Here is a 57,671-nt window from a genome sequence, read left to right on the forward strand (position 1 = left end):
ACCTATATTGGTGGTGGGCGTGTTTGCCTTAAATTTTTCTTGGTACTTCCTAGTTTCTATTTTGCTATCAAGTCCAAAGGCTCAAGCAAGTTATTTACGCTTTAAGTCCTATATTAACAAAGGTTCAGGTGTATTAATGGGGTCAATGGGCAGTAAGTTTGTTGCTGAGAGTTTCAAGCCCTAACAAAGCGCAGAGGGGGGCACGCATGGCATTTTCTAAGGTGCATTGCAGTATTTTTCTATCCGGTCAGAGCACTATCACTTAGAAAAATTGACAAATTATCAAGCAAGTAAGGATATGTGTCACACAGTCGACACCTATCCGAAGTGTTGGGCAAGATCAAGCGACCTTATATAAGTAAATATCGATAATATTTTGAAGTGTTAATACCATTATATTTATTATTTAACGCTTTTCTTCTGGACGAGAGGTCTTTATTAATTAAATCTCTTTCTGCATTATCAATATAAAAAATTACTATTAAAAACCAATTAATCTTAACGTTATTTCATTAATGATTTTCAACGGTTATGCTGAATTCTATTTGAGGTATTTAATGGTTAATATGACCAGCAATGTATCTCATGATTGGGTAATGCGAAGTAATACACAACTATAAGTGTCTATAGTAGTTGGACGTTTACCTTGCAAGAAGTGATGGTAAGATGTTGTTCAAAAAGATAACCAGAACGATGTTACTGTTCTTTATTTATGATAAATACTCCTTTTTAAAATATGTATTTACTGTAGTTGAGGTTGTGGCTTTTCACTTTGCGGCATAGCGGCTTCTTTCAATAAATTGTTCAAGAAGTGATTAGGTGTTAATGGAGTTTTAATGAAAACTTGGATGTTTGTAATAGTTATTTTTTCTCTAGCTACGGTTCAAGTAAAGGCTAAAGTTTTTGAGTACAAAGCAGGTGATATAAGTTTTGATGTAGGTTCACTTAAATATAATGATAAAAGATCAAGTAAAGAACCATTGTCATTAGTATTTCAAGCTGGTGAACCACCATTCTCTATTAGTGTTCAATTTAGGATTGAGTCGAAAAATAAGGCATTAGATGACTTTATAGAGAATGAAAAGCAAAATCAGAGTAATGGCGGTTACTCTGATGAAATTACTATTTCTGAGCGACATACCGATAAATATAATTCTGTTGAGTATATTAGGAATTCACCGTTAGGTATTATTCATTGGTTTGTTTTTCAAAAAGTATCAACTAGACAAATATATTCATTTTGGTTTATGGAAAATAAGGGACTTCAAGCTGAAACTAAACAAGCCTTGTCGGCATATGAGAGTATGAAGTCTACGCTCAAATAATGCTTAAAAGACAAGGGCATGTGCAGCGTAGCCGATACTTATCCGAAGTGTTGGGCAAGCTCCAGCGACTTTATAGAAGTAAATATTGGAAATACTTAACGCGGCTATATGATCTAATAGGGAAGTCAGTATGAATTACGAAGAATTTAACTATTTTTGCGGTTCTTTTGCTGGAACAAGTCACGTCGTTCAATGGGGGAATTCCGATGTATGGAAAGTCGGTGGTAAAGTCTTTGCCATAGGAGGTTGGAGCGATGGTTCCCAAGCAGCATTCACGTTTAAAACGTCTAATTTAAATTTTGAGTTTCTTAGTAATAGTGATGGTTATAAACCTGCGCCATATTTTGCCAATCGTGGAATGAAGTGGATACAGCAAATTGAGACCTCGGGTAAATTAGACGACGATTTAAAGTATTATTTGTCTGAGTCTTACCGCATCGTAGCCAGTGGTTTAAGTAAGCGTAAACAACGAGAGTTGGGCATCGAGAGCCTAGCTGAACCACGCTAATAATAAGCGTTCAAGACGAAATTTGAGTAAAGATCATGGATGAAAGAAGTAAATTATACCTCGAACAATATCTTAGTTCTTTGCCTTGTGACAGGGTATCAAAGTACGCCTCATTTAGTTCCGACTATTTTTGTGCCGACGAATATAATGCAAACCTATGCGCTGATCTCATATTACGTGGTGAAAAACGGGCCTCATGCAGTTTAGAGATTTGGTATAGCGAGCAAGGTGAACTTATGCCTGAAGTGGGACATCTTCAGGTTGTAACTAATTGGTCTGGTGAACCCGTTTGTATTATAGAAATAACTTCCGTATTAAAGTGCAAATACAATGAAATTACGGCTGAGTTTGCTGCGTTAGAAGGTGAAGGTGACAAAACACTAGGCTGGTGGAAAAAAGCTCATTGGAATTTCTTCTCAAAAGAGTGCGAAGAACTCAATATCAGTCCATCAGAAGATATGGTGCTTGTCTTAGAGCATTTTAAAACTGTGTACCCAACGAAAAAATAACAAGTTGTTTAGATTGATTTACCATACGGGCATTTTACTGTGTGCTGGTTTTAGTGTTTAAGTTAGTTTACTGAGACTTCGGTATTGCTTGCTTCACATCTTAACAAGGTTTTATATCTAAATGCTTCTGATGTTGATAAAACTATATTGCCCACAGTATTAGTCTTGGCAAATCGTTCAATTTTAACCAAACTTAATTAAAACTTGTGATTGGTGACACCATGGAACGACGACACTTTTTAGCGCTTTGGAGTTTGATTTTTACGACACGTTTAAAAGCCAAAACGCCGATACAGTTAACACCTGAACAAGCAGAAGGACCATTTTATCCGGTCGATCGTATTCCTCTTCGATCAAATTTATTACTTCAGACTGAAGGATTAATTGGAGAGCCCATTATATTGCAAGGGAAAGTAGTGGATACAACGGGAAACCCTGTTTCAGGTATCAAAGTAGAAATCTGGCAGTGTGATGGGCAAGGTATCTATTCTCACCCAAACCAGCCAAATACCGATATGTTTGATGCTCACTTTGCAGGGTTTGGCGCGGTTGAAACTCAATTGGATGGACGCTACTTATTCCAGACATTGTATCCTGTACCTTACGCTTCTCGTCCGCCACATATCCATGTTAAGTTGTGGCGTGGTAATCAAGAGCTACTTACAACCCAGTTGTACTTAAAAGGTAATACTGGTAATGAATGGTGGGGTGGAATAGCCCGTGATCATCTACAGTTTGAAACTATGCGAATCGACGGGCGTTTAACTGGTGAATTTACCTTTGTCATTGGCTAACGAATCCGTTTAAGGTATTAGCTCAACCAATTGTTCTATGCGTTCTTTTTCTAATATTGGATGAGGTTTGGCTTCCGTGACTAGAACGATATACACATAAGGCTGCTATGGCATATTGTCTAAGTTATTAAGATCGTCTGTAACGCTAATAATGCCCATTGCACCTATTGCTATTCCCGAACTAACAATCGCTCTCTGTGCAGATGCCATATTACAGCCTCGACGCAGGTTATTTCCCTTAGCCACTTACTATTTGATCGGTAGGTAGATCTCCGTTAACAACTCACACTCATTTCCTTCATGAACAAAATTTAAGTAACGGAAGTAACAAGGGTAGTCTCTTAATTCTTCTTTACTATCTGGTAGCCATTTTTGATATAAGTGATACAAGGTGTCGCCAATGCTGTCATGGCTTCCTTTATGGATCGCCATAGCGCATCTGCCACTTGGTATTATTCCAGATTTTATTCCATAGGCGTTCTCTGGAACCTCTCCTTTGTGCGAGCCACAGATATCAAACTGAAACTCATCATCTGGCGTATCGCTTGGGTCAGAGTGAGGAATACCAAATGTTTCGCTGGTTTTTATTGGAGATAAACCTGTCGATTTTCGCCAATTTATAAACTTAGCTGCTGTTTCGTATACCAGTAGTGGGCTACCTTTATGTTCAATTAATGCAACTTCTCTTTTTTCGAAATCTACGATTTGAACATCCATTACACTTTCTCCTGTTATTGGTGGATGATATTCATACTTTGAGTGCCAAGAACGCCACTCAGGCTGATTTCTAAATTGGGAAGGTGTTTGCCCGAATATCCTTGAAAAAGCACGCGTAAAGGCTTCTTGGCTTTCGAATTGAGCTTCAAAAGCAATATCAGTAACGCTGAACTCTGACTCAAATGCTAACCTGAAAGAAGCGCGTTTCATTCGTGCCAGCAACACATATTGCATAGCACTGATCCCCATGAATGCCTTAAAGTTACGGTGAAAGTGGTACTTTGAACTGGCAGCTACAGTACTTAGTTGCTCAAGTGAGAATTCGCCGTCTAGGTTGTTATCTATAAAATCGCACACTTTCTTGATCTGTCGTTCATGACGTTTCATCAAGTTCATTGTTTTTGATACTCCAACTCAGAAATCGTAGAAATAATACCTAGGAAGATTTAATTACGCCTGATTGGAATTGCTGGATGACGGATAGAATATAGTTTGTGAAAGACGAATAGGTTTACTTAGTTGCCACATCTACAATTAATAACGCAGATCTTAACTACATGGTACTCAGTGCTTACTTCTATCCATTTCTTGTTAAAAATAGAAGTGAAACTGTAACCAATTGAAAAGTAAATGATTTAATATTTCAATTTGTATTTAATAAGACTGATTAAATACATTTCTTACTTTTCACATCCTCTTTCAAATCTATAGGTGTAAGAAAGTGCTATTAAGTTCATAATATGTAACGATTATATCGAGTATGATATCGGTATTTTATAAGTATATTTTTGCGCAAAAGTAAGAATGCTTATTAATATACTGTTATATCCTAAGAGGGACCGATGAAGATTGCCGTATTGTCTGACATTCATAGTAATGTTTTTGCACTAGATGCAGTTATCAAAGATTTAGAAAAGCATTCCGTAGATTTAAAAGCAAATCTTGGTGATATTCTATATGGGCCAATTGCGCCAAAGGCTACTTATGAGCTTTTAATGGAGCATGATTTTATTACCATTTCTGGTAATCAAGATCGACAAATATACGAATCTACAGATGAAGAAATAGAATTAAACCCAACTATGCAATTCATTTTGGACGATTTAGGTCCGAAACCATTAGATTGGATGAAGTCACTACCTTTTGATAAACAAGTAAATGAAGATATTTATTTTTGCCATGGTACTCCAAAAGATGATCTGATTTATTTGTTGGAAGATGTGAGTAAAGGTTATGCTTTGCTTCGTTCTGATAATGAGATAATAGATTTGCTTGCGGGGCAAAAATCACAGCTAATATGCTGTGGTCATACTCATACACCTAGGGCGGTATATCTGAGTAGTGGTCAACTCATCGTTAATCCAGGAAGTGTTGGCTTGCAAGCATACACAGACGATGAACCAGTAGTTCATTCTATGGAGAATTTTAATCATCACGCATCATATTCAATAGTTGAAAAAACAAACTCTGAATGGGTAGTTCAAAATATCAAAGTTCCTTATGATTATCAGTTAGCGGTAAATGAAAGTAAAAAAAGAAATCGAAGTGATTGGGTTCACTTTTTGTCTACTGGACGACGGATATAACAAAAAATAAAGACGGACGTATCAAGGTTGGCTGCGTTCCTTCGTCATTGATTATAGCCAACCCCTCTACGCCGCTTATTGCAGCGTTACCCTTACTTCTCTTAATACTACCTGCCTAAATAAGCAAATTGCCTAACATCACGTTTTTGTCTACAAATGAGTTAGCTTCTAGAGCTTTCAAAATTTAGTTCATTTTTAAGCTCGAAGAACTTTCATGAACACGGCACTTTTAATGTTTGTATTATTATTGTGGACACTAGAAGGCTACGATTTTTGGCCGTGATTGACGGTTAAAGCTAATAGCCTCACCGCTTTGCGTTGTGTTTTTGACTGGTTATACTCGGCATACCTGTATGAAATTAAGTGTGTTTATTTATGCATGATACGAAAAACAGCCTTAGTATTCGTGCTTATACTAAGCAACTAGAGACGCATTCGCATGAGAGTTACCATCAATTGGTATTGCCTATTCACGGTAATATCGCGATTGAGATGCCAAACTTTGCCGGTAAGGTGACAGTGGGTGAATGCGTTGTGATTCCTGCTGGTATTCAGCATAGCTTTAAAGCTGATGAAATGGCGCGTTTTATTGTGGCAGATTTGGATATTTTACCAGAGCATTTTATTAGCGGGGGCTTGGTTGTATTTTCAGTCACGCCACCACTGTTAAGCTATCTCCATTTCGTTGAAAAACAGTTACAACACCAAGTTGATAATGGATTAGAAAACTCGATGATGAATGTCTTCTCAATACTTTTAGAACAGCAGACCCATGCTAAACCTGTTGATCCCAGAGTTCGAGACGTACAAAGCCATATTATCGAAAACATAGGTGAAAATTTGTCGATTAATGAATTAGCGAAGATTGCCTGTTTAAGTCCGACTCAGTTTAAAAAAATATTTAAACAGAATGTTGGTGTCAGCACATTACAGTACATTAACGTTCAACGAATGGAGAAAGCGAAGGCGTTACTTACGCACACTGATTTACCCGTTCAATTGATAGCAGAGCGAGTCGGTTATACTGATTCATCTGCGTTCAGTCGCCGTTTTTCAATTCACTTTGGTTTGTCTCCGCGTGAGTTAGCTCGACAATAGCGTCTATTTAGACGTTTTTTACGTCTTTTCTGCAAGGTATCTCTTCGTATATCTCCGTATTCTTTTCTCTATTCAATATCATTGTAGAGAAAATCATGTCTTCTTTAACGACTCAAATAACAAGCCAATACAAATTTGGCGTGTTAGCCATATTATTTGCCTCTTTTTTGTGGGGCACAACAGGTACTGCTGCCAGCTTTGCAGATCAACTTAGTCCATTAGCGATTGGAGCCTTTGCAACAGGCGCAAGTGGTGTTATTCAAGCTGCTTTGTCTTGGCGAAGTATCATGCATCATTTCAAACAGATCATGGCGCTCAAGTTATTGTTAGCGGTAAGTTGTCTTGCTTTATCGGTATATCCGTTAGCTTTTTATACCTCAATGAAGTTGTCGGGAGTTACTGTTGGGACAGTGATATCGATTGCGAGTGCGCCTTTTTTCACCGTTTTTCTTGAGTGTCTTTTTAGCAAGGTTAAAAGGTTTTCAATTCTATGGTATGTCAGTTTCGTTTTTGGTTTGGCGGGGATCATAATGTTGGTAGCGGCTAAGTCGGGCGAGACAGTAGAATTTAATAATATATCCTATTTATTTGGTATCGTATTAGGTTTAGTTGCTGGTTTAAGTTATGCCATTTATTCATGGATAGCTAAGCGAATGATTGATAGTGGTATTAAATCTCAAGCGGCGTTAGGTAGCATTTTTGGGGGCGGCGCTCTACTGTTGTTGCCGAGTTTATTGTTCACAGGTGAAAACCTTTTCAACAACTTCAATAATACTTCTGTGTTGATCTATATGGCGATCATCCCAATGTGTTTAGGCTATCTTATCTACGGTTATGGGTTAAGGTATGTTGATGTTAGTAATGCTTGTCTACTTACTCTATTCGAGCCAGTGATTGCAGCAGTATTGGCTGTTGTCATTGTTGGTGAGAAGGTGTCTATCTCAGGTTGGATTGGAGTTGTTTCAATTGGTATATGTTTGATCCTTCAAGCCTTAGATAGTAAGGCTTCTGGTCAAAAAAGTTAAATGAGCCAAATTTGCAGGGATAAACCCAGCCACGTTTCTGTTTTTGTGAAATTGGCATTACCTATAGGCAATAGGCAATGCCGTTACAAAATAAAATTAACGACTTTAGTCTTTTTGATATTGAGCTAAATCGAACAACTTGTCTCGAATAGCCCAAAATCGACCATTTTTACGGGCGATTACAATTTCAGGCGGACGTAAACGGTGCTCGTTATTGGCCACTTTTGTTGGGGCGGTATCGGTGAATGGACGGTGACGATCCACTAAATGAGGGTTAATAAAATGCTTAAGAAATTCTTGCTTCTGGGTTTTATTAGAAAGCGTCCACACTTCGTTAATTTCATTACCTTCATCACCGACATAAATCACTTTTAACTGAGGCTTCTCGAATTTATTCTTGCCTGGCTCTAAGCGCATGTCTGTACATTTCATGATCATGGCGTCTTTAAGTTTTAACGCCTCACGCAGTTTTTTATCAGGATCAACCATGACCGCATCACAAAGGTGGCAGCGTCTTGCGGCGATATCGTTATCTGCGCCACATTCTTCGCAGTATTTAGCGCGGAAACGATAACCACATTCTTCACGCTCGCCAGTTTCATCATCTTCAAAATAGCCTTGGCAACGACGCCCATAGTGCTCAACTAAAAAGCCTGCGGGATCGAGTTTGCCCCAGAAACTGTTTTTAAAACCACAAGCAGGGCAAGGTACCATTACGACTTCACTCTCTGAATTAGGTTTGGGATCACCTACTTCAGGTTGGTATAAATCGTAACAGTTACCCGCATACTCCAATACTAAACAGTCTTTTTTACCATCAGCTAAACGTAAGCCTCGACCAACAATTTGCTGATATAAGCTGATAGATTCTGTTGGGCGAAGGATAGCAATTAAATCGACATGTGGCGCATCAAAGCCAGTCGTTAACACTGAAACGTTAACTAAGTATTTAATCTTTTGCGCTTTGAAATCATTGATGATGCGATCGCGTTCATCAAGAGGGGTATCACCAATCACCAACGCGGCATTTTCACCGGATAAGTAGCCCATGATTTCTTGGGCGTGATTAACGGTTGAGGCGAATATCATCACACCTTTACGATCTTTGGCGTACTCAATCACTTGTTCAATGATCATTGGTGTTGCACGCTCTGATTTTCCAATCACGCTATCTAAATCGGCTTCTTTGTAGTGGCCTGTCGATGAAGGGGTAATTGATGAGAAATCATAACCAATCACTGCCATATCCATGATTTTGGGCTCGGTTAAAAAGCCTTCGTCTAATAGATAGCGGATAGGTAATTCAAAAATACAGTCGCGGAAGAAGCGATCTTGTTCAGTACGAACCTGACCTCGGGTATGGTATTTGTAAATCCAGCCCATGCCTAAGCGATATGGTGTCGCGGTTAAGCCAAGGATTTTAATGTTTGGGTTTACGTCTTGAACGTGTTTGATGACTTTACGATAAGCACTGTTTTCATCGTCAGGTACACGGTGACATTCATCAATGACCAATAATGAAAATTGTTCTTTGAATTTATCTAAGCTGTTTGCCATGGATTGTACAGAAGCAAACACCACTTGCTGGTCGGTTTCTTTTCGCCCTAATCCAGCAGAAAAAATAGAGGCTTTTAAGCCGTAACTTTCATATTTGGCATGGTTTTGCTCTACCAACTCTTTTACGTGGGTTAACACGAGAACGCGCCCACGAGCAATACGTGCAAGCTCTGCGACGACAAGGCTTTTACCTGCGCCTGTTGGTAGAGCTAATACTGCTGGGGTGTTGTGTTTACGAAAATAGTGGATAGTCGCGTTAACACTGTCTTGCTGATAAGGACGAAGGGTATACATAGAAACTATTCTGGCGTAACTGAAAACTTAACTAGTGTACATTTAACCAGTGATTTGGCAAAGCCTTCATTCATTGTTAGTAGGTTACGTTAGATGCGGTGTTTTGCCTCTGTCTAGTAGTGTTTGGTAACTGTTGGTAAACTTTACATACATTATGTATCAATAAGGTTTTTGTATGTTTACGAAAACGTCGAATGTTTTCCTGAAGCGAAGCTGCGCTGCGTTATTTACACTGTCTGCAACTATGATGTTATCGGGTTGCAGTGAGCCTCCAAAGTTAGAAAAAATCGCAGGCTATGCAGAAGGTACTAGCTACCATGTGAGTTATTGGTCTAAAGATGATGTTTCATCGACGAAGGTAAAAGCCCAGTTTGATAAAGCATTAGACGCGATTGATAAAGAATATTCTACGTATCGCGGTGATTCGTATATTTCTAAGTTTAATAAGAGCACTTCAACGGAGTGGCAACCTGCCTCGAAAGATTTTATTTACATGTTGTCTTTAGCAAAGTCGATCAATAAAGAAAGTCATGGTTGTTATGATCCCACTATTCAGCCGCTATATAAACTTTGGGGCTTCCAAAGCGATAAATTAAATGTGCCAACAGCCGCCGAGATTGCAAAGGTACGTGCTGACATTGGTATTGATAAAATTGAAATAGATCCTGAACACCTTCGTATTAGAAAAACCATTCCCCAGTTGCAGGTTGATTTATCTTCAATGGGTGAAGGTTATGCGATTAGCCGTTTAAGCCAAATTTTAGAGTCGGATGGTGTTGAGAACTACTTGGTTGAGTTCGGTGGCGATATGAAGATTAAAGGTCATAAGCCAATGGGTGAGAAGTGGCGTGTGGCGATTGAGCAGCCTGTAGCGCTAAAAGACGGTATTCATCCTTATCAAATCGTGACGATTAATGATGAGAATGGCGTATCACTTAATACTTCAGGTACGTATCACCATAACTTTAAGGATGGCAAAAAAGATTACTCACATATTCTTGATGCAAGAACAGGTGCGCCGATCACCCATGATCTTGTTTCAGCATCCGTGTTTGGTAATGATCCTATTCAAGGTGATGCGTGGGCAACAACCATGCTGTGTTTAGGCCCTGATGAAGGGAAAGCGGTAGCAAATGAAGAATCATTACCGGTTTACTATATTCAAGATGTTGATGATGCATTTAAGAACTCAAAAAGTAATGCGTTGATCCAAGATACAAACATCACATTAAGCCAGCAGAAATAAAGTGTTAGCTTAAAAATTACGACACTATTTTAAAATTTATGATTTAAGAAGAAGCCTTATTTAGAGTAATTCTCTAGATAAGGCTTCGTATTTTAATAAGCCAGCTAAAATTTATATCTAGTATTGAAGTCTTTCTCAGTAATTATAAAGGTACTAGATATGAAGCTTATACCATTGTTCTTCTCTTCTTTTATTGCGCTAACTCTCGCCGGTTGTGGTAGTGATAGCGATAATAGTTTTGATCCAACGTCAAAAACCGCTCGTTACGAACTTAAGTTCGATACTGATTGGAGTGCTGTAAACTTTCCAACAAACTTCCCTGAAAATCGTCATTTCTCAGGTCTTATAGGACTTACTCATGATAAGGAAGCGAGATTGATTGAACCTAATGTACTTGCGGATGAAGGTCTTGTCAGTGTTGCAGAGACAGGAAGCAAAGATCTTCTTATATCAGAAGTGAATCTACTACAAAATTTGGGCTACGTGGGAAATCTTATCAGTGGTGATGGTATTCCTGTTAGTGATTATGATGTTGATGTGCAGTTTGATATCTCACAAGATTTCCCATTGGTTACAGTGGTCACTATGTTGGCACCAAGCCCTGATTGGTTTACAGGCATTGACAGTGTTGAGTTATTTGCAAATGGTGCATGGGTAAATGAAGTGACGGTACAAGCATTTGTTTATGATGCGGGTAGTGATAGCGGCGTGACATTTACTTCAGAAAACGATCCAACCATTCCACGGGCTCCAATCTCTTTGCTAACAACTCCACGTGTAGATACAGATTTTGAGAAGGGTGTACATTATCAAAATCAATTACATATAGGCACATTTAAATTAAAAAGAGTGGATTAGTATTATTAGTTACGAAAAGGCATAGCTATTGTTATGCCTCTCATACTTAAACATCCTGATTTAAGAATAAGCCTTATTAGAATAACTATCTATATAAGGCTTCATACTTTTATAAGCCTACTAGGTTTTGAAATATCTCTGTAACTATAAAGGTGCTAGATATGAAGTATTTCCTTTTAATACTCTATTTTGTTATTGCTTTACCCATGATGGGGTGTGGTGATGACGACAATAAAGATTCATCTTCAGCTACTGCGCGATATGCATTGAATTTTTATACTGATTGGAGCGCGGTAAACTTTCCAACAAACTTTCCTACAGATCGCCATTTCTCAGGGTTGATTGGCTTAACGCATAATGCACAAGTGAAGTTATTTGAAACAGGTGAAACAGCCAGTGCTGGCGTGATAAGCGTGGCAGAAACAGGTTCGAAAATTGCGTTAGAGTCAGAAATAGGTGTTATTCAAAATAACGGTAATTCAGGTAATACGATAAGTGGTAATGGAATACCTGCTACAGGCGATGAAGTAGAAGTTCAGTTTGATATTTCACAAGAGCACCCGTTAGTATCGGTGATCACCATGTTAGCACCAAGTCCTGATTGGTTTACAGGTGTTGATAGTGTGCCGTTATTTAAAGATGGAAAATGGCAAAATAAAGTAGAAGTCCAATTGTGGGTTTATGATGCTGGCAGTGATAGCGGGATTGATTTTATTGCGCCAGATTTTCCTATTTCACCACCGAACCCTGTGCTGTTATTAACAACACTTCGAGTTGATACTGATTTTAAAGAAGGTGTGCATTACCAAACTAAACGTCATATAGGGACGTTTACGTTTAAAAGGGTAGATTAATGCTAAGGATTAATAGAAGCTATGGCTTAGTCGATTGTAGCTTCTTTTTTATATGGATTTAACGTTAATGGACATAAAACCAATTACTTGGCAGCAGGCAATAACGGTTCGGCATCGTGTTCTATGGCCGTCTAAACCTGAGTCGTTTTGTAAAGTGGAAGGGGATGAGACAGCAACGCACTTTGGGGCGTTTATTAATAATGAGCTCGTCTGTGTGTCTTCTGTTTATATCGAAGGAAACGTAGCCCGATTACGTAAGTTTGCCACTCTCACTGAATATCAAGGAAAAGGAATTGGTACTGCGGTGATCCAAGAGCAATTTAGTTATCTAAAAACGACTGACGTGGAACTTTTTTGGTGTGATGCAAGAACGAGTGCCATTGGTTTTTACCAGCGTTTAGGGCTGACCACATCTGGCGATACGTTTTATAAGTCAGATGTGGAGTATGTCAAAATGGCGTGTAAGTTAAACGCGTTGTGAGGCTTTTATTAACTTAACGATTAGCGTTAGTTGCTCTTGTGCCTGATCTATTGGATAGCCAATATTAATCCTGATGTCGTTGTCATAAATAGACAAAGAACTAAAAAGACAGCCCTCTCTTATATCTAGTTGGTTGTCATTGACGAGTTTAGAAAACATTTCAGCATTATGATTCTTTATTTTTATCCATAAGCTATACCGCCATTAGGAGTGCTCATTTTGATGATTTGAGGGAGATGATAATTAAGATAATAGCATTTTGGATCAGCAGGGAAACACCACGAACTTATTGAATAATAATGACTAAATCCAGATAAATAGCGACCAAACAAGCACCAGAAGAAGCATGAGGAGACTGTCTTCATGCTTTAAGTATAGAGGATTAAGTCTGTCAGTTTAGGTTGGCATGTGTCTTTTGAAGTTTGAGCCAAAAAGACTCTTGGCATCGGCTAGTAAAGATTTTCTTCTTTGGTGTAATTGAAACACTACTCGGTTGAGTAATCACTTCGTAATTGATCCAGCATTCAGGGCATACACTATCGTCCAGTACATCTTGCGTTTCATCAAACTCAGTGGTTTTTAGTATCACAGCGCCATTGCTGAATGTCACACGTTCTTCGGTGTAATGAATGCTCGTTTCATTTTCTTCAATCTTTTGCTGCTGTGTTTGTCGATCGATAATCGTAGGATCATCATCGTTAAAAGCAAGAATATAAGTAATAAGGTTATTCATAAACAGTGTGCCATTACGGTTTAAATATAAGGATTAGCGCTTCGTCCAGATGCGAGTGTTGAGATCTAAATCGCTTACAATATCGATGACAAACTGTAAGTCTTGGGCAATCGCTTGAATAGATTCCAGTGAATCCGAAGAAGTAAACAATGCGGGCTCAAAGTGGTTTTTATGACTACTCATCGCGATATAAACATTATTATCAATGAATGATAACAAGATACGGTTTTTGGCTTTAGTCACAAAATCTACTAGTCGTTCCATCATCGCAGGCGTTAATAAGTAGCGTGCTTCAATTTGATCGCTGCTATAGACTGAAAAGTGTTGCTCAAAGTGTGGATTTTCTAGATCTACACGTTTATTTTCGCGGTTAAACAGATGAGATACGGCATCACCAATTGCACTAATAACAGCGTTTTTCGCCGGTAAAATGAGCGTCTGACTATTGAAGTGCTTATTGGCGTCGGCAATAAATAATATTCCACGAAAAATGGTTTCCCATTCCTCGCGGTTTTCTTTTTGGTTCACACGCTGCTTTTTAACTTGTGTCTCTAACTCTGAAAAACGCAGTGTCGTTTTACCGATTGTGCCTTGGACAAAGTCTTCACCACGAAAGCTATCATAACGCTGTGGAAAGAGTTGGCAGGCTTTATAATCTTGTTCGGAAACAGAGCCGAGAGGTTGATAATCAAAACTTTCGTTGATGTTAGCCAGTAGAGCGGTGATCACCTTTTGTTTATAACTGACGCAGTATTGTTGCTTCTGTTTTGAAAATCGAACCAACATGAAAGTAGCAACAATAAAGGTCGCAATAATACCAAAAGGTAACGCATTGAAATGGAGTGCTGTTGGGATTGCGATAGCAGCTGTAATACCTCCAACCGCAAGCGCAATCCATAACTGTTTGACGACATCTAAGCGAGTAGACTCTAAAGAGGACAACTGTGTTCTTAGCTTTTGTTCGTATAAGGTTGAAATACGATCTTCCATGGTGAAAACTAATTGTTGGGTTATTTGTTATTAAACAGTTCAGCAGCATTCACGTTTTGACGCTCTACTTCTGGAATGTCAAACAAAGGTAATGTTGTTAGGTTCATATGATTAGCAATTATGCTTGATGGAAACATTTCTACAGCATTATTGAAATTAGTGACAGATGCGTTAAAAGTACGTCGCGCTGCTGATAATTGAGCTTCAACTTCATTCATGGAACGCATTACAGTATCAATATTATCGTTAGCTTTTAATTCTGGATACGCTTCAACAGCCACGCGGAAATGAGAGAGTGCAGTGCTAACTTGCTTGTCTAAGGCTGCTCTTGTATCGGTGCTGGTGGCATTGCCCGCTTGGTTACGAAGTTCTGTTAATTCCGTTAATACCGACTTTTCATGTTGCATATATGCTTTGGCGGTTTCAATTAAATTTGGTAGTAAGTCAAAACGTTTTTTCAGCATCACATCAATACTCGATTCTGCATTGGCAACTTGGTTTTTCTTACCAATTAAACCGTTACGTAGGCTGATGTAGGCAAGGGCAATAATAACAATTATGCCGATAGTGATGAAAAGACCCATAATATTCCTTGGTATATATAATGAAAAGACGGGATGTGACGATTATAAATAAGCACGTAATTAATTGATATGCTTGTCTAATGTTATATGTGAGGCTTGTTATGAAAAAGCCTTGCGAGTGGCAAGGCTTTAGAAGTGGTCCAATACATATTTTTACATATACGCAAGGATATCGTTACGATGCGACGTGTAGTGGCACTGTTTTTTCAGCAAGGTTTTTAGTCATAACACAGAACTGGCGACGTGGTACAAAGCCATGGCGTTCGTAGAAAGTACGAGCGCCTGCGTTACCGATATTCACTTCTAGCGATAGGGCTTTAATACCATCATTCATAACACGATCTTCAACTTGTGGTATTAATGATGCGCCAATCCCTTTTTGTCGCCACTCTGGCTTTAAATAGAATTGGTCAATAAAGCCTACTTTACCACCATGTTCAAGGCTAAAGGCATAACTTACAACAAGGTGCCCTGCGACACAGGTTTCGCCATTTTCTTCAACTTCAATAAACCAAGCTTGTCCAAGCTCTGGTGTTGCTAATAGCTGTTTAACCGCTGTTGCAGTTTGCTCTACCTTTTGCGGCAGGGCTTCGTAGGCAAATAATTCGTCAATGAGTTTTAGAAAAGTATCAAGAGATGAAAGCACAGGTTTCGTTAACGAGATTTTCATACGGTGTCCCTAAGTAAGATCTATACATAACCAACTAGGCTATCAATGAACTATAGATCTGAAAGTCTGAATGTAAACGTAATCAAAAAATAAATGATGTATTGTTCGATATGCTAATAATAGATTGTTTGCATAATAAATAGATTTGTAACTCTTCGATAATGAGACAAGTGACACGAAAAAATGTTCATATTTTTGATTGTAACCTCATAATTTTTTTTATGAAGCCTCTCGGCTGACCGAAACCTAGAACCAAAACAGAGATCAAAGCCGAGAGTCATTTTTCTACTTTTAGTGCTTTATTTTTTTAGAAATTAGATAACGCCAAGCTCACGTAAACGTTCCATTAAATACTCATGTGCGGTGTATTTTTCTGAAAGGATAACGTCTGGTTTCGGGTGTAAAAACAGAGGCAATGAGATACGTGATTTTGTTTTATCTGCGCCTTCTGGGTTTATCACTCGGTGAGTTGTTGATGGGAAATAACCACCAGAAGCTTCTTGTAGCATGTCACCGATATTAATAATTAAATGACCGAAATCACAAGGCACATCAATCCAACTACCATCTTTAGCTTTAACTTGCAGACCCGGTTCGTTAGCTGCAGGCAAAATAGTTAATAAGTTAATATCTTCATGGGCTCCAGCACGAATTGCACCTAGCTCTTCGTCGCCTTGTAGCGGAGGGTAATGCAGGATGCGAAGTAATGTTTTCTCACTACCATCAATCATACTTGATAGTGACTGAGTGTATTTAGAGGAAACCTCATTAGGCGAATATTGTTCTACCCAACTTAATAATTCTGTCGCAAGCTCATTGGCTTCTTGATAGTACTGTTGAATATCTTGTTTAAGTTCAACAGGACACTGACCCCAAGGGTAGTAGTGGAAATATTCTTTAATATCTTTTTGGGTATGCCCCTTGGCGGTTTCTGATACTTCAGTTGGAAATAGTCCGTCTTGGGTTTCTACATTAAAATGAAAAGCAGTTTTTTCTTCACTATTAAAAAAGTCATACCATTTATCATAGATTTTTTGGACTAATTTTTGTTGGATAGGGTGGTTTTTTAGTACCCCAAAGCCAGTCTCTCGTAGGGATTCGACAAAAAGCTGTTTTGCATTTTCTGCTGTGTAATCTACTGCTTCCAGTTTCATTGATATGATTCTCCAACGGTATCTTTTTATTTATAGCAATCGTTTAGCTGAGCGCCATATATTCTATTTTGGAAACAAAGGTGTAACAAGGATGTGGCACACAAAGTTTAGAAACATAGTATCCATGAGAGGAAATAATCACTATTAGTCGCGCTTATCTGGCATACAGTTAAGTAAAGGTTAAGGAAGTTGTTAACAAAATAGGAAAGAAATAATGGAGAAGGCAGAAGATGAAAAAGAAGTTAGCACTATTATGTTCCTGCTTATTCATTAGCATGAGCATATTCGCAGGTACGATTAATCCATTTACGATTTCTTCAAAGTATGAACAACTTTATAAGGATTATAAAACCTATAGCGGTAACGTGGTGATGCATATTCGTCGTGGTACAGAGGTTAAAATCGCCAGTGCTCATATTCAAAGTGAGAAACACGAAACAATTTATCAAGGCGATGTAGCGGTGATCTTTCCTTTCACCCATGAAAAAAATCAATTCGTGGTGATAACCTCAGATAAGGTAACGGTTAGAAAAGAGCAAGATAATAGCATTACATTGTTGGCTAATAGCATCAAGGTACATTACGAATCAAAGTAAAATGAGGGTAACGAGGTGTTTATCTCTTTGATGGGAACGACAAGTTTTTAATGCATCTTTGTTATTTGGTCTTATAATACCGCTCTTTTGTAGCAATTAGCGGAGCCAGTTAATGAGGCTTGATAAATTCTTAGGTACCACATTGGGTATCACCCGTAGAGAAGCCGGAAAACTTCTTCGAGATAAAATGATTGAAGTTGATGGCGAAATCGTCCGTAGTGCTTCGTTTTCAGTCAGTGACGATAACGATGTGGAATTTAACGGTCGCCCGCTAAAACTGCAAGGTCCTCGTTACTTTATGCTTAATAAGCCAGAAGGCTTTGTGTGCTCTCATGTTGATGACTTCAATCCAACGGTTTTTGTTTTGTTCGATGAAGTAAGTCCAGAGAAAATGCACGTAGCTGGTCGTTTAGATGGCGATACAACGGGTTTAGTGTTGGTGACAGATGATGGTCAATGGTCTCACCGTATCACTTCGCCACGTCATTTATGTTCAAAGACCTATTTCGTTGAAGCCGCTGATCCAATCACTGAAGATTACATCACGCAATTTGAAGCGGGTGTACAACTTCGCAGTGAGAAAGAATTAACACGTCCTGCTAAATTAGAAATTCTTAGCGAGCGTGAAGCGTTGTTGACAATATCTGAAGGTAAGTACCACCAAGTAAAACGTATGTTCGCAGCGATGGGTAATAAAGTTGTTGGCTTACACCGTGAGCGTATCGGTACGGTTGAGCTTGATGAAGATCTTGCGCCTGGTGAGTACCGACCACTAACAGCAGAAGAAATTGCATCATTTCTAAAATAATTAGCTGGTGATTTTAATTTTATAAATTCTGTGTTGTAATGAAAGGCGTAAACATAAAGGCTTGTTCTAGTCTTCTATGTTTATGCCTTTTATTTTATCTGATAAATACAATAGACGTGTAGCAAAGGGTATGGGAAAAAGGAAATAGCTCTTTTCCATATAAGAAAGGTTCTGTTTACGTGTTTTATCATAAAATATAAGCTTCATATGGAATATTAGCTCATAAGAGGTGCTATGAACCAGCAAGACAGCCCAAGGTTGAGCCTGCAATTGATATTGATCCTTGGCGCAATAGCTGCGCTAACGCCTTTAGCGATTGATATGTACCTGCCCGCAATGCCGAACATTGCCAAAGACTTTTTAGTTTCTCCTAGTTTAGTTCAGGTTACATTAACCGTATTCACCGCAGGTTTTGCTTTTGGTCAATTAATTCATGGGCCTCTGGCAGACAGCTATGGTCGACGCCCAATGTTGTTACTCGGAACTATCAGCTTTACTGTTTTAACAGTATTAGGTGCGTTGAGTACGAATATCACAGAACTGACTGTTATTCGTGTTTTACAAGGTTTTGCTGGTGCTGCCGCAGCCGTCATCATTAGTGCATTAGTTCGTGACATGTTCGAGCGCGAAGAATTCTCTCGTACCATGTCGTTTGTTACTTTGGTGATGACAGTAGCACCGTTACTTGCGCCTATGATTGGTGGTCATTTATCCGTATGGTTTAGTTGGCGAGCAGTATTTTGGTTTTTGGCTATTTTTGCCGTTATTGTATTACTTTCTATTGTTTTTAAAATTAAAGAAACATTACCAAAAGAAAAACGTATACCTTTCCACTTTTTATCCATTATTCGCAATTACATAAAACTACTGTCTAATCCAGTGGTTCTCGGCTTGATACTGTGTAGCGGCTTTTCATTTTCAGGCATGTTCACTTTCTTAACGGCGGGTTCATTTGTTTACATTGATCTTTATGGCGTAAGTGTAGAAAACTTTGGCTTTTACTTTGGTTTAAATATCATTTGTTTAATCCTAATGACCAGTATAAATGGCCGTTTTGTAAGGAAAAAAGGCACACATTGGATGTTACGACTTGGATTAGTCATTCAGCTGTTTGCTGGTGCGTTAATTGTAATTGGTCAGTGGCTAGATTTTGGACTCTGGGGCGTTGTTATCCCTGTTATGCTATTTGTTGGTGTTCTATCGATTATTGGTAGTAACTCAATGGCTTGTTTACTTGCACGTTATCCTCAAATGGCTGGTACTGCTTCTTCATTAGGCGGCACATTCCGTTTTGGTGTTGCATCTATTGTCGGTAGTATTGTTGCGTTAATGCCAGACAGTACGGCATGGCCAATGGCAGGAACGATGGCCGTTTGTGCAGTATTGTCTGCGGGTTTTTATTGGTTCCTCGCAAGAAACGCATAAAGCATTTTTCTATTTTTATAAATGTCGCTGAAAAGTACGCCAGAGAAGATTCTCTGGCGTACTTTTTCGTAACTATAGAAGGTAAATAGCTACTTTAAACACTGTTTTAATTTACCAATCGTAATGCTTCATAGGATCATCTTCACGGTAAACAATCCAACCAGTTTCGTTTTTATGTGTATCGCAAATATTGCGATAAGAAGTGTCCTGTTTAATGGTGGCACTGATGGTTTCTATAATAGAAAGATCTTTATCTTTGGGATCAATATCATCGCAAGGTAATTCCCATAACATGACCCCACCTAAATGATAGTCATCTTTAGCTAAATGGACTTTTGAGCGGATCGTGGGTAACCCGTTATAATAATGTGTCGTGTTATTCTTTGTTACAGTATCACGGCAAGCGTAATGTTTATCATCCTTAACTAATACGCCGTAAGTGGGGGCATGACGAGGGTAGGCGGGTAACCCTAATGTAATACGTTGCGGATCTAAGTGGCGCTCTATTAACCAGTAATTTAAGGCATTGACTGAATCTTTATAGCTTGAGTGATCTTCATTTTGCATGTCATAAGTCATTAAATGGACTGTATCAAAGGCATTTAATGCAACATCGAGATAGCCAGCACCTTTTCCATCGTCATTAGGTTTGTCTTTACTACCAATGATCGCTGCGGTGAAATACTTACCTTCAGCATGAAGCCTATCCGCTAAACGGTTTACAAAATCAGCATATTGATTTGCACCATTACCCACTTGAGGGTACTCCCAATCAAGATCAACACCGTCAAAACCGTAGGTATTTACAACATCCATCATGTCGTTGATTAGGTTTTCTCGATATTCTGGCGATGCGGCTATTTTTTCGTAAACGATGTCACGACCAATGATGTTATCGTCACTTTCATTTTTCTCACTATCTCGCCAGCCACCAAATGAAATAAATACTCTTCCATCAGGGTTTTGATCTCTAAATTTTTGAATGGTGGAAGTAAGCTTATTTATCTTATCAGTTGATAGGTCTGCAACGTGTCCATCAGGATGATATATCCCTTCTTTATCCATATTGGCGCTAGGGTTCATGAAGGCAATATTCAGATCACTGATTTCATTTGAATGCGAACTATCAAACCACTGATCATTGGCATCTTTCATGTAGCTCGCATATACCACATTACGAAACTCTGTAATTTTTGCAGGTTTTGGTTCCTGAGCAACATATCCATCATAGTCATCCGAAGAGTTACTGTTACATGCAGTTAGTGATGTGGCAGCAATTAAAGCGGCTAAAAGAGTGTATTTCATCTATAAACCTTATTCCTTGTTAATTGATAATGTTCACAGTGATTATTCACAAATATATATTCACCACCTGAATGAGTGTCACAAAGCATTTTTCTTTAAAAGTAATGTTATATTGCAATTTTAAATTTGTATTTATTATAAATAACCGAGTTAATTGTATAGGTAAGCTTTATTTTTCAGATTAATATTCTGTATTGGTTGGTTAATTACATCTTAATTGATAGATAAAACCAGCTAAAATTTTCAATACATTGCTACTTTTTTATTAGGGTATAAGTCGTTATTATTGGCACCTATCTCACCTGACAGTAGCGTACGATAAGTGGAAATTTCTAACAGCAACCTTGGTTCTTGGTTAGAAATTCGTAAGCTTGCTTTTAGCCGTATTTATTTTTGATTTCTAAAATTATGACTTCTTTTTATAACGAAATTCTACATGTGGTAACGGAAGGGTTATCAACACTGGTTACTGCGCAAGAGTCTGGTAAAACCCAGAAAAACCCGGTCAGTGAGACGGTTTTTTTAAGCGCGTGGGTGACGAAGATGATCAAACAACAATGTTTTGATCATTGTGTGTCTAAGACGTTACTGCAATGGCAGAAACAATCTCGCACAATGGGCAAAAATGCGCAGCTTAAAGTACAATTTGAGCGTATTAAAAATACCCTTAGTGCGTTAAATGATGCTGATGGTCATTCAACGGTTATTACCGCTGAACTAATAGATGATTTCTATCGTGTTTTAGAAGCCGCTGATTGGTTAGTCACTAACGAGTATGAAGTGAACCGTAAAGTGTCTCATCATACAGATGGTCAAGCATCATTAGTGGTTTGTGCAGCGCAATACAAGACTGCTATGAACGAGCAGGGTACATTAATAAAACCACTTTCTTTTTATATTCGTGGTAATGCACAGCAATTTATCGATTTGGCTTACCAGCAAGGCATCTTGCTGTTTAAGATCACCGACTACAAATCTAAAGTGAAATTTCACGGTGAGTATGTGATTTACCCTGATAATGCAGGTACACATTTACCTGAATTACCAACTGTGACGAATTAATCGCTTACAGCAACAAAAGAAAAGCCGCATAAGACTCTTTTAAAAAGATTACCTTATGCGGCTTTTTTGTTAAGAGAAGTTAACTATACGGTGAGTTTTAACTCACTTGTCGATTAACTTACTGTTGCGTTTTCACTGGTTTGTTTATTGGTTTTCGCAGCTATCAATTTTAATAGTACAAGTACAAATGAACCACCACCACAAACGAGTAATGTTAATGCTAGATTACCGACATGCGCGACATGATCTAGCCCAAAACCAATAATTAAGTAATAGAATAAGCCAAGTAATGCACCAGCTGTTCCTAAGTGGTTTCGATAATTTACTAAAGCAGTACTTAACAAGTTAGGTAATGTTAAACCAAATGACAGTGACACCAATGCCATTGGAATAAAGAACCAAACAGTTTCTTGCAGTAAGTAAACACCTAAACCCGCTGTCAGTATCATTAATGTTGATATCATTACGATGATATCTGCGCGTATATGTTTACGTATCAAACGAATATTGAGAAGCGAACCTAAAATTGAACCAACTGCTAAAACAAAACTCGTATTACCAAAAAACTTAACGCTAGCCCCTAACTGTTCAAACATGAATGGTGCAATGCTGTAATAAGAGAACAGGGCAATATTTGCCAGTCCTATCATTAAAGCGATATACCAAATATGACTGTCACGGAGCATTTTATTTGCCACTAAAAACAAACTATCACGTTTGGTGTGTTTTGGTTTTGTCTCTGGTAATGCAAAGCCCCCCCAAAGTAATAGTAGTGATAGCATTATCACCATAGCTATGAAAACCCAAGTATAGCCACCATGAGCTGTCAACCAGCTACCAACTAACATACCAATCACAGGGCTCAGGCCAATACTTGTTGACGCAATAGAGAAGATTCTTGCTAGACTCGCGCCTTCAAAGCTATCTCGTAAAATGGTTTGGGTACATACAGAGCCTACAGCGGCACCAAAAGCACAGGCACCAAAACCGTAAAGTAAACCCTGAAATGTTGGTGCAAAGTAACAAAATAGTGCGGCAGCAATACAAATTGCTATACCTAATAGGGTTGATAAACGACGTCCAATGACGTCACACATGGTTCCCCAGAATACGACACCAACGGCAAAGACCATAAAGAAGATCGATAGCGCTTGAGCTGCTTCTGATGTGGTTACTGAAAAGTGATTCTTAATTGATGTTAGCGCTGGGCTATACATCGTTTCTATGAGCTGTGGAAACATTAACAGCGAAATTGCTAATAATGTTGATATTGTTTTTTTATTCATGACTTCCTTTTTGACGCTTGATCATCCACCGATGAAAGACTGGCAAACGATATAAATCAGTAAAAGGTATGTATTACAGCTATTGATTTAGATGAAATACGAGAAGGTTATTTCAGTAATGCTGAGTATACATTTATCAAAGATTGGTATGGTATTCACATAAGAACAACAAATGTCACTATAAGGACACAATCGAAAAAAGCCGCATGAGCTTCTCTATAAATAGAGTATCTCATGCGGCTTTTTTATTAGTAGAAGTTAACTATACGGTGAGTTTCAGCTCACTTGTTGATTAACTTGTTGTTGCATTTTCACTGGTTTGTTTACTGGTTTTTGCAGTGAACAATTTCAATAGTACAAGTACGAATGAACTACCACCACAAACGAGTAACGTCATTGCTAGATTGCCGACATGAGCGGCATGATCAAGACCAAAGCCAATAATTAAGTAATAAAACAAGCCAAGTAATGCACCTGCTGTACCCAAGTGGTTTCGGTAATTTATTAAAGCAGTACTAAACAAGTTAGGTAATGCTAAACCAAAAGACAGTGACACCAATGCCATTGGAATAAAGAACCAAACAGTTTCTTGCAGTAAGTAAACACCTAAACCAGCTGCCAGCATCATTAATGTCGATAACATTACGATGATATCACCGCGTATATGTTTACGGATCAAACGAATATTGAGAAGCGAACCTAAAATTGAACCAGCTGCTAAAACAAAACTCGTATTACCAAAAAACTTAACGCTAGCACCAAGGTGCTCAAACATAAATGGTGCAATGCTGTAATAAGAGAACAGGGCAATGTTTGCTAGTCCTACCATTAATGCGATATACCAAATATGTCCATCACGGATCATTTTATTTGCCACTAAAAACAAGCTATCACGTTTAATGTGGTTGGGTTTAGTTTCTGGTAATGCAAAGCCACCCCAAAGTAGTAGTAGCGATAGCATGATCACCATAGCTGCGAAAACCCAAGTATAGCCACCATGAGCCGTCAACCAGCTACCAAGTAACATACCAATAACTGGGCTAAGACCAATACTTGTCGAAGCAATAGAGAAAATTCTTGTTAAACTCGCACCTTCAAAGCTGTCACGTAAAATAGTTTGAGTACATACAGAGCCAACAGCAGCACCGAAGGCACACGCACCAAAACCATAAAGTAAACCTTGGAATGTTGGCGAGTAATAACAAAATGTCGCCGCAGCAATACAAATAGCTATGCCTAAAAGTGTTGATAAACGACGTCCAATGACGTCACACATGGTGCCCCAGAACACAACGCCTACCGCAAAAATCATAAAGAAGAGTGATAAAGCTTGTGCTGCTTCTGATGTTGTTACTGAAAAATGATTTTTAATTGATGTTAGCGCCGGGCTATACATCGTTTCTATGAGCTGTGGAAACATTAACAGCGAAACTGCTAATAATGTCGATATTGTTTTTTTATTCATGACTTCCTCTTGAAGCTTTATCATCCATCCTCTCAAGACTAGTAAACAGGATAAATTAGGGAATGATAAGTATTACTGCCATCGCTTTTTTGTGAAGTGCTAGGCTGTTATTTCAATGATGATAAGTATATATTTATCAATGAAAGGTATGATATTAACATAAGAACAAGAAATATCACTTTAAGGACAGATTGTAAAAAGGAGCTCTTAATATGGCTTATATTCAAATGGAAGATCAGTTTTGTGCTGATGACTATCATGGCCTTGTTGTTGGGCTTGCTGCTGATTTAGCAGAGCATGATTCGGGTTATCACACTCATAGTAAAGATCAGTTGTTATTCTCTCACCATGGCTGCATGGTGATCAGTTTAGATGGTGTGAAATGTGTATTGCCGCCAATGCGTGCTGCTTGGATACCTGCAGGAGTGGAGCACAAAGCAGAAACATCCAATGTTACGCAGTACCGTTCTTTGTATTTTGACCAAGATTTACAATCACAATTGCCGAGAGAATTAAAAATATTTGATATTAACCCTTTAATGTCGGCATTAATGGAGCGTATGGCGTTTTGGGAGTTTGATAAACCCAATAATGAGCAAGTTAATTCGGTGAACCTCTTAATTGAAGAGCTAAATTTTGCGCAAGATAGTCACTTGAATTTACCTATTCCAGCCGATCCTCGTTTATCCTCATGGTTAGCAGATATTGATGATGAGGCGTTTGTTGCTCCATCATTAGCTGAACTCAGCCTTATAGTAGGGGCGAGTGCAAAAACCATTACTCGTATTTTTAATAAAGAGGTGGGAATGCCATATCAAAGTTGGCGTCAACAATGGCGCTTATTAGCCGCTATTGAATTACTGTCGTTAAACTGGCGAGTGACTGATATTGCTCATCGGCTAGATTTTTCAAGTGATAGTGCTTTTATTCGTTTCTTTCATGATAAGGCTGGCGTTACACCCTCAAATTTTATTACTGAGTATAAGTAATGATTTTCGATTTTCTCTAACTGTACTGGGTTTCCCCCTGCAAACTTTATACGTGTACAGAAAGACTAACTTCCAAATAATGTAGGTTTATTTAATAAATTTTAATGTAAATTTAACAATTGTTTTTATCTAAGAATAAGTGTCAACAAGCAGTTAACCGTTCTATATATTGATGAATGTATTTTTCGTACTAGGTTCTCATCCTTGTCGTTTTTCAGTTGAATCTTCACTTCGCTAAGGCATGATATATCTATCAGTTGTTATTGTTTTTCATGCCAAAATTAACTGAGCAGATAACGATAATAATCATTCAAGGCTAACAGATATATATGGATATTTATGCTTGCTTGTTGTGCTGAGCGCGAAGAGTTTCATCACTCAACGCCGTTAGTTTTATCATTTGATGAAGCCTTAACCTTTTTTCCTTTTCAGCTTGAATTTTATGACTGGCATGATTGCCTTGCTATGTATCGTGCTTACCCTGATGGGCATCGAGAACCATTAGAGGGGAGTTGTTCATTCTATATTGAGCACATCGAATCATTAGAAGGTGGAAAAGCGTGGGTAGATAGCATTCCAACTGGTTTAGTTGAAAAAGCCCGAGGATATGCTGAACTTGGGGTATATATGCTTAAGGTTGCTGCTTTGAGCCAGAAAGCCCGAGATCTATTACTTCAACGTCCTACCTTATTGTATTTAGTATGCGAACAATATCCGTTAGATCAGGATGAAGTGTTAGCACTGTGCGAATTAGGTCAACGTGAGATCCTTGCTCAACTTGGCTTGGCTTCGAGTCGTTCAGCATTGCGCTTTCTTGATCGGATTGAGGGGGATTTTTCAACCCGTTCGATTGTGATTATTATTCACCGCTTGCTCGATCCTGAAATGATGTCGTTTCAACTGTTCAAACATTATAAAACGATCACTAATTTAACCCTGCAGATCTATCTGCAATGGCCAACATTAACTGGTACACCGCTTGGACGACATTTAGCGCAAACTACTCAGCGTGAGCGTTTTCAAATCAATCAGATTTTATCTGATGTTTTCCAACTTGGTTATCGCGTATTAGATGTTGATTCAATCAAGCGTATTCATGCTGTTACTTCTTATGAAGAGTTAAGATCGTTACACGACAGGTGGGTAGTAGCGCAACACAGCATCAATTTTGTTCCCGATGCTAATTCAAATAAGCCTTACGTGATCCCTTTTGAAGGTAATAATAACATTGTACCTATTCGTAACTATCAAGAACTAGAGCTAGAGGGGGTTGAACAAAACCACTGTGTGGCGATTTACCACAATCGGATCATTAAAGGCGAATATTTGGTTTATAAAATGTTCATGCCAGAGCGTGTTACTATTGGTTTGAAAAGACATTACGTCGTTAATGGACGAGTTAGTGAGACGTATACTGTGGATCAAATTCAAGCCCGTAATAATAGAATGCCATCTTCTGAAACATTAGAGGCTGTTTATGGTTGGTTAGACAGTATGAAGTCAGCTAAGCCATAATACTGTTTGAATTTATTAGTTTATTCTAAAAGGAAAGCAATGCGGTTACTTCATTCGATAAAACGTTACGCACCAACAGAAGAAAAAGCGCCGCATTCTCATGACGATTTTGTACAACTTTTTTATATCCACCAAGGCTGCGGTATTGCTAGAACAGAGGATAAAAGCATACTGGCTGTTGGTGGTCAGCTTATTTGGGTCCCCCTGAATCATCGGCATCATTTGAAAGTGCTAAAAGATTCCTGTTTAAGCATTATTCATGCATCTCCAGACGCTGTTCCATATTTCCATGACGAGATGGGGATTATTTCGACCAATCGCTTAATGGTACAGGTGATGGCCGAAATTGAGTCGCAAGGTAATGATTGTGAGTACGACACTGACAGTAATAGCGATGTTCAACACCATTACTTAGGGGTATTTCTCGATCAACTTAAGAAGCAAAGCTACCAAAACGATGCTTATCAAAGTAACGATGAGATTGATAAACGGCTATTGCCGATCATAGAGACTTTAACATTACAACCAGATATCAAACTCTCTTTAGAGCGCTTTGCCGAGCATTGCGGTGCATCTTCTCGTACCCTCAACCGTTTATTTATCAGCACGTTTGATAAGCCGTTCCGTGAAATTAGACAACAACTGGTGATGGAAAAAGCATGGCAATTGAGTAGGGCGGGTGTCGCACATACAGATATTGCATTAGATCTAGGCTATAACAGCTTGTCTGCCTTTTCCCATGCCTTTAATCGCTTCAAACAAGACAAAGCTAGCCAGAAGTTGGCGAAAAATCACAACTCGTTGACGTCAGTTCAACAACAAGAGTAAACGTATTTCTTTAAGCTAAAGACATCAACTAAGGAGATTGTTGTCATGTCTTTACTACGTTTACTTTCTATCAGTTTATTAATGGCGTGTAGCTATTTCTTTGCCTCTGATATGTATGCACCTAGCTTACCTGTAATGTCTGAGGCATTGAATGTGTCATCGACAGCAGTACAGCAAACGGTGAGTGCGTTTTTTATTGCGTTAGGTTTGAGCCAATTAGTGTGCGGAGCTGTCGCAGAACGCTTTGGTCGTCGTCCTATCGCGATCTTAGGTGCGGTGATATTTATCATCGGCTCAGCGCTTTGTTTACACGCAGATCAACTATCAGGTTTAATTATTGGACGTGCCGTACAAGGTATGGGTGTTGGGGCGTTGTTTTTATTATGCCGAACCATAATGCAAGACTCATTAACTAAAGAGCAGTTAGTGGATGTGATGTCATGGTTTAGTATTTTATTTATGTGTTTACCCGCGTCGACACCTGCAATTGGTGGCTATTTAGAAAGCCATTTTGGCTGGCATAGTAGCTTCTGGTTTATGTTGGGGTTAGCAGTACTGCTATTTGTGGTTATTGCCTTAGGTTTAAAAGAAACCCACTTAGAAAAGAATATTCATGCGACAAAACCAAGGGTTATAGCTCGTGATTACACCATGATTGCAACTAATCCGCAGTTCTTACGCTATTTAATCATGATGGTGATGGCGAATGGTGGTGCGCTGGTGTTTTATTTGATGGGGGCGTTTATTGCGAATGAACAATACCATTTACCTGTGCAATATTTTGGTATGTCTTCATTGTTGCTTATTGGTTGTAGTTTGTGTGCGCGTATTTTTTATATTCGTTTTCTAAAATATACCGCGACAGAAGGGCGAATCATTAAAGCAGCAAGTTGTATTATGTTGCTTGGTGGGTTGACGATACTATCAAATGTGGTATTTCACAGCATGGCGACGATCATTATCGGCATGGGTATTTATTGTTTTGGCGCGGGTTTAACAACCTCTGTCGTGGCTGTCAGTGCGCTGTATTTATTCCCTAAGCATAAAGGACAAACGGGAGCGTTGTTTGGCTCATTACAAATGGTTGGGATCTTTACGTTAACCTTTATTGTGAGTCATTTAGCCAGTGTTGAATGGGTGATGGCATGTGTACTTACAACGATGGCATTACTTAATATGTCTGTACAACGCTGGTGGAATGATAATTCTGTCGTGTTGGCAAAAGCGTAAATAAAAAGCGCCTATTGGCTTGAAGGCTAATAGGCGCTTTTATGTATGCAGATTAATCTAAATCGCTACGTTTTAGGATCAAGTTAGGGTTCGGGCAATTATTTTGGTAAAAATCAAACTGCTCAGGATCAATCACACCAGGATAATCATTACTGTAATCACCCATATTTTTGATTATTTGAAAATGCAGATGGGGCGCCCAACCCCCATTTTCTTCCGTGTTACCCACAGCAGTAAATTGTTGGCCTCGACTAATATGCTGACCAACAGTTAATTGTGATAAATACTCTGTCGCTGTATGTCCGTAAAGAGTATAAAAAACATGCCCATCGAGCGCGTGTTTTAAAATAACAGTAGGGCCATAGTCACCGTTTGCTGCATGATTTGCGATACCATAAACTTCACCATCAAGTGGGGCATAAACAGGAACGCCAGCAGGTACGCCTAAATCAATCGCCATGTGAACAGTGCGATTAGGAGAGTCGGAAAAGTTCTCTTTATCTTGATAAATCAAGCGGTGTTCAGCATATCGACCAATGACTATTTGTGCATTGGTGGCAATGGCTTGTTTTACGATTTCATCAGCGAAAGTATGCACGTCAGTTACTTGCTGCCATAAATGACTACTTGGTGTTAAATCGACAACGTATCCTGTACCGAATTGTAATTCTTTGGGTATCACAGGATGAAACTCATGTGCACTGAGTACATTTTCGAAAGGGGTTTTCGTTTGTGTCATGCTGCTTCCAAATCTGATTGTGTGTTTTTATTCGTGCTCTTCGTTGGTACCACCACCATTGCGGCAAGATAGCCGATGACAGCAATCCCCGTTGGTAATAATAAGTGCACATTGACCATCATAGCAGTCAAATAACCAGTTAATGTCCACGCCAAACCAACCATTGCACTAGAAAGCGCCATAGCCCAACCTTGATCAATATCACTCGCGCGATCTGAGAGGGCAGTGATGTAAAGAGGAAAACATAACGCAACCATGGATGCTGCAAAGATCATCGCAACCACATGAGAGGTCGGGGTTGGAGTGATCGCAAGTAATAACATGCCAATGGCAGATAATGCTGTTGTTGTACGTAGTGCTGAATTAACTGAAAAACGCGATAAGATCAGACGTGGCAATAGTAATAGTGAAAGGATCATTACGACACCAATTCCCATCATAAAGTATTGGTAGAACTCACTTTCTACCGAAATATTCCATTTCTGCGGGAAGATAAACGCAATGTTTTGGAAATAGAGGCTCCAGCTAAATTGGCAAATAAAAACGATAAACAAACAGTTCATTAAGCCTTTTTGACTACGTTTTAACGGCTTTACAAACGAGAAAGGGTTTTCTGTTTTTACAATGTGTTGAATAGGTAAACGCACCACAAACATCAAGATTAAACTAATAAGTGCAATGACGAGGCAGGCATAAAATGGTGCTTGAGCGCCATAACTAGATGACAATTTACTGCCAAGTGCTGGGCCAAATGACATGGCTGCTGTCATAACAACGGCAACTAAACTCATCAATGTTGCTTTGTTTTTCCCTTCGCTGTTATCAGCCAAAATCGCTTGTGCAATAGGTTGGCTTGCCGAGCCTAAGCTGTTGATCATATTACCGACAAACAAAATGATCACCGAGCTCACCACAATCGCATAAATCGGTAAGGCGAAACCAATAGCTGCAATCATCAAACAAATGGCAATCACGGTCTTACGACTGAACTTATCGGCAAAACGCGCAATAAAAGGGGTAAAGAACATCGAAATAAATGGGGCGGCAGACATTACTGTACCAAACAACATACGACGCTGTTCAATTGGCATACTCTTGGCAAATTCCAACGAATGATCAGTTAAAAATAAGCTGACGTATGCAGGGATCGTAATAAAAAATCCGGCAGATCCAAGAAAGATAATGATGTATAGCGTTATAAGCGTAAATAAGGGCAGCTGTTGAGCGGTGCGGTGTTGGTTGTGCATCTTATTCTCCCAGTGAATATGCGCGCTATTCTAATTCTCTTGGGGTAATTGGCAAACACTATCGTTAAGTTTTGAAATTAATTTTTAACAATTATTGGTAAAAAGCAAACTCATGCAACTGAAAGTGATTCGCATTCAGATACTTGTAATTAAGTATATTTTGTTTTGAGTTATCTACTGTCTACATTAGTAAGAAGCTAAGTGAGTTAGCTTCTTTTGGCGGAAAGTTTCCCTTAGCTATAGTTACCTGAGGGAGTTTCGAAGTAAGTTTTAAAAATATGTGTCCTTATACAATCTAATATTCATCACCTTTCATTAACTTATTGATGGAAAATTGACTGTAATCGAAAAGGCTGCACGATAGGTGTTTTAAAGGCGGCTAAAAGTCGTATAAAGCGTTAGCCGATAACCCGAAATCTGAGTTATGGAGAACAGAGTGAACGTAAGGAAAGCGAACAAACAAGACTCCGGTAAGTTGCTAGAACTTATTGGGTATAAAGCCGAGTTTGACCGAAGTATGAAAGGGTTCAACGGCGAAATCTCCACAAATAAAGGCAAGATTGAACGAACCTTATTTGGCGACGTACCGTTTGCTCACGCTTTGCTATTGGAAGTCGACGGCAATGTTCTGGGTTTCGCCTTATTTCATTATCGCTATTCTTCCTTCCGAGGTGAACCGTCTATTTGGCTTGATGACTTGCTAGTTGTTGGTCGGCATAGGTCAAAGGGGTATGGTGCCGAACTTATGCATGCTTTGAAAATTGAAGCAGGAAAGTCGTTAGCTTCTCACATTTCATGGACAGCTAGCCCCTACAACACCAAAGCCCATAATTTCTATAAGAAGCTAGGCGCAGAAGTTGAACGGATGGATGGTCAGCGTCCGTATTTCCGTTGGGCAATGTACGACTAACAAACGGTCAAGAAATCAAAATACCTTTCATAATCTGACAGAATCGCTTGGTGATCACATATGAGTTAGCTACTAGGCTAACTCATATTTGCCCCATTGTGTGTTGCAGCCAATATTTATGGTTCTTATCCCACGTTAATTTATCCCTAATAAAACTTATCTTAATAACTACCCACAATTCACTTCGCGTCATTTATCAGACTATCCAATAAACTGGTTTCTTTTGCAGTGATATTGGGAAGTGGTTCTAAAATCACCTTTTTTTGTTTTTAATTGTGCGTGCTTTACCGCTAAGTTTATCGTGAATTTTCGAATAAAGTGATTTAAATACAATTGTTTAACTGTGGCTTTTTGTCACGATATAAAGAGTGTCATTACGCATTCGCAGTAATGTTATGTTATAACCTTTAAGGAAGAAAATGGAACTTACTCCCTTTAAAAGTACAGATTATCAACTTCTAGTTGATTGGATCGAGTCGCCTCAATTTAACTATCAATGGGGAGGTCCAGCATACACTTTCCCTTTGACGATTGAACAGATTACAGCGCACTGTGCAAATCGCGAAATTTTCCCTTTTTTATTTCACTCTCAGGGGCAAATAGCTGGTTATGCAGAGTTTCGGAAAATACCTGATGGATCGTGCAGGATTTGTCGTGTACTAATTTTAAAAAGTCATCGGGGTAACGGTCTGGCTAGCGAAATGCTTAGGCTCGTTATAAAAGAAGCTCAAATGGAAACACATTGTACGAAGTTCAGTCTGTCTGTTTTTGAACACAACACAACGGCTATTTCCCTTTATAAGTCATTAGGCTTCAAAGTGTTGTCAACAGAAATACGCTCAGAGACAGTGTGAGGTAAAACTTGGGTTGCGGTGGAAATGGAAGCACGATTATAACAAATAAGGATATGTTTGCGCAGCCGACGTCTATCCGAAGTGTTGAACAAGCCCTGGCCACCTTATATAAGTAAATATTGCGAAATATGATAAAGGGGGATGCTGACCCTTTTAAGTAAACTATATTTTTTCTCATCTAAAGAAAAAGCAATCTAACTCATCATCTAACTCAAAAATGCCCCATTGTTTGTTAGGTTGCTTTCCTGCAAAGCATTCAGTTTGGTCTTTGACTTACTTTTTCTTATGACAAATGCTCTAGCTAAGTGGCCAAATTTTCTCATCCGCCACACGAATTCATCATTGTGATATGCCTTTCCTAACTGTCTCACTTATGCAAGCTTGAGGTAATGTGGTATAAAACATTCATATACTTTTCAGCCTACCAAGGAAATATATATGACATCACTGTATGTTGTTGTTTTTGCTCTTCTATTAACAGTTGCGCAACTTCTTTTCTTGTTGAGAAAATACAAGAAAAAAATCCAAGAATTACAATCCACCTATGTTGAATCTAGTACGACCGCTGAAGAGGCTGATCTACAGGTTAATCTTGTCAGAACCTCAACTGATGATATGGCGTACTTCAAGTCGGAAAACGATCGCATTTTGTTTTTGTTGTTAGAGGTTGATGGTAAGCGTCGAAACCAATTGCTTGGTATCACCTCAGAGATGTATGAGGACGAGGATGCAGCTAAAAAATGGTATAAGTCACTGTCAAATAAAGTTCATCCAGACAAAAATGATGATCCAAGAGCCGCGGAGGCTTTCGATAAATTAAAGCAACTCTATAACAAAGTTACATATTAGTGGGTAATGTTCATGAGTGACACAAATTTACCCATAGAGCTCAAGCCACTATCGGAATTGATTGACGTGAAACCCATCGAAATCTCCCCCGATTTGGATGAAAAACTTACCGAAAACAATCAAGTATTGGCAAGTAAGTCTATCATGGAGATTGATCATCAGACCAAAACACCTACTCCATTTTTTAGCGTTGATTCATTAGTGTCATGTATTGGAACTGATAGAAAGCCATTCAGAGAGTTAATGGCAGATGCGGAAGATGGTGAGGTAATAAAAATAAATAATGAATACCTTATTCGTAGCGATCTTACCAAACAATTTTTGCAAGAGCGCTCGGAGCAACCACGTTCTTGCGGAGAGCGAGCGCGGATTGAGGCAACACGAAGTATAGTGAATGAGGCAAGTAAGTTAGAGTATGAACAGGTCATTGCGCTGTTAAACAACAAAGTTCAAGGTGATGAATAAAAATGCCCAAGTTTAAATATCTCTTAGAGACCAAAAAAACACTTTCCGTTAATGGACAAGGATTTAGTGTATTACAAGTGTATACAGATACTAAGGTTACAAATAGTCAATTGTTTATCAATGTTAACGATCTCGTTGAAAACGCTCCATTGACTCGTGGTGAAGTGAACGAGCATGTCGCAGATGCATCTGAAGAGCAAGTGATCATTGATCAAGAGCAAACCTTAATTCGTGTTTCTAGTGCTTTGAAATTGAATGACCCTAAGTTGAGAGATGTTGACCCCAACGTGCGTGCTCAAGCTCAGCAATTTGAGCAAGTTATTGATAAAATCAATATGATGCCTAAGCTTAATGAGGAGCGAGCCATTGCATCAGAGACGGTGAAAACAAAGTCTACCAAGGCAAAGCAAGACTATAAGAATCAAAGAGTTACACAAGGGTTAGGTAACGTGTGTGAAAAAACAAATCAGCCCATACCTCAGGGCGATAACCTTCATATTCACCGCGATCCCAGAGAAGCGGACTTTCCAGAACTGGCTGCAGAAGAAGAATCTTTATCTGCCATTGGTTCAACCGTTCACAGTGAGGGGCACAAAAGCGATAATAAACCCTTTAAATAGTCAGGTAGAATGAAATCTGGAAAATAGACCACTTAAGGCATTCATTTGTTGATGTTCTCCTGTGACTCTTGGCACTAGCATAACGGATAATTTGCCATACCTTACTTAATTTAGGGTTGACTATATTAGCAATGGCGCAACTCGGAAATGTCCATGGGCGTTCTTGCACGCCCTGAACGACAGTAATCGAAACTGCTACAACAGTTTTAGTCAATAACCAGACTTTATGTTGACCAATAACACCTAAGAGGAGGTCAACATGAGAAAGTCATCATCAGAAAAATGCAGCGGGATAAAAAGACCATTCAAGTTGGAAGAGATTTGGCGAATAAGAACTAGGCTAGAACTTGAAAACGACCTAATGCAACTTGCACTATTGAACCTAGCCATTGATAGCAAGTTGAGGGCAAGTGATCTACTAAAACTGCACGTATATGATGTTTCTTCGCAAGGAGTGATCTATGAGAGGGTTCAATGCACCCAGCAAAAAACAGGTACAGATGTACACTATGAGATTACTCCGAGAACACAACAGAGCATTAGTCGGTGGGTTTACTCTGCATCCCTAGATACATGTAGCTTTTTATTTCCAAGTTGTCGCCGCAAAAGGCAACCTATCAGCTACTCATTCTATCGCTCAATTATCAGAAACTGGGCTGAAAAACTGGGATTGAATGCTGACTATTACGGCACTCATTCCATGCGCCGTACTAAAGCCACTTTAATCTATGCCAGAACGAAAAACATCAGGGCTGTACAGATCTTACTTGGACATTCGAAGCTAGATAACACAATTCGATACCTTGGCGCTGAGCTAGAAGACGCTTTGAGGCTATCTGAGAAAACAGACTGCTGACAGGCGGGATCTGCTACAGGCTTTTCCTCTGAAAAGCCTGTGTCCCATAATACGTCAGCACAGCTATAGTTGGTCTGAGGTTCCCATATATTAATATAACTAATAACTAACCTTACTCGAACAGATCTGTGAGTTAATGAGGGGGAGTACAGTGATATCGCCTACGGAAGTAACTCCGCAGGCGTTCGTTAATTATTTGGGTTCTTTATATTGAAGGGGCTTGTATTCTTTCCTGCTTGAACCTCTTCATTGCAACTATTGTCACTTGATAAAGTGGCTTGAGTGGGAGTTTGTATATCACCATCTCCCTTTTTACTAAGGTCTGCCTTTTGTTTACTACTACGCTTGCACTTTGCTAGAGCTAACTCTCTAAAAGCTTTTGCTAGGCGCAAAGAAAGAGCCAAAGTGAATAACCATGGTGCAATATTTGCGTATACATATTCAGTAGTGGTCAGTTGCCGTGCTTTTCGCCATTGGTATAATTCGTTTTGGCGCTCGTTTAGTCGTTTTCGCGCTGATTTAATCTCTTCCACTTTGGCTCTTAAGTTTGAGTCTTTAATTGCCAGAGGTTTTTCTTTGAGAACAATATCAACTTTTACTAATTTGATATCATCAGGGAAATTTGACTGGGATGCAATCGGCGCGAGCGAAGCTATACGTGTACAAAGTGATTTATCCTCTTCATCAACACTATGACATGAAAGCTTTTTAGTTGAATCAACGGCGCGCTTATATGACATAACAGCATTTTTTTCATTGGATTCTGCTAGTTTCAAATCAAGTTCGCTGTTAAGAAGTCGCAGAGCAGATACCTGTGAAATGAGAGCAACTGCAGCGAAAATCAACCAAACTATGTCAATTATTTTTAATTCCACATCTTCCCATTTACACTTAAAAGCAAAATAAGTACAAATTGCCGTGGAAATAATTAGAAAAATTATTAAAAATATTAGATTTGGTGAATTCACCACCACGTCCATTGTACTTTCTTCTGCGAGCTGTGTGCCAATACTCAATGCATACTCCTGATTACTAGTAAAAAGCTGAAGAATACCACACAATTCAGTTCAGAAAGACACGCAATCTATTTTGATGCAACGATGGCATCGGTATTACGCTGCTAACACCAGAATAGAGCGTTACTTTTTCATACTAAAACTTTTCCGTTATTTTCTAGTAACCATAAAATACGTAACTCGAAAATGTCCAACTACGAGTTAGCCATTTTGGCTAGCTCGTTGATTATGATTGTCGTTGTCCACTTATGTATAAAAGTAATGACTTAAACACCTTTCTTTATTGGTTATCGCAATTTCCTCCCATGAAGGAGATATCACCAAAGGTGTATTAGCCTCTAATAATGGCAGAAGATATTTCTTTGATTTTATTACTCATATATCGATGTGAGCATCAGTATGTTTAGTACAGATGCTCACTTATTTCATCTCTAACATGAATGTTATCTGTGTATTAAGTTATTACCATCAGAGCGGTGCAATGATAAAAATGACAAAGCAGAGATAACGGTTAGTAGCCCCATAGCAATGAATGTCTGGTGAAAATGAGACATATCATTGCCAGTGTAATAGGTTGAGAAAAAGTGTAAAACACACGCGCAGATAGCAAGACCAAAACTAATTGAAAGCAGTTGGGTTACCGCTAGCATACTGTTGCCTGCACTTGCATGTTTATCATCTAAATCAGCTAATGTTATGGTGTTCATTGCGGTAAATTGTGTTGCGCGAACAATACCTAACGCAAACAGTAATGGTAGGGCTAACCATAGAGATAACTGGCCTGATATAAGGGCAAATGCCGCTGTAATAATACCAATAACAATAGTGACCCAAAATAATGTTTTGCGATAGCCTAGACGTTTAAGGGTTCTTTCGACATATGATTTACCTAATAATGCGCCAAAGGCTAAGGGTACCATCATTAATCCCGCGTATAAGGCTGATGCTCCCATCCCAACTTGCAACATAAGTGGTATAAGAAAAGGAATAGCCCCTGTACCTAAACGAGAAAATATATTTCCACCGATACCAACAGAAAAAGTCCTAGTCTTAAAAAGTGATAAAGGAATAAGCACGTTTTGTTTTTTTGATGCGTAATAAATATAAGTAACGAGAAGAGTAAAACCAATTAATAAGGTTATAACTGGAATTAAAGCCGTCTCTGATTTAGTTAAAAGTTCAATGCCGCTTAAAAGAGTAATTAAACTTGAGCTAAATAGAATAAATCCCCAACCATCAAACTTACTCGCAGTTGAAGTAAAGTTAGGCATGTAGCGTTTGGTCATCCATAGCCCAATAATACCGACAGGGATATTTATTAAGAATATCCAATGCCAACTTGCATAAGTGACTAATACGCCACCAAGTACAGGGCCGACAACGGGACCGATTAATCCCGGCATTGTTGCTAGGTTTAACGCGTGAACAAATTCATTACGTGGATAGCTCCGCAATAATGCTAAGCGTGCTACAGGTACCATCATGGCGCCACCAACCCCCTGGAGAATGCGAGACAGTACCAGTTGCGTCAGTGTGTTAGATAATCCACATGCCAACGACCCCAGTGTAAATAAGCCTACAGCCCAGCCAAAAATAACTCGGGTGCCAAATTTGTCAGCAAGCCAGCCACTAATAGGAATTAAGATCGCAACAGTCAGAGTATAGCTAATGATGGTTAGCTGCATAGTCAATGGCGATTCATGTAAGCTTTTGGCCAAGGAGGGGATTGCTGTATTTATTATTGTGGCATCAAGAGTCTGCATAAAAAAAGCAATACCCGCAATCCATGGTAGCCATGTTAGTTGTTTTGTTGGTTTCGCCATAGTCACCTCAATAATGGTAACGATATTCCGCGCGCAGAGTTGCAAGAAGCATAAAACAGTGGGGAGGAAATAACGATGGTTATACGTAATGTATTATTACTATATCAGTTGTAACTTAACCTGAAGTGAATCGTGTAAAACATGCTTGTTACGGCATAACATGATAGGAAATATAGAGCTAAACTGGTGTTAGAGAGGTGAAAAGGAGAATCGGTGAATGCATAAAAAACGGATTTTTTTAATCGCATTTATGGTGCCTATTATTTACGGCATAATTTGGTTTTTATCTCTGTACGTAAGTACGGATCTTAATCATTTCTTTTATGAAAACCATATCGTATTTTTGTATTTAGCATTGCCATGGTCTTTCTTTACTATAGAAGTGGGTGCAATTTGTAGTACCTATACCAATAGTTATATCTGTAACCCACTTAGTATCTTATTAATAAGCATTGGTTTTGCTATAAATGTCGTTGTAAGCACGATTATATTAGGTGGGTTGGGTAAGATATTTAAGAGATAAAATGAATAGTACTAAATTCATTTCAATATCAATAATATGCAGCTTATTAAGCTGTTGACTGTTTCTGAGAATAAAAAAACGACTGTATTAAGACAGTCGTTTGTAAGAATTTGAAGGCTAACGAGGTTTATTCTGGCACATATTCTAATGGTGCTTCTAAGTCTTTAAGCACCATTTTTTGAATGTTAATTCCTAACATCATGATGATTAAACACCAATTGAGGAAAGGGAGTTTGCCTGATTGAATGCTTTCAACAAACTGACTAGGGTTCCAACTAAATAGCTCACAGATATTCTGTGCTGTCATTTCTTCAAATAAACCACTATCAATTAGTTTGGCAAATTGTTCGTTGGTTGGGCATACAAAAGTATTACGAGCACCAAATGCTGATGGCTTGAATAAGCGTAATACGCGACGAATATCCTCAACTGGGATCACTTTGCCATTAGTTGCAATGCTTTGTTTGCCAATTAATGCCGCTAAGAAACACCAACATGGGTATGGAATAGTCGACACATTGAAAGGTTCTTTTTTGTATTTCGCTGTCCAGCTACTTACATTCTTCTCTTGCAAACCCGTGACTAACGCTAACTTCTTCGCATCATAGCCATGATCTTTCAGTAGGTTAATGATTTCAGCGACTTCTGATACGAAAGGCTTTGTCCAATTTTCGTATGAGGTAAATACATTTTCTCTAATCAAAATGCTATTCCAATATGGGATTCAATAGATTGGCGCTGATCATACGTGTTCACGCGACGATGTCCATTAATATCCCATTACCTTGTTAAAATCCTCAAATAATTAACGACTAAATCTGTCGTTTTATCTAGTTAATTGGTTTTCTTAGGGCTAAGTTCTTGGATTACCTTCCAATCATCAGCAGGTAAAGTGAATGAGTCACTAAGCTCTATGGTTTTATTGCTTTCTTTCTTGGCGCTAACAAGTGTGGCGGTGTAGTGAATTTTTGCATTATGTGTTGTGTTATTCACATGTGCTAGATCTAACACGATACCTGATGCTCGCGCTTTATCGATAATATAATGCCCATCCCAAGTTAAGTTGGCATCAATATTTTTATTTTTTTGATTGAAGTTTTGGGTATTTTGACCTGCAAGTAAGGTTTGAAGGCTGTGTTGATTTAGTGAAATAGTTAAGTAATGTTCGGTATCTTTTGACAAGATAATACTGACTGCTGGGGTGTTGTTTAAGTCGAAGTCAGTGGCAATGCCGACGTGAGTTAATGTACCGTGGATTTGGTGATCGTGTTGCTGATTACATCCAGTGAGTAATACGGTGGCAAGTAAAACACTTGCGATGGTTATTCCTTTCATACTATCTCCTCTGTGACGCACTGTATTGTGCCGTTAGCAAAACTAACTCTTTGAGGATATAGACCTCATAGCTCGTTATGTCAGCAGATTGTATGAATTACACGTTGCTTTTTTATTATTAGGTTAGATGATGAATGAATAACAGAGATAATTCTTGTAAATATACTAGCCATAGTGCGCAAATTTAATGGTATATGACATCTTATTATTCGCCTATTGATGGATGGAATTAAAAACAAAACCCAAGAAAATAGAACAAGGCATAGAAACAAATAAAACCGATCACAAAACCAATGAGATGGTGTATGAATGAAGGTATCTCCGGTTTATGCTTGCGCGCTTTGTTTTTTGTTACACGGTAACATGCTAGGGCGATCAAAAAGATGATGGTGACAGCAAGGATATAAAATACGTTTTGTTGTGGCTGTGATTGCGTTGATTCTGCAAGTGCAAGGGGAGAAAAAAGAGCTGCACAAGTAAGAAGATAAGATAGTTTCATGGTACTTAACTCATAATAAATAAAACTTACGTTAAAACTAACTGTTATTAGCAGCAATCATTGTTATTACAAGCTGTTATTGCATAAGTGTATGTTAAGCAGATAAAAAAATATCGGCATCCTGCCGATATATAAGTCATAAGAGATTGGCGTCCTTGCCAATTTAAGAGAGCTTTATAATTTTGCGTTAAATGCTTTTTTAAGTTCGTTACGTTCTTCAGTCACTAGCGCTAATTCATTTTTTAAGCGTTTAAGTTCTTCGTGAATGTTTTCATGAACGGGTGCATCAATAACAATATCTTTACCGCTTTCTGAGCGAACGATAACGTGTGAGCGTCCTGCAAACAGTGCTAAGAATCCCCATACAACACAGACGGCAAGTGTCATATATAGTGGCGCTTCCCAGCTATGTGTTGATTCATGTAGCGAGCCAAAAATAATCGGGCCAGTTGCTGCAAGTAAGTAACCCATACATTGTGCCATGCCTGATAGTGCGGCTGCTTGGTGGGCATCATGAGTACGAATACCAACAAATGACAGGCCAAGAATAAAACCACCACCACAGCTAAAGCCAAAGCAAATTACCCAGATTAATGCGTGTTCTGGCATCATAAGTAGGCCAAGAATACCGATGAAGGCTAAGACAGCCATCGCAAAGCTCATTGCACGTTTGTCTTTCATTTTTGCCATTAGTGGGATAAGTACTAGTGCTGGTACGGCAGTTGAAAGCTGTAATACACCATGTAAGTAACCCGCTTGGTTCTCTGTGTAGCCGTTATCAATTAGGATACTTGGTAACCAACTGATAAAGATGTACATGATAAAAGAGTTTAAGCCTAAAAAGATGGTAACTTGCCATGCTGCCGCTGAACGCCATAGGTAGCTATGGCTATCAATATCAGCCGTATCAGCTGAAGGGCGAGTGTGACCTGATAATTGTGGCAACCATACAATAATTGAAATAATAGGGAAGATCAGTACGGTTGCTAAAGCAAATGCCCAATGCGGAATTGCAGTAATTCCCATTGAACCTGCTAGGTTCATCATTGGAATAGCAGTACTTGAACTTAACGTTGAGCCAATACCCATGATTAATACATAGACAGCAGTCAAAGTAGTAACTTTTGTTGGGAAGTCTCTTTTTAGTAAGCTTGGCAGTAATACGTTACCAATTGCGATTCCTATACCGATAATGCATGTACCTAAAAATAGCATTAAGGTTGATCCACCGGAACGGATAAGCACACCACCGCCAACAAGAACAAGGGCGATCATAAGAGATGGCTCTAAGCCAATTTTACGAGCAAGGCCAGATGATACCGGTGAAAATAGGGCAAAAGCCAACAAAGGCAAAGTAGTTAACATACCGGCTTGTGTTGCACTTAAACCTAAATCTTGTGAGATGAACTCTAGAATAGGTCCTAATCCTGTAAGTGGCGCACGTAGGTTACTTGCAATAAGTAAAATACCCAGGATAACCAATGCTGGTCGTGCAACTTTAGGGACTGTTTTTTTATTTTTATGTGACATAGGTCTCTCCTTAAATCTTTAATGACATAATACCTCTCCTAATTTTTTCTGTATTAAGTTATATTGACAGTAGATATCTAAATTCGGACAAATTATGAAGTATAGTATCCATTTCCCTGAGTTTGACTCCGATCTTTATCCACAAAAGGTCGTTGCATTGCGCCTATCTGGGTTAGAGAAGGATGAAGAAATCCCAGTCCATCAACACCGTAAAGGACAACTTGTTCTTCCTTTAAGTGGTTTTGTTCGTTGTAAAATTGCAGACGCTATCTGGATGGTTCCCGCGAATTGCGCAGTTTGGATCCCAAGCCAAATACCTCATAGTAATAGTGTTTCTCCTGATGCCGATACTTGTATGCTATTCGTTGATCCAGATGTAGTTGGAATGCCATCTAAAGCGTGCACATTATCTATTTCTCCACTTTTACGTGAGCTTATTGTTCGTTTAACGGAATCCGATCTTTCATATACACCCAAATGTAAAACCGCAAGGTTAGCGGATGTGTTGATTGATGAATTAACGAGCATGCCATCTGAACATTTTGATTTTCCAATTCCAACCGAGAGTCGATTACACAGTATTGCTTTAGAGCTCATTAATAACCCGAGTGATCGCAGTACTGTTGGTGAATGGGCAAGTAAATATGCGATGAGTGAAAGAACCTTGGCGCGTTTGGTGAAGCAGGAATTAGGATTAACCTTTGGGAATTGGCGTGGACAGCTTCATATTGTAATTGCCTTGCAAAAACTGTCATCAGGGGAGCCTGTACAGCGAGTATCTGAAGATTTAGGTTACGAATCAGTAAGCGCCTTTATTACTTTCTTTAAGAAAACGCTCGGACGACCACCTAAGCAATACATTAAAAAACGGATTAATGATTAAATTCTTTAAAAGCTGTTTATAGGGGATTAGATTTGATTAAAGGTAAATAGTCTATTTCTTTATTTGTATGGCAAATAGGTGTTTTATGTCTCGTTGGCTGGCTTTTCACGCCGCCTCAGCGGCACTATTGACAACTTTTCTATAAGTTAATAGAGAGTGAACCGTTAGCTTATAAGCTTCATATCCTCTTGAACGGTGAAAGATATCACCATAGTGATAGAATCAAGGATGCGGTATTTTGCATTACCTACATCTTACTGTTCAAACATCAATCCAATAGCAGCTAAGGCTACTAATGCTGCTAATGAATGAGACGTCAAGGAACACTTTGATTTCAGGTCTACGTATTCAAGTTGATTCGGTGTGACGTTTTATTTTTATGTGATATACATCTTTTGTTCAGATATTTTTGGTACAAGTTATTCCTTAAAGCGATTATTTTACTAAATTATGACAAAAAATATGACTTTAAATAAAACTATCCCTTCGTTTGATTCAGATTCGTATTCTCAAAAAGCAGTGGCAATGAGATTTTCAAGGTCTGATGTCGATGAAGAACTCCCGTTTCACACTCATCGGAAAGGTCAATTGGTATTACCTTTAAGTGGCTGTGTTCGATGTAAAATTGCGAATGCGATTTGGATGGTTCCTACAAATTGCGCCGTTTGGATCCCAAGCCAAGTGCCTCACAGTCTTACTATTTCAGATGATATCGATATTTGTAATTTATTTATTGAGCCAGATGTAATTGGTCTACCTGAAAAAGCTTGTACTTTATCAGTGTCTCCTTTATTACGTGAGTTGATAGTTAAGTTAGCAGAGCTCGATCAGTTTTATGAAGACGAAGGGAATACTGCGAGATTGGTTGACGTTCTAATATATGAATTATCGACAATGTCTTCTGAACAGTTTGATTTTCCGATTCCAGAAGAACCTCGTTTACAAAAGATCGCTTTAGCTTTAATTGCGAACCCAAGTGAGCGTAGTACAGTTGGCGAATGGGCAAATAAATATGCGATGAGTGAAAGAACCTTAGCGCGTTTGGTTAAGCAGGAATTAGGGTTAACTTTTGGTAATTGGCGTGGACAGCTTCATATTGTAATTGCACTACAAAAACTGTCATCGGGGGAGCCTGTGCAGCGGATATCAGAGGATTTAGGCTACGAATCGGTAAGCGCATTTATTACTTTCTTTAAGAGAACCTTGGGGCGACCACCTAAGCAGTACATTAAAAAAAGGGTTAATGATTAAGTTTTTTAGATATTTTTTCTCATCATCTCATGGCACATGTGCGTTTCTCTGCTGGGGCTGACTAATTGCCATCCTTGTATATATGAACAATGGATGTTTCTCCATATCGGTCAAATCAGGGGGCTTTGATAAAGTTAGATTTACTTTAGAGCTATTATTAACAGAATCACTTTACAATAAGCGGGTAGGGACTACCGATAGTGAAATTATCTTCTTATTGATGTTCAAAAATGGATTACAAACCGATCCTCTCCCAGCTATTAATCAAACTCTGCATATTGATTATAGTAACTCACTGACTTTTTATGATCTGATTGTGGATTAATCTGCTCTTATATATTCGGATTTATACCTTTCTTCATGATGTAACATTTTTATTAGTTAATCTCTACGTCCCGATTAAGTGATATCGCAGTGCCTACTAGTAAACTCAGTCAAAGAGACGAGCTATGAAAATGATGCTTTTCTCATTATTGTGCCTATCACTACGAACGATGTTTATAGTTGTAAAAAAGGTGGCTATTGTGCATGGTTATCTATCGTAGTTGATGACATCAAACAAAAAATAGTTAGAGCAATAAAGACTTTCAATGTTTGTTAATTATTATCCTATCAATACGAGCTGTATAATAAATATTCAATTTTTTATCGCTAATCAAAACTTGTAACATAAATATGTAACGTCATGATCTACCAATTAAAAAGCTATGTAATGATAGAGGTGCATAGTTTTTTATTTGAAAATAAAGGAGTTTTTGACTGGTCTTTATGCTTTTTAGCTGCTAATCTCTCGTCCCTCACAAACAACGTGAGATATTTATGCCAAGTAATGCATGTCAAATAGCTGATAGTAACAACACATCTTTGAACTCAGATTCTTCTCGTTTTGAAGCAAAACTAGTTCCAATTCTAACTATTGGTTTCATTTCCTTATTCATCTTTGCTGCACTGGCTGATATGTCCAGTTTTACAGCATTAATTCAAACTAGCTTTGAATCTGCAGCTAATACTTTTGGTTATAGCTGGCAGATCTTAATGCTGGTTAACTTTCTTATTGCTTTAGCCATTGCTTTTAGCCCTTTGGGTAAAAAGGTGATGGGAACAGTTAAAAAACCAACAATCGGTACTTTCCGTTGGTTAGCCATGATCATGTGTACTTTATTAGCTGGTGGTGGCGTATTTTGGTCTGCCGCTGAGCCAATTTACCATTTCATTACACCACCGCCGACATTTGAAGGTGTTGTTGGATCAACACAACAAGCTGTTGACCCTGCACTGGGTCAAGCGTTCTTACACTGGGGCTTTTTAGCGTGGGCTGTATTGGGCACGTTGGCAACAATTGTATTAATGTATGCACACCATGAACATGGCGTTAAATTACGTCCTCGTGCTTTGCTTTTTCCTATCTTTGGAAAGAAGCTAGAAGATCACTGGTTAGGTAGTGTTATTGACGCTTGCTCAATTATTGCCGTTGCAGCTGGTACAATTGGCCCTATTGGTTTCCTAGCATCGCAGTTAGGTTATAGTTTAGAGTTACTAACAGGGCTTGAAAATAACGTTCAATCTCAGTTAATGATCCTTGCAGTCGTTGTGTCTATTTATTCTATTTCTGCTGCGTCAGGAATGGATAAAGGTCTACAGTGGCTATCACGCCTAAACGTGATTGGTGCGTTTGGACTATTACTAGCAATGTTATTCTTAGGTCCAACGAAATTTATTTTAACTGAGTTTGGTAGCGCGTTTGGTGATTACATTCATCATTTTGGCGAGCTTAGCTTAGCGAATGATAAGCCTTCTTGGAATGTATGGTGGACATGGTTCTTCTGGGGTTGGTTTATCGGTTTTGCACCTATGATGGCAATCTTTATTGCACGTATTTCAGAAGGACGTAGCATTCGTGGTTTAGTTCTTGCGGTTGCGATTGGTGCGCCTATCGTGACGAATTTCTGGTTCGCTGTATTAGGTGGTACTGGTATTTTCCTTGAACTACAAACACCGGGTGTAATTTCTGGTCCACTGAATGACGGTGGTTTACCGGCGGTATTATTAGCATCACTGTCTAACTTACCATTTAGCGGTATTTTATTACCTGCGTTTCTTGTGTTGACGACAACATTTGTTGTTACCACGGGTGATTCAATGGCATATTCGATTGCGATGGTGGTATCTGGTGATAACGAACCTGATAGTAAGCATCGTTTGTTCTGGGCGATCACTATGGGTGTGGTTGCTGCGGTATTATTGCTTGCAGGTGATGGTGGCTTAAATGCACTGCAATCCTTCATTGTGATCACTGCTGTTCCTGTTTCTATCTTGATTGCGTTCACATTGATCAGTGGCCCAATCGCTGCATACAGAATGACATGTGCAACAAAACAAGTGGCTGCTTAATACGGTATATCATCTATTGATGGTGACATACCGTAAATGAAAAACGCCCGATATTGCTGTTAGAAATAACATGCACTATCGGGCGTTTTTTATTATGGACTATAAGGTTTGTTAGAAATGACAATCAAGGCGAAGGTTATACCGTATCAATCTGCCCATCTTTCGCTTTCGCTTTACAACGTTTGACTAACTGTAATGTCATGCCTCTAAAAATGAATAGGTGTGCAGGCATCATAGCGAACCAGTATAAAAGACCTTTAAAACCTTTCGGGTGCCACCATGCTCGAATATCCACTGAGCGGTGATCACCATGATCATTAATGGTAAATTCTAATCGTCCCAAACCTGGCGCTTTCATTCCAAACAGGAGTGATAAGAAATGGTTTTCTTCAAGACTGATCACCTTCCAAGAGTCAATGCGATCGCCCAGTTGTAAATGTTGAGGATCACGGCGATAACGTTCTAGAGCATTACCACCAATCATTGAATCCATCCATTCACGAACACGCCATAGACTGTTGGCAAAAAAGTAACCTTCTTTTCCACCAACCAGCTGAACTTGTCGCCATAAATCTTCAGCACTCGCATCGGTTTTTAACGTGTAGCCCGCTTGTTTAGGGTAATAGCCATAATTAGATTTCCAGCGCGATAATGCATCAGGGTCAAATCCCCAAATTTCACTATCAATGATCTCATCATTCATCTCTAATGCTTCTGATACCGCATCATCGTAACTGATTAAGACCTGTGGGATGTATTGCTGCAACTTGCTACCATCTGCTGGTAAATCATATTGCAAGCCGTTGATCAATGCTCTCGCAATATTGGTCGGTACTGAGGTAATAAAACGCAGCCAATAAGCTGCCATAGCAGGACTTAAGAATTTAAGCGGTATCACGCGAATTTTCTTATTAAGCAGTGTACCTAAACGTACCATTTGATCGCGGTAAGTCAGCTGCTCGGGGCCTGCAACATCAAAAATGAGGTTTTCATTATTGGGTTTTTTAGTTAGTTCAGTTAAATAAAATAACAAGTTTCTAAGTGCAATAGGAGAATTGCGAGAACTGACCCATTGTGGCGTTAGCATCACAGGTAGATGACTTACAAAATCGCGCATCACTTCAAAAGCGGCAGAGCCTGGGCCTATAATGATTCCAGCACGTAATTCGACGATAGTTTTACCACTATTACGAAGAATGTTACCTGTTTCTTTACGAGCGAGTAGGTGAGTTGAAGCTGCGTCTTCAGATTGTAGCGCGCCCAAATAGATAACTTGCTCAACCTGGCTGTGTTCTAGATATTGGCTAAAGTGGCGTGCACAGTCTAATTCAAAATCTATAAAATCATGACCATGATTCATGCCATGCACAAGGAAGAAAACGATATCAACACCGTGAAAGAGATCCGTAAGGTCGCTACCATCATTGAGATCAAGGTAAATTAATTCAAGATTATCAATATCATTCCAGCCCCGCTTTCTTAGCAGCTGTAAGTTGCGGCCAGTTGCTTTAACGTGATGACCTTGATTTAGCAATTCTGGCACTAAATGGCTACCAACATAGCCTGAGGCACCGACCACTAGAATTGTTTTTTTCATTACCTCATTGCTCCATTTCCTTATGGTGTTACTTAAGAATAGTTATCGTAGATATAAAAATTATATTTTTGTTAATTGTAACCAAGTTCAGAATAATAGGTATGGCATCAAGTTATTTTCGCGATTAGCATAACATTTCATGTCAAATTGATTCTCTATCTGTGTGCTTTATTTTAGATAATTATTCTACTTATATCACGATAGATCATCAGTAATTTTTACCAATGGTTATTCGATAGTGGGCTTTACATTATCGATTGTTGTTATTAGGGATAATTGCAATGCCAACACTTATTCTTCAACAATTTGATCGAGGTTTTCTTCGTTCGTTATTTTGGATTGCTTTACCTATTGCCTTGCAGTCAATGTTGTTTTCGAGTCGAAGTCTTGTCGATATTTTGATGCTAGGTCAGTTAGGCAATGCCCAAGTAGCAGCTGCTGGTATTGCAGGTAAAGCCTTTTTTGTTGCCATTATTATGCTATTTGGCGTCTCGACAGGCGGTGCGATGTTAACTGCTCAATTTTGGGGGGCGAATAATAAGCAAGGAGTACGAGAAGCAACAGCCTTAACCGTGATGATCAGCGGTTGTTTTGCTTCAGTCGCAGCGGCACTGTTTTTATTTGCGCCAGAATGGATCATGGGACTTGCGACACAATCTCCTAAAGTTATCGCTTTAGGTTCTGATTATTTACGTATTACGGCATTTAACTTACTCGGTGCTGCATTTGGTATTGGTATCGCTGTGGGTTTACGTTCGATGCACCAGCCCGGTGTCAGTACCTTTTTTAGTGCGATTGGTATTGGTGCCAATATGTTCCTTAATTGGGTGTTAATTTTTGGTAAATTTGGTTTGCCAGCGATGGGGATCAAAGGTGCAGCATGGGCGACGTTGCTTAGTGGTGGTATTGAACTGGTATTACTTGCGTCTTATTTATATGGACGCAAACATTTATTAGCGTTTAACTTTAAAACAGTTGTAGCTGTTTGTAATAAGAAAGATATTCAGCGTTTTCTTAAACTATCATTACCGATTACATTTAATCACCTTGCATGGGCGGGGGGAATTTTTGTATATCATGCGATTATTGGTCAATTAGGTATTAATGGGCTTGCTGCAATGTCGGTGATCACACCGATTGAGTCGTTATCACTTGCAATGTTGATCGGTATTTCAAATGCATCAGCTGTATTTATTGGTAATTTACTTGGTGCCAATAAAAATGATGAAGCCTATTTAAAGGCATGGGCATTTTCGTTACTTAATTTAAGCTTTGCTTTATTAACGGTATGTGTGATGTTTTTAATTAAACAACCGTTATTAAACTTATTTTCAGGGCTAACAGAGGATGTACGCGCTTTAACTGATCATTTCTTTGATATTTTTGCCATTATTCTGGTGTTGAAAAGTATTCCAATGGTGATGATTGTTGGTGTATTACGGGCTGGTGGGGATATTAAGTTTTGCTTCTATCAAGATATTATTGCGCAATGGATGATCGGTATTCCTGTAACCGCATTCTGTGCATTTGTTTTACATTGGCCGATAGAGTGGGTTTATGCTTTATTGGGTTTAGAAGAGCTGATCAAATGGTTTGCATCATCGTTTCGTGTACATTCACGACGTTGGATGAATAATTTAGTCGCTTAAAAATATGGCCTAATAGGAGAGGTTTACTCCGACATATTTAGGCCATTTTTAGTCTGATAACATGACTTTATTTATTCTGCTAAGTACCAATATCCAAGATTTATAAGCTGAGTAAGTAGCGTTAATACGGCTGGGTGATGAATGGCATTACCTAGTGATTCAGCGGTAACGACTTGCTCATTACAAAACTGTTTTGCAGTGTCTGCACATTCATCGGGTAATACGTATTGTTCACCATTGATGAAGATGATCTCAGGTTGAGCATCATGATAAAACGCACGTAAGCCGCTAATGCGATTAAAGCTATCGCCATTCATTAAGCATTGATATGTTTCTTCATTACTCCACTCGGGATCAGACGGAACAATATCTAACTCGTGACGATTTTGGCTTAAATGTTCGCCCATCCATTGTTTTAACAAATGCGGGTGGTCAAGCAAACTGCGCATCATGGCTTCAAGCTCATGGTAGTCTTGCTCTGAAATAGCACCATTACAACTACGGGTAGAGAGTGATGGATTGTGGTAGTGGACATCACCAATATCATTTGAGATCACAAAATCAGCAAAGGTACTTAATAACTCTTGTTTTTTCGGTGAACGGAAACCGATAGAAAAGCTCATGGATGTTTCCACAGAATAACCATCATGTGGGAAACCGGGTGGAATATATAAAATATCTCCGGTTTCTAACACTTCATCAATGATCGGTTCAAAACCTTTTATCTGGCGTAATGCCGAATGACGGAACTCTTCCTCATAATCATCGCGTTTCTCACCTACACGCCAATGACGCTTACCTGAGCCTTGAACAATAAATACATCATATTGGTCAATATGAGGACCTACACCGCCACCAGGAGTTGAGTAACTGATCATTAAGTCGTCAAACAACCAGCCTGGAAGTTGACGAAAAGGAGCGACTATTTGTGCAGCACCTTCATGCCAATGATTAGCGGCTTGTACGATGAACGACCAATTATCTTCTGGCGTATTATCGAAGGTTAATGGCCCATGCTGGACTTCCCATTGGTCATCTTTTTTTGCAATGTAGCGAGAATCAACTTCTTCTTCCATCGCGAGCCCTGCTAATTCGTCAGGGCTGATAGGATCGACAAAGTGCTTAAAGCCACCTTTAATAATGGTTGGCTTTTTTTGCCAATATTGGGTGAGAAATTCTTCTAGGGAGAACGTTAATTGATACATTCGCAAGCTACTGATTATGAAATAGGCGATGAGTATAACGTAATTAAAAAACATCGACGGATATTTATGTTGCTAAGTGTCATAAATATGTAAATACAATCTGGAATTAACGTCTTTATATTCATGAAAACAGATGAAATAACAGCAAATATATTGATGTTAGGCATGGTTACAAATTCACAGTGTAAGTTATAATTTTTTATAAAAGCTAAGATTGTTAATAATAAGTGACTTAAGTTAAGTGATACTATTTATCGCGACTTTGACAATTGAAATGACTTTAATGACAGTGCTATTTGCTGTAAATTTGCCGCGTAAATGCGTGACGTATTTATTTAGTTATTTTAATCAATTGCTCAAATTTTAAGTAGTTGATGTGATCTCAAGTGTTGGTGATATAAATGTTACGACTCGCAGGACTCTGCAAAGGATACCGTGACGGCTCCGAATTTCATTTTGTGCTTCAAGGAACGAATTTAGATCTTGAACCCGGTGATCAAGTTGCGTTAATGGGTGAAAGTGGTTCAGGTAAAAGTACGTTGTTAAACCTAATTGCAGGGCTAGATACTCCTGATGAAGGGGAGATTTGGCTGGGCAATACACCCATACATTCTATTTCAGAGCGAGAACGAACAGCCTTTAGGCGCGATAATATTGGTTTGGTTTTTCAGCAATATAATTTATTACCGACATTAACCGTTGCTGATAATATTAAATTTTGCCGTCAGCTTAAGGGATTAGCGTCAGATGATAAATTATGGCGCCAGTTGATCTCTGCATTAGACCTTATGCCGTTGTTAGAGCGTTATCCTGAAGAAATATCAGGAGGACAGCAGCAACGTGTAGCGATTGCACGTGCAATTTACATGGAACCTAAGATCCTGTTAGCCGATGAGCCAACAGGTAGCCTTGACGAACGCAACGCAGAAGCCGTTATTCGATTACTTCTATCACTCACTAAAAAACTACACTGTACATTGCTGGTAGTAACACACAGTAAGAAAGTCGCATCACATATGCAGGGTCATGTTCGTCTGCAGGGAGGGCAGCTTCATGTTACGCCCCGTAGTTAATGCGTTATGGGGGCATTATCGACGTCACCCGTTTCAAATTATTCTCGTATGGTTGGGCCTAACGTTGGGTATTGCCTTACTTGTTGGCGTCATGGCTGTAAACCAGCAAGCAAAAGAAAGTTACCGCGAAGGTGAACAACTTTTTTCTAATCCTTTTCCTTATCGCATTCGCCACGTACAAATGGGGATGAAAGTCCCACAGGGTTTTTATATTCAAATGCGCCGAGCTGGATTGAAAACCTGCTCGCCGATGGAAGAATATCGCATCGTGACAGATCAGCAACGTGACTTTCAATTGCTAGGTATTGATCCCGTTACAATGATGTCTGTGTCAGGCTCGAATGGATTAGATGAAAGTAGACTAAAACTACTGGAATTAATGCGTCCACCTTATCCGATCATGATTGGTCAGCAGCTCGCAAATTATATTGGTTTGTCTGATGGCAGTATGATTACGTTAGATTCTGGCAAGAAAATTGGCCCAATCGAGATTATTCAAGACGAGAGAATGAATCAACCTCGTATGATTGCCGATATTGCACTGCTGCGAGAATTGAACCCAAGTTCTGGTTTTACCGCTGTTGTTTGTGGAGAAATGAGCCGAAAACAATTAAGTAAGTTAACTCATATTCTTCCTCCAGGATTAACCTTAGAGCGTAAACAAAGTGCGAAATTAGAGCCATTAACCAATGCATTTCACTTAAACTTGTTTGCAATGGGTATGTTGTCGTTTGTGGTCGGGTTGTTTATTTTCTATCAAGCGATGTCGTTATCTTTTGCCCAACGTCAGCCATTGGTTGGTGTGTTGCGTCAATTGGGCGTTACTAGTAGGCAAATCGCGAAAGCGTTAGTTTTTGAATTAATAGCTTGGATCGTTTTAGGGCTTATAGGCGGTAATTTATTGGGTTTGTTATTAGCTCAGCAATTACTGCCTAGTGTCGCTGCCTCTCTCAATGATCTTTATAGCGCTAACGTTAGTTTACAAATTCAGTGGCATTGGATGTGGGGGCTGGCAAGTTTGGCTATTGCATTCTTTGGCTGTGCGTTTGCCTGTACTTGGCCTTTGATTCGTTTAGTTAGATCGCAACCATCACGACTCGCAGCACATTTGTCTTTAATTCGCTTTAGTGGTCGGGAATTTGCTTGGCAAGCATTGTTTTCAGGTATTTTCATGTTGATTGCGTTTGGCATCTATCAATTGCCTCACGGACAACTTGCTGGCTTTGCGCTGATTGCGTTTATCTTGATCGCTTCAGGCTTATTCATGCCATACCTGATGTGGAAATTATTTTTATGGCTCGGCAAGCTTTGTCGTTCAGCACAATTACGTTGGTTTTTTAATGATGCCGCGGCAAGCTTGAGCTATCGAGGTGTTGCTGCGATGGCATTTATGCTGGCTTTAGCATCAAATATTGGTATGGAAACCATGGTGGGTAGCTTTAGAAACACCACTGAAAGCTGGTTAGAGCAACGGTTAGCTGCTGATATTTATATACGTCCATCCATGAACATGGCACCACGTATTTCTAAGTGGTTACAAGATCAACCAGAAGTTGCGCAAGTTTGGTGGAGCTGGCAAAAAGAAACGCCGTCTGACGCTGGTACTATTCAAGTCATGAGTATTGGTGATACTTCTGGCGAGAAAAAAGCGTTAGTCGTTAAACAAACAGCTTATGGCTATTGGAAAACGCTGCACACAAGCCGCTCGGTAATGGTGAGTGAGTCTATAGCACTGAAAAATCATTGGGATGTGGGAGATACCATTAATTTACCCGCACCGATGAATAAAGGCTGGAAAATTGTCGGTATTTACTATGACTATGGTAACCCTTATGGTCAGGTTTTGATTTCACAGTCTAAGTGGCAGCGTTTCTGGCCGCATTCTGGGCAAGTAGGATTAGCTATTCACCTTAATAAGAACGTAAATCCAGATAAATTACTTGCAGATCTTGGTGCTCGTTTCCGTTTACAACCTGAACGTATTCGTAATAATGCAGCCTTGATGAAAGAGGCGATGGGGGTTTTTGATCGTACTTTTGTTGTGACCTCAACGCTTGGACATTTAACCTTGTTCATTGCGATATGTGGTTTGTTTTTTGCCACGATAGCAGGGGAAGTATCACGTCAACGTCAGTTTGCGTTGTTACGTTGCATGGGTATGACAGGTCGAGAGCTGGCATTACTTGGTGGTGGACAGTTGCTGTTTATTGGTGTGATTACCTCGTTAATAGCACTACCGCTAGGTTTGTTTCTTGCCCAACTGTTAATTGATGTGGTGCTTAAATACTCCTTTGGTTGGACAATGCCAGTGCAATATTTCCCTGTGGATTATTTGACGACATTGGGTACAGCGTTATTAGCCTTGTTGGTGGCTGGAGCCTGGCCTGTTTGGCGTTTGGTTCGTCGCTCTGCAATCTTGTCTTTAAGGGAGTCATTCTAATGAAGATGTCACTAATATGGCTCTGTCGCGTTGTAGTTACCCTAACGTTAGCGTTGCTTTTAAATGCTTGCGATAACCAAAAAGCACCGAGCAAATCTGTGGAATCACTGACTCAATCAACCGACTATGTGTTTGAGCCTGTAGTGAAAGGTAACAAGCTGCAATTTCCTAAAGATTATGGTTCACATCCTGAGTATCGTGCTGAATGGTGGTATTTCACCACTAACCTTGAATCTGAAAGTGGCAAGCAAATAGCGTTGCAATGGACATTATTCCGAATGGCGACGGGGGATGAAGAAACCAAAGGTTGGAAAACGCCACAAATGTATATGGCGCATGCGGTGATCACAACTGATAAGAAAACATGGCGAGCAGAGCGTTTTGCCCGCGGTGGAATAGGGCAAGCAGGGGTGGTATTAAACCCATTTCGAGCATGGTTAGATAACTGGACATGGCGCTCAAAAGATAATTCACCGTTTCCCGGTAGGCTTGAATTTGCTGATGATAATATGAAAGCAATTTTAGATATCACACAAGCGGGATCGATAGTTTTACAGGGTGATAATGGTTATAGCCGTAAACACCCACTGCTAGATATTGCCTCTTATTATTACAGCGCGCCCTTTTTGAATGTAAAAGGGATGCTAGAGCTTGATGGCGAAACCTATCGCGTAAAAGGCCAAGGTTGGTTTGATCGTGAATGGAGTAGCAGTATGCTTAGCTTGCAGCAGCAGGGATGGGATTGGTTCTCTATTCACCTTGATGATGGCAGTGCATTGATGGTTTCTCAACTACGTGAACACGGTGAAAAGCCTTACTTTTTTGGTTCTCGTTCATGGAAAAATGGTAAAGTGGTTAAGCTTGATAACCACCAGATCCGCATGAAACCGATTAAATATTTTTCCGTTAAAGGAAAGCAGTTCCCGTTAATATGGGAAATCGAGATACCATCACAATCCATAAAGATTAAAACAACAGTTGTTCGTCGAGAACAGTGGTTACCTTTTATTTTCCCTTATTGGGAAGGACCTATTCGGGTCAGTGGTAGTCATAAAGGAAAAGGCTTTATGGAGCTTACTGGATACGAATAATACTGATAAAAGCCGACTCGTTCGGCTTTTTTCTTATCTGATATTTGTGAACAAGATCTAAGTTTAAATTCAAGGCACTGTTATTGTGATATTTTACTTGAAAGTGAGAGATTATTTGTGGAAATAAAAGCGCAATGCCAGTGTGGTCAGGTTTCTTATGTATTAAAAAATAAGCCATTAAAAGTCTTTGCTTGTCATTGCAAAGAGTGCCAAAAACTATCAACTAGCCCATTTAGTATTACAGCGGTGATTGCTGCAGAAGATATTACATTTAGTGGTGAATTAAAAATGTGGAGTCGTAAAGCCGATAGTGGCAACACCAATACGGCGGTATTTTGCCCTGAATGTGGTAATCGTATTTATCATTTTAACCCTGATGATCGCTCTACAGTTAAGCTTAAACTTAAGCCTGTTGCTTGCGTTGACGATGTTATGTTCCAGCCACAAATGCATGTTTGGGTAAGTGAAAAAGTGAGCTGGTATCAATTACCTGAAAATGTACCGTGTTATCCAAAGCAAGCACATTAAGCCCATTTAAAAGAGGTGTGAATGAATTTTACTTTTATTGATGATGATGAAATCTTGCTGTTAGCAACACCTATAATGGATAACTTAATGGATGCGTCAACAAGGCAAGATCATTCAGCACACGTTCGCGATTTTACTCCGCGATTAAAGGCTATTGTGACGAAAGATTACCTTAAACAAGTGTGCGAACAATACCAATCGGAAAAAGGCTTTTTTACTGAACGCTTTCCTGTTGCAGTGTTTAAAAGACCTGACTCTGTTGTTATTGTGTGGAAGCAATTTTTCAGCAAAGCAGAAGGTGAGTTTATGGCTGAAATGGTATTAGTTTGCCAAGAAGATCGTATTCTTTGCGATCATGTTATGGTGCTTTAGTCTCTCAATTTAAATCTTATCTGGCATGAGCAGTTAATGATGTGTTTAGCTATATAATACGTTTCCATTTCGTAATGTGTTGTATTCATGCCAAAACTTAACTTACATCGCCCGGATTATGTGACCTCCATGCTAGGTCAGCTTTCTTCTTCGCAATTACATCAACGCCTAGATCCCATTGTAACACCACCAACAAAAAAGTTACCGCGTAACCCATATGTCAGTGATCGTACCATAGCTAAACGCTGGGAAGTGTTGAATAACATTAACTCTCAAACTGTTTTGTATGATACCGAAACCCAGCAACAACAGCATTGCTACGAAAAGAACATTGAAAACTTTATTGGCTCAGTAAAGTTGCCGTTAGGTGTTGCTGGACCTTTAAAAGTGAATGGCCTATTTGCTAGTGGTGAGTATTTTGTGCCATTAGCAA

At 39.1% G+C, this 57,671-nt stretch carries 56 protein-coding genes and 2 pseudogenes (2 of these 58 running past the window's edge); 37 read left to right on the forward strand and 21 right to left on the reverse strand.

Annotated elements, in window-relative coordinates:
• The 5 genes from BTO08_RS04695 to BTO08_RS04715 all read left to right on the forward strand — a co-directional run.
• A protein-coding gene (locus BTO08_RS04695; protein ID WP_105060083.1) for a LysE family translocator crosses the window boundary here: on the forward strand, positions 1–184 show its 3' end. It extends 452 nt beyond the left edge of the window; only the last 184 of its 636 coding nucleotides appear in the window; its start codon lies beyond the left edge, outside the window; it ends in the stop codon at positions 182–184.
• Between the two features lie 652 nt (positions 185–836).
• Entirely contained in the window at positions 837–1,325 is a 489-nt protein-coding gene (locus BTO08_RS04700; protein WP_105060084.1) for a hypothetical protein, read from the forward strand.
• A gap of 130 nt (positions 1,326–1,455) precedes the next feature.
• On the forward strand, positions 1,456–1,833 hold the full coding sequence (locus BTO08_RS04705) for an MmcQ/YjbR family DNA-binding protein (protein WP_105060085.1): 378 nt from the start codon (positions 1,456–1,458) through the stop codon (positions 1,831–1,833).
• Positions 1,834–1,868: 35 nt separating this feature from the next.
• Positions 1,869–2,342, forward strand: coding sequence for an ASCH domain-containing protein (locus BTO08_RS04710; RefSeq protein WP_105060086.1), 474 nt, complete (start codon positions 1,869–1,871; stop codon positions 2,340–2,342).
• 221 nt (positions 2,343–2,563) lie between these two features.
• The gene (locus BTO08_RS04715) at positions 2,564–3,136 is read left to right on the forward strand and encodes a protocatechuate 3,4-dioxygenase (protein WP_105060087.1); all 573 of its coding nucleotides are present in this window, start codon (positions 2,564–2,566) and stop codon (positions 3,134–3,136) included.
• A 9-nt stretch (positions 3,137–3,145) separates the two neighbouring features.
• On the opposite strand, the pseudogene BTO08_RS04720 reads toward BTO08_RS04715, so the two are convergent.
• Together BTO08_RS04720 and BTO08_RS04725 are read right to left on the reverse strand one after the other, a co-directional pair.
• Positions 3,146–3,352: pseudogene (locus tag BTO08_RS04720) on the reverse strand (LysR family transcriptional regulator); the annotation flags it as partial.
• A 33-nt stretch (positions 3,353–3,385) separates the two neighbouring features.
• Positions 3,386–4,249 carry an AraC family transcriptional regulator gene (locus tag BTO08_RS04725; RefSeq protein ID WP_105060088.1) on the reverse strand — a complete coding sequence of 288 codons (864 nt, stop codon included), beginning with the start codon at positions 4,247–4,249 and terminating at the stop codon, positions 3,386–3,388.
• Between the two features lie 446 nt (positions 4,250–4,695).
• Here BTO08_RS04725 and BTO08_RS04730 point away from each other — a divergent pair, with 446 nt between their 5' ends.
• The 3 genes from BTO08_RS04730 to BTO08_RS04740 all read left to right on the forward strand — a co-directional run bounded on the left by BTO08_RS04730 (position 4,696) and on the right by BTO08_RS04740 (position 7,562).
• A complete protein-coding gene (locus BTO08_RS04730; RefSeq protein ID WP_105060089.1) occupies positions 4,696–5,439 on the forward strand; it encodes a metallophosphoesterase family protein in 744 nt (247 codons plus the stop codon).
• Positions 5,440–5,814: 375 nt separating this feature from the next.
• Positions 5,815–6,537, forward strand: a complete 723-nt coding sequence (locus BTO08_RS04735; RefSeq protein WP_105060090.1) for a helix-turn-helix domain-containing protein — start codon at positions 5,815–5,817, stop codon at positions 6,535–6,537.
• A gap of 95 nt (positions 6,538–6,632) precedes the next feature.
• A complete protein-coding gene (locus tag BTO08_RS04740; RefSeq protein ID WP_105060091.1) occupies positions 6,633–7,562 on the forward strand; it encodes a DMT family transporter in 930 nt (309 codons plus the stop codon).
• Between the two features lie 105 nt (positions 7,563–7,667).
• On the opposite strand, the gene BTO08_RS04745 is transcribed toward BTO08_RS04740, so the two are convergent.
• A complete protein-coding gene (locus tag BTO08_RS04745; RefSeq protein ID WP_105060092.1) occupies positions 7,668–9,413 on the reverse strand; it encodes a DEAD/DEAH box helicase in 1,746 nt (581 codons plus the stop codon).
• A 175-nt stretch (positions 9,414–9,588) separates the two neighbouring features.
• On the opposite strand from BTO08_RS04745, the gene BTO08_RS04750 reads away from it, so the two are divergent.
• From BTO08_RS04750 to BTO08_RS04765, 4 genes are all read left to right on the forward strand, one after another.
• Entirely contained in the window at positions 9,589–10,659 is a 1,071-nt protein-coding gene (locus tag BTO08_RS04750) for an FAD:protein FMN transferase (RefSeq protein WP_105060093.1), read from the forward strand.
• A 159-nt stretch (positions 10,660–10,818) separates the two neighbouring features.
• Entirely contained in the window at positions 10,819–11,517 is a 699-nt protein-coding gene (locus tag BTO08_RS04755; protein ID WP_105060094.1) for a spondin domain-containing protein, read from the forward strand.
• Between the two features lie 161 nt (positions 11,518–11,678).
• Positions 11,679–12,371, forward strand: coding sequence for a spondin domain-containing protein (locus BTO08_RS04760; protein WP_198038411.1), 693 nt, complete (start codon positions 11,679–11,681; stop codon positions 12,369–12,371).
• Between the two features lie 67 nt (positions 12,372–12,438).
• A complete protein-coding gene (locus tag BTO08_RS04765; RefSeq protein WP_198038412.1) occupies positions 12,439–12,852 on the forward strand; it encodes a GNAT family N-acetyltransferase in 414 nt (137 codons plus the stop codon).
• 391 nt (positions 12,853–13,243) lie between these two features.
• Here the strand turns inward: BTO08_RS04765 and BTO08_RS04770 are convergent, their stop codons facing one another.
• The 5 genes from BTO08_RS04770 to BTO08_RS04790 form a co-directional block, all read right to left on the reverse strand.
• On the reverse strand, positions 13,244–13,585 hold the full coding sequence (locus tag BTO08_RS04770; protein ID WP_105060096.1) for a hypothetical protein: 342 nt from the start codon (positions 13,583–13,585) through the stop codon (positions 13,244–13,246).
• A 33-nt stretch (positions 13,586–13,618) separates the two neighbouring features.
• On the reverse strand, positions 13,619–14,575 hold the full coding sequence (locus BTO08_RS04775; RefSeq protein WP_105060097.1) for a DUF3137 domain-containing protein: 957 nt from the start codon (positions 14,573–14,575) through the stop codon (positions 13,619–13,621).
• A 20-nt stretch (positions 14,576–14,595) separates the two neighbouring features.
• Entirely contained in the window at positions 14,596–15,159 is a 564-nt protein-coding gene (locus BTO08_RS04780; RefSeq protein WP_105060098.1) for a LemA family protein, read from the reverse strand.
• Positions 15,160–15,334: 175 nt separating this feature from the next.
• Positions 15,335–15,829 carry a GNAT family N-acetyltransferase gene (locus BTO08_RS04785; RefSeq protein ID WP_105060099.1) on the reverse strand — a complete coding sequence of 165 codons (495 nt, stop codon included), beginning with the start codon at positions 15,827–15,829 and terminating at the stop codon, positions 15,335–15,337.
• Positions 15,830–16,143: 314 nt separating this feature from the next.
• On the reverse strand, positions 16,144–16,983 hold the full coding sequence (locus BTO08_RS04790; RefSeq protein ID WP_105060100.1) for an isopenicillin N synthase family dioxygenase: 840 nt from the start codon (positions 16,981–16,983) through the stop codon (positions 16,144–16,146).
• Positions 16,984–17,213: 230 nt separating this feature from the next.
• On the opposite strand from BTO08_RS04790, the gene BTO08_RS04795 reads away from it, so the two are divergent.
• The 3 genes from BTO08_RS04795 (at position 17,214) to BTO08_RS04805 (ending at position 19,812) form a co-directional block, all read left to right on the forward strand.
• Positions 17,214–17,579, forward strand: coding sequence for a hypothetical protein (locus BTO08_RS04795; protein ID WP_105060101.1), 366 nt, complete (start codon positions 17,214–17,216; stop codon positions 17,577–17,579).
• 112 nt (positions 17,580–17,691) lie between these two features.
• Positions 17,692–18,387, forward strand: coding sequence for a 16S rRNA pseudouridine(516) synthase RsuA (rsuA, locus tag BTO08_RS04800; protein ID WP_105060102.1), 696 nt, complete (start codon positions 17,692–17,694; stop codon positions 18,385–18,387).
• A 234-nt stretch (positions 18,388–18,621) separates the two neighbouring features.
• Positions 18,622–19,812, forward strand: coding sequence for a Bcr/CflA family multidrug efflux MFS transporter (locus tag BTO08_RS04805; RefSeq protein WP_105060103.1), 1,191 nt, complete (start codon positions 18,622–18,624; stop codon positions 19,810–19,812).
• A 111-nt stretch (positions 19,813–19,923) separates the two neighbouring features.
• On the opposite strand, the gene BTO08_RS04810 is transcribed toward BTO08_RS04805, so the two are convergent.
• Complete coding sequence (locus tag BTO08_RS04810) at positions 19,924–21,117, reverse strand: glycosyl hydrolase family 18 protein (protein WP_105060104.1); 1,194 nt, start codon at positions 21,115–21,117, stop codon at positions 19,924–19,926.
• Between the two features lie 408 nt (positions 21,118–21,525).
• Between BTO08_RS04810 and BTO08_RS04815 the strand changes: the two genes are divergently transcribed.
• Positions 21,526–22,179, forward strand: a complete 654-nt coding sequence (locus tag BTO08_RS04815) for a DUF2913 family protein (protein ID WP_105060105.1) — start codon at positions 21,526–21,528, stop codon at positions 22,177–22,179.
• Between the two features lie 113 nt (positions 22,180–22,292).
• On the opposite strand, the gene BTO08_RS04820 is transcribed toward BTO08_RS04815, so the two are convergent.
• Together BTO08_RS04820 and BTO08_RS04825 are read right to left on the reverse strand one after the other, a co-directional pair.
• Entirely contained in the window at positions 22,293–23,465 is a 1,173-nt protein-coding gene (locus BTO08_RS04820) for an MFS transporter (RefSeq protein ID WP_105060106.1), read from the reverse strand.
• A gap of 292 nt (positions 23,466–23,757) precedes the next feature.
• On the reverse strand, positions 23,758–24,930 hold the full coding sequence (locus BTO08_RS04825) for an MFS transporter (protein ID WP_105060107.1): 1,173 nt from the start codon (positions 24,928–24,930) through the stop codon (positions 23,758–23,760).
• A 212-nt stretch (positions 24,931–25,142) separates the two neighbouring features.
• Here BTO08_RS04825 and BTO08_RS04830 point away from each other — a divergent pair, with 212 nt between their 5' ends.
• From BTO08_RS04830 to BTO08_RS04845, 4 genes are all read left to right on the forward strand, one after another.
• Positions 25,143–25,919, forward strand: a complete 777-nt coding sequence (locus BTO08_RS04830; RefSeq protein WP_105060108.1) for an AraC family transcriptional regulator — start codon at positions 25,143–25,145, stop codon at positions 25,917–25,919.
• A gap of 339 nt (positions 25,920–26,258) precedes the next feature.
• Positions 26,259–27,434: a PcfJ domain-containing protein gene (locus BTO08_RS04835; protein ID WP_105060109.1), complete on the forward strand. Its 1,176-nt coding sequence runs from the start codon at positions 26,259–26,261 to the stop codon at positions 27,432–27,434.
• A gap of 39 nt (positions 27,435–27,473) precedes the next feature.
• Positions 27,474–28,262, forward strand: a complete 789-nt coding sequence (locus tag BTO08_RS04840) for a helix-turn-helix domain-containing protein (protein WP_105060110.1) — start codon at positions 27,474–27,476, stop codon at positions 28,260–28,262.
• Positions 28,263–28,307: 45 nt separating this feature from the next.
• Positions 28,308–29,492 (forward strand): MFS transporter, encoded by a 1,185-nt coding sequence (locus BTO08_RS04845; RefSeq protein WP_105060111.1) that lies wholly within the window; start codon positions 28,308–28,310, stop codon positions 29,490–29,492.
• A 52-nt stretch (positions 29,493–29,544) separates the two neighbouring features.
• Here the strand turns inward: BTO08_RS04845 and BTO08_RS04850 are convergent, their stop codons facing one another.
• Together BTO08_RS04850 and BTO08_RS04855 are read right to left on the reverse strand one after the other, a co-directional pair.
• The gene (locus BTO08_RS04850) at positions 29,545–30,231 is read right to left on the reverse strand and encodes a peptidoglycan DD-metalloendopeptidase family protein (RefSeq protein ID WP_105060112.1); all 687 of its coding nucleotides are present in this window, start codon (positions 30,229–30,231) and stop codon (positions 29,545–29,547) included.
• On the reverse strand, positions 30,228–31,478 hold the full coding sequence (locus tag BTO08_RS04855) for an MFS transporter (RefSeq protein ID WP_105060113.1): 1,251 nt from the start codon (positions 31,476–31,478) through the stop codon (positions 30,228–30,230). The genes BTO08_RS04850 and BTO08_RS04855 overlap by 4 nt, the downstream gene beginning before the upstream one ends.
• Before the next feature lie 424 nt (positions 31,479–31,902).
• On the opposite strand from BTO08_RS04855, the gene BTO08_RS04860 reads away from it, so the two are divergent.
• From BTO08_RS04860 to BTO08_RS04885, 6 genes are all read left to right on the forward strand, one after another.
• Positions 31,903–32,388 carry a GNAT family N-acetyltransferase gene (locus tag BTO08_RS04860; RefSeq protein ID WP_198038413.1) on the forward strand — a complete coding sequence of 162 codons (486 nt, stop codon included), beginning with the start codon at positions 31,903–31,905 and terminating at the stop codon, positions 32,386–32,388.
• Between the two features lie 419 nt (positions 32,389–32,807).
• Entirely contained in the window at positions 32,808–33,242 is a 435-nt protein-coding gene (locus tag BTO08_RS04865; protein ID WP_105060115.1) for a GNAT family N-acetyltransferase, read from the forward strand.
• A gap of 438 nt (positions 33,243–33,680) precedes the next feature.
• On the forward strand, positions 33,681–34,091 hold the full coding sequence (locus BTO08_RS04870; protein ID WP_105060116.1) for a DnaJ domain-containing protein: 411 nt from the start codon (positions 33,681–33,683) through the stop codon (positions 34,089–34,091).
• Positions 34,092–34,103: 12 nt separating this feature from the next.
• The gene (locus tag BTO08_RS04875; protein ID WP_105060117.1) at positions 34,104–34,556 is read left to right on the forward strand and encodes a hypothetical protein; all 453 of its coding nucleotides are present in this window, start codon (positions 34,104–34,106) and stop codon (positions 34,554–34,556) included.
• A 2-nt stretch (positions 34,557–34,558) separates the two neighbouring features.
• On the forward strand, positions 34,559–35,176 hold the full coding sequence (locus tag BTO08_RS04880) for a hypothetical protein (RefSeq protein ID WP_105060118.1): 618 nt from the start codon (positions 34,559–34,561) through the stop codon (positions 35,174–35,176).
• A gap of 259 nt (positions 35,177–35,435) precedes the next feature.
• Entirely contained in the window at positions 35,436–36,032 is a 597-nt protein-coding gene (locus BTO08_RS04885; RefSeq protein ID WP_105060119.1) for a tyrosine-type recombinase/integrase, read from the forward strand.
• Positions 36,033–36,220: 188 nt separating this feature from the next.
• Here BTO08_RS04885 and BTO08_RS04890 read toward each other — a convergent pair whose 3' ends face one another.
• From BTO08_RS04890 to BTO08_RS04920, 6 genes are all read right to left on the reverse strand, one after another.
• Positions 36,221–37,048, reverse strand: a complete 828-nt coding sequence (locus BTO08_RS04890; protein ID WP_105060120.1) for a hypothetical protein — start codon at positions 37,046–37,048, stop codon at positions 36,221–36,223.
• 443 nt (positions 37,049–37,491) lie between these two features.
• Positions 37,492–38,871: a multidrug transporter subunit MdtD gene (gene mdtD, locus BTO08_RS04895; protein WP_105060121.1), complete on the reverse strand. Its 1,380-nt coding sequence runs from the start codon at positions 38,869–38,871 to the stop codon at positions 37,492–37,494.
• A gap of 650 nt (positions 38,872–39,521) precedes the next feature.
• Entirely contained in the window at positions 39,522–40,097 is a 576-nt protein-coding gene (locus BTO08_RS04905) for a hypothetical protein (protein WP_005368102.1), read from the reverse strand.
• Positions 40,098–40,228: 131 nt separating this feature from the next.
• Positions 40,229–40,729, reverse strand: coding sequence for a hypothetical protein (locus BTO08_RS04910; protein ID WP_105060123.1), 501 nt, complete (start codon positions 40,727–40,729; stop codon positions 40,229–40,231).
• A 229-nt stretch (positions 40,730–40,958) separates the two neighbouring features.
• Positions 40,959–41,228, reverse strand: a complete 270-nt coding sequence (locus BTO08_RS04915) for a hypothetical protein (protein ID WP_105060124.1) — start codon at positions 41,226–41,228, stop codon at positions 40,959–40,961.
• Positions 41,229–41,402: 174 nt separating this feature from the next.
• Positions 41,403–42,758, reverse strand: coding sequence for a CynX/NimT family MFS transporter (locus tag BTO08_RS04920; protein ID WP_105060125.1), 1,356 nt, complete (start codon positions 42,756–42,758; stop codon positions 41,403–41,405).
• Positions 42,759–42,852: 94 nt separating this feature from the next.
• Here BTO08_RS04920 and BTO08_RS04925 point away from each other — a divergent pair, with 94 nt between their 5' ends.
• From BTO08_RS04925 to BTO08_RS04940, 4 genes and pseudogenes are all read left to right on the forward strand, one after another.
• Positions 42,853–43,641, forward strand: coding sequence for an AraC family transcriptional regulator (locus tag BTO08_RS04925; protein ID WP_105060126.1), 789 nt, complete (start codon positions 42,853–42,855; stop codon positions 43,639–43,641).
• 450 nt (positions 43,642–44,091) lie between these two features.
• A complete protein-coding gene (locus tag BTO08_RS04930) occupies positions 44,092–44,892 on the forward strand; it encodes an AraC family transcriptional regulator (RefSeq protein ID WP_105060127.1) in 801 nt (266 codons plus the stop codon).
• A gap of 11 nt (positions 44,893–44,903) precedes the next feature.
• A pseudogene (locus BTO08_RS22515) lies at positions 44,904–45,166 on the forward strand (class II glutamine amidotransferase); the annotation flags it as partial.
• Positions 45,167–45,711: 545 nt separating this feature from the next.
• On the forward strand, positions 45,712–47,283 hold the full coding sequence (locus tag BTO08_RS04940; RefSeq protein WP_105060128.1) for a BCCT family transporter: 1,572 nt from the start codon (positions 45,712–45,714) through the stop codon (positions 47,281–47,283).
• 136 nt (positions 47,284–47,419) lie between these two features.
• On the opposite strand, the gene BTO08_RS04945 is transcribed toward BTO08_RS04940, so the two are convergent.
• Positions 47,420–48,880: an SDR family oxidoreductase gene (locus BTO08_RS04945; RefSeq protein WP_105060129.1), complete on the reverse strand. Its 1,461-nt coding sequence runs from the start codon at positions 48,878–48,880 to the stop codon at positions 47,420–47,422.
• 281 nt (positions 48,881–49,161) lie between these two features.
• On the opposite strand from BTO08_RS04945, the gene BTO08_RS04950 reads away from it, so the two are divergent.
• On the forward strand, positions 49,162–50,529 hold the full coding sequence (locus tag BTO08_RS04950; RefSeq protein WP_105060130.1) for an MATE family efflux transporter: 1,368 nt from the start codon (positions 49,162–49,164) through the stop codon (positions 50,527–50,529).
• A 71-nt stretch (positions 50,530–50,600) separates the two neighbouring features.
• Here BTO08_RS04950 and BTO08_RS04955 read toward each other — a convergent pair whose 3' ends face one another.
• Positions 50,601–51,734, reverse strand: a complete 1,134-nt coding sequence (locus BTO08_RS04955; protein WP_105060131.1) for a cupin domain-containing protein — start codon at positions 51,732–51,734, stop codon at positions 50,601–50,603.
• A gap of 401 nt (positions 51,735–52,135) precedes the next feature.
• Here BTO08_RS04955 and BTO08_RS04960 point away from each other — a divergent pair, with 401 nt between their 5' ends.
• From BTO08_RS04960 to BTO08_RS04985, 6 genes are all read left to right on the forward strand, one after another.
• Positions 52,136–52,807 (forward strand): ABC transporter ATP-binding protein, encoded by a 672-nt coding sequence (locus BTO08_RS04960; protein ID WP_105060132.1) that lies wholly within the window; start codon positions 52,136–52,138, stop codon positions 52,805–52,807.
• The gene (locus tag BTO08_RS04965; protein WP_105060133.1) at positions 52,788–55,247 is read left to right on the forward strand and encodes an ABC transporter permease; all 2,460 of its coding nucleotides are present in this window, start codon (positions 52,788–52,790) and stop codon (positions 55,245–55,247) included. Before BTO08_RS04960 ends, BTO08_RS04965 begins: the two co-directional genes overlap by 20 nt.
• The gene (locus tag BTO08_RS04970) at positions 55,247–56,338 is read left to right on the forward strand and encodes a lipocalin-like domain-containing protein (protein WP_105060134.1); all 1,092 of its coding nucleotides are present in this window, start codon (positions 55,247–55,249) and stop codon (positions 56,336–56,338) included. Before BTO08_RS04965 ends, BTO08_RS04970 begins: the two co-directional genes overlap by 1 nt.
• 117 nt (positions 56,339–56,455) lie before the next feature.
• The gene (locus BTO08_RS04975; RefSeq protein ID WP_105060135.1) at positions 56,456–56,866 is read left to right on the forward strand and encodes a GFA family protein; all 411 of its coding nucleotides are present in this window, start codon (positions 56,456–56,458) and stop codon (positions 56,864–56,866) included.
• A 21-nt stretch (positions 56,867–56,887) separates the two neighbouring features.
• On the forward strand, positions 56,888–57,238 hold the full coding sequence (locus BTO08_RS04980) for a hypothetical protein (protein ID WP_105060136.1): 351 nt from the start codon (positions 56,888–56,890) through the stop codon (positions 57,236–57,238).
• Between the two features lie 87 nt (positions 57,239–57,325).
• Positions 57,326–57,671, forward strand: the 5' portion of a protein-coding gene (locus tag BTO08_RS04985; protein ID WP_105060137.1) for a hydroxymethylglutaryl-CoA reductase. It continues 914 nt past the right edge of the window; 346 of the gene's 1,260 nt are visible here — the first part of the coding sequence; its start codon is at positions 57,326–57,328; its stop codon lies off the right edge, out of view.

The sequence above is a fragment of the Photobacterium angustum genome (assembly GCF_002954615.1).
In the GTDB taxonomy this organism is placed as follows: Bacteria; Pseudomonadota; Gammaproteobacteria; order Enterobacterales; family Vibrionaceae; genus Photobacterium; species Photobacterium angustum_A.

What these genes read in the sequence shown, in the direction of transcription:
- BTO08_RS04740 (WP_105060091.1), top strand. Translation starts at nt 6,633, where the DNA reads ATGTCTTCTTTAACGACTCAAATAACAAGCCAATACAAATTTGGCGTG.
- BTO08_RS04970 (WP_105060134.1), top strand. Translation starts at nt 55,247, where the DNA reads ATGAAGATGTCACTAATATGGCTCTGTCGCGTTGTAGTTACCCTAACG.
- BTO08_RS04705 (WP_105060085.1), top strand. Translation starts at nt 1,456, where the DNA reads ATGAATTACGAAGAATTTAACTATTTTTGCGGTTCTTTTGCTGGAACA.
- BTO08_RS04760 (WP_198038411.1), top strand. Translation starts at nt 11,679, where the DNA reads ATGAAGTATTTCCTTTTAATACTCTATTTTGTTATTGCTTTACCCATG.
- BTO08_RS04980 (WP_105060136.1), top strand. Translation starts at nt 56,888, where the DNA reads ATGAATTTTACTTTTATTGATGATGATGAAATCTTGCTGTTAGCAACA.
- BTO08_RS04960 (WP_105060132.1), top strand. Translation starts at nt 52,136, where the DNA reads ATGTTACGACTCGCAGGACTCTGCAAAGGATACCGTGACGGCTCCGAA.
- BTO08_RS04930 (WP_105060127.1), top strand. Translation starts at nt 44,092, where the DNA reads ATGACAAAAAATATGACTTTAAATAAAACTATCCCTTCGTTTGATTCA.
- rsuA (WP_105060102.1), top strand. Translation starts at nt 17,692, where the DNA reads ATGAGGCTTGATAAATTCTTAGGTACCACATTGGGTATCACCCGTAGA.
- BTO08_RS04700 (WP_105060084.1), top strand. Translation starts at nt 837, where the DNA reads ATGAAAACTTGGATGTTTGTAATAGTTATTTTTTCTCTAGCTACGGTT.
- BTO08_RS04940 (WP_105060128.1), top strand. Translation starts at nt 45,712, where the DNA reads ATGCCAAGTAATGCATGTCAAATAGCTGATAGTAACAACACATCTTTG.
- BTO08_RS04825 (WP_105060107.1), bottom strand. Translation starts at nt 24,930, where the DNA reads ATGAATAAAAAAACAATATCGACATTATTAGCAGTTTCGCTGTTAATG.
- BTO08_RS04830 (WP_105060108.1), top strand. Translation starts at nt 25,143, where the DNA reads ATGGCTTATATTCAAATGGAAGATCAGTTTTGTGCTGATGACTATCAT.
- BTO08_RS04795 (WP_105060101.1), top strand. Translation starts at nt 17,214, where the DNA reads ATGAAAAAGAAGTTAGCACTATTATGTTCCTGCTTATTCATTAGCATG.
- BTO08_RS04915 (WP_105060124.1), bottom strand. Translation starts at nt 41,228, where the DNA reads ATGAAACTATCTTATCTTCTTACTTGTGCAGCTCTTTTTTCTCCCCTT.
- BTO08_RS04735 (WP_105060090.1), top strand. Translation starts at nt 5,815, where the DNA reads ATGCATGATACGAAAAACAGCCTTAGTATTCGTGCTTATACTAAGCAA.
- BTO08_RS04785 (WP_105060099.1), bottom strand. Translation starts at nt 15,829, where the DNA reads ATGAAAATCTCGTTAACGAAACCTGTGCTTTCATCTCTTGATACTTTT.
- BTO08_RS04820 (WP_105060106.1), bottom strand. Translation starts at nt 23,465, where the DNA reads ATGAATAAAAAAACAATATCAACATTATTAGCAATTTCGCTGTTAATG.
- BTO08_RS04845 (WP_105060111.1), top strand. Translation starts at nt 28,308, where the DNA reads ATGTCTTTACTACGTTTACTTTCTATCAGTTTATTAATGGCGTGTAGC.
- BTO08_RS04880 (WP_105060118.1), top strand. Translation starts at nt 34,559, where the DNA reads ATGCCCAAGTTTAAATATCTCTTAGAGACCAAAAAAACACTTTCCGTT.
- BTO08_RS04855 (WP_105060113.1), bottom strand. Translation starts at nt 31,478, where the DNA reads ATGCACAACCAACACCGCACCGCTCAACAGCTGCCCTTATTTACGCTT.
- BTO08_RS04725 (WP_105060088.1), bottom strand. Translation starts at nt 4,249, where the DNA reads ATGAACTTGATGAAACGTCATGAACGACAGATCAAGAAAGTGTGCGAT.
- BTO08_RS04885 (WP_105060119.1), top strand. Translation starts at nt 35,436, where the DNA reads ATGAGAAAGTCATCATCAGAAAAATGCAGCGGGATAAAAAGACCATTC.
- BTO08_RS04835 (WP_105060109.1), top strand. Translation starts at nt 26,259, where the DNA reads ATGCTTGCTTGTTGTGCTGAGCGCGAAGAGTTTCATCACTCAACGCCG.
- BTO08_RS04775 (WP_105060097.1), bottom strand. Translation starts at nt 14,575, where the DNA reads ATGGAAGATCGTATTTCAACCTTATACGAACAAAAGCTAAGAACACAG.
- BTO08_RS04860 (WP_198038413.1), top strand. Translation starts at nt 31,903, where the DNA reads ATGGAGAACAGAGTGAACGTAAGGAAAGCGAACAAACAAGACTCCGGT.
- BTO08_RS04850 (WP_105060112.1), bottom strand. Translation starts at nt 30,231, where the DNA reads ATGACACAAACGAAAACCCCTTTCGAAAATGTACTCAGTGCACATGAG.
- BTO08_RS04865 (WP_105060115.1), top strand. Translation starts at nt 32,808, where the DNA reads ATGGAACTTACTCCCTTTAAAAGTACAGATTATCAACTTCTAGTTGAT.
- BTO08_RS04745 (WP_105060092.1), bottom strand. Translation starts at nt 9,413, where the DNA reads ATGTATACCCTTCGTCCTTATCAGCAAGACAGTGTTAACGCGACTATC.
- BTO08_RS04920 (WP_105060125.1), bottom strand. Translation starts at nt 42,758, where the DNA reads ATGTCACATAAAAATAAAAAAACAGTCCCTAAAGTTGCACGACCAGCA.
- BTO08_RS04810 (WP_105060104.1), bottom strand. Translation starts at nt 21,117, where the DNA reads ATGAAATACACTCTTTTAGCCGCTTTAATTGCTGCCACATCACTAACT.
- mdtD (WP_105060121.1), bottom strand. Translation starts at nt 38,871, where the DNA reads ATGGCGAAACCAACAAAACAACTAACATGGCTACCATGGATTGCGGGT.
- BTO08_RS04750 (WP_105060093.1), top strand. Translation starts at nt 9,589, where the DNA reads ATGTTTACGAAAACGTCGAATGTTTTCCTGAAGCGAAGCTGCGCTGCG.
- BTO08_RS04730 (WP_105060089.1), top strand. Translation starts at nt 4,696, where the DNA reads ATGAAGATTGCCGTATTGTCTGACATTCATAGTAATGTTTTTGCACTA.
- BTO08_RS04805 (WP_105060103.1), top strand. Translation starts at nt 18,622, where the DNA reads ATGAACCAGCAAGACAGCCCAAGGTTGAGCCTGCAATTGATATTGATC.
- BTO08_RS04710 (WP_105060086.1), top strand. Translation starts at nt 1,869, where the DNA reads ATGGATGAAAGAAGTAAATTATACCTCGAACAATATCTTAGTTCTTTG.
- BTO08_RS04715 (WP_105060087.1), top strand. Translation starts at nt 2,564, where the DNA reads ATGGAACGACGACACTTTTTAGCGCTTTGGAGTTTGATTTTTACGACA.
- BTO08_RS04840 (WP_105060110.1), top strand. Translation starts at nt 27,474, where the DNA reads ATGCGGTTACTTCATTCGATAAAACGTTACGCACCAACAGAAGAAAAA.
- BTO08_RS04815 (WP_105060105.1), top strand. Translation starts at nt 21,526, where the DNA reads ATGACTTCTTTTTATAACGAAATTCTACATGTGGTAACGGAAGGGTTA.
- BTO08_RS04945 (WP_105060129.1), bottom strand. Translation starts at nt 48,880, where the DNA reads ATGAAAAAAACAATTCTAGTGGTCGGTGCCTCAGGCTATGTTGGTAGC.
- BTO08_RS04755 (WP_105060094.1), top strand. Translation starts at nt 10,819, where the DNA reads ATGAAGCTTATACCATTGTTCTTCTCTTCTTTTATTGCGCTAACTCTC.
- BTO08_RS04950 (WP_105060130.1), top strand. Translation starts at nt 49,162, where the DNA reads ATGCCAACACTTATTCTTCAACAATTTGATCGAGGTTTTCTTCGTTCG.
- BTO08_RS04875 (WP_105060117.1), top strand. Translation starts at nt 34,104, where the DNA reads ATGAGTGACACAAATTTACCCATAGAGCTCAAGCCACTATCGGAATTG.
- BTO08_RS04965 (WP_105060133.1), top strand. Translation starts at nt 52,788, where the DNA reads ATGTTACGCCCCGTAGTTAATGCGTTATGGGGGCATTATCGACGTCAC.
- BTO08_RS04870 (WP_105060116.1), top strand. Translation starts at nt 33,681, where the DNA reads ATGACATCACTGTATGTTGTTGTTTTTGCTCTTCTATTAACAGTTGCG.
- BTO08_RS04910 (WP_105060123.1), bottom strand. Translation starts at nt 40,729, where the DNA reads ATGAAAGGAATAACCATCGCAAGTGTTTTACTTGCCACCGTATTACTC.
- BTO08_RS04780 (WP_105060098.1), bottom strand. Translation starts at nt 15,159, where the DNA reads ATGGGTCTTTTCATCACTATCGGCATAATTGTTATTATTGCCCTTGCC.
- BTO08_RS04790 (WP_105060100.1), bottom strand. Translation starts at nt 16,983, where the DNA reads ATGAAACTGGAAGCAGTAGATTACACAGCAGAAAATGCAAAACAGCTT.
- BTO08_RS04765 (WP_198038412.1), top strand. Translation starts at nt 12,439, where the DNA reads ATGGACATAAAACCAATTACTTGGCAGCAGGCAATAACGGTTCGGCAT.
- BTO08_RS04925 (WP_105060126.1), top strand. Translation starts at nt 42,853, where the DNA reads ATGAAGTATAGTATCCATTTCCCTGAGTTTGACTCCGATCTTTATCCA.
- BTO08_RS04770 (WP_105060096.1), bottom strand. Translation starts at nt 13,585, where the DNA reads ATGAATAACCTTATTACTTATATTCTTGCTTTTAACGATGATGATCCT.
- BTO08_RS04955 (WP_105060131.1), bottom strand. Translation starts at nt 51,734, where the DNA reads ATGTATCAATTAACGTTCTCCCTAGAAGAATTTCTCACCCAATATTGG.